This is a genomic window from Pseudomonas sp. B21-054 (assembly GCF_026016345.1).
Taxonomy (GTDB): domain Bacteria; phylum Pseudomonadota; class Gammaproteobacteria; order Pseudomonadales; family Pseudomonadaceae; genus Aquipseudomonas.
Genome location: NZ_CP087204.1, coordinates 5887456 through 5943982, shown reverse-complemented (window position 1 = coordinate 5943982; position 56527 = coordinate 5887456). Strand labels below are relative to the sequence as shown.

The window sequence follows — 56527 nt, the reverse complement described above, 5'->3', positions numbered from 1 at the left end:
GCAGTTGCCGGGCCACCGAAATTGCCGTGGTGATCCTCGAACAGGGCCGGATCGTCGACCGCTACCAGAGCCTGATGAATGCCGGGGTGCGCGTGCCCGCGTTCATCGAGCAACTGACCGGCATCAGCAACGCCATGCTGCGCAGCGCGCCGTCGGCGGAAAAGGTGATGAACGAGGTCAACGAGTTTGTCGGCATCACGCCGCTGCTGGCCCATAACGCTGCGTTCGACCAGAAGTTCTGGGATTTTGAACTGGGGCGAATCAAACGCACCCGCTTGCAGAACTTTGCCTGTTCACTGTTGCTGGCCCGACGCTTGATGCCGGCGGCGCCGAACCACAAGCTCGGCACGCTCAACGCGTTCGCCGGCTTGCCCCACACCGGCCAGGCTCACCGGGCCATGGCCGACGCCGAAATGGCCGCCAACCTCACCGCGCACCTGGCCTCGGAACTGCGGCAAAAGCATGGGTTGCGGGAGTTGTCCCATGATTTGCTGTGCAGCCTGCAGAAAGTGCCTGCGGCGAAGATCAATGAGCATCTCAAGCGGCATCGCGGCTTTTAAGTACACCATCGGGCAACTGTGGGAGCGAGCTTGCTCGCGATAGCGTCGGAACAGTCAGCCTCTCTGTGACTGACACTCCGCCATCGCGAGCAAGCTCGCTCCCACAGGTTGGTGAGTGTTTGATCCTTATCTCCCATTGCCTTCCAACTGCCCCAACGGCACGCGCTTTTCAATGGCGCTGGACAGCACGATCGAGGTCTTGCTGAAGCCGAACTTGGCGATGCGGTTGATCAGCTCTTCCAGTTCCGGCATCGAGCCAACCGCCGCCTGCATGATTACGCAGGGATCACCGGTCACTCGATGGCACTCGGTCAGCTGTGGAATCTTGCACAGTTCGTCGTAGATCTTTTGGTTACCGTGTTGGTTCATCCGCAGCTCGATCACGCACTGCACCGGCAGGCCGATTTTCGCCATGTCGACTTTCGCCTGATAGCCGGTAATCACGCCGCTGGCCTCCAGCTTGCTGACCCGCTCGGCCACGGCCGGGGCTGACAGGTTCACTTTACGGGCCAGTTCGGCGTAGGACGCACGACCGTTTTCCAGCAGGGCGGCGAGCAGCATGCGGTCGTATTTATCCATGGATTGGCTTCCAAGTGACGTGACTTTCGAAAGCGCGGTTTATAGCGCCAATCTCCATGTTTTGAAAAGTGTATGGGTGGGATAAACAGGTTTTGTAACTTATTTTCCGTCTGTCGCCTTTTTAGAATAGCGTCTCTCATTGTCCTGACTTCGAGTTGACCATGCCGGGCACACGCCGTTTTCCTCTGCCATTGATCGCTGCCTTTTTTGCCTTGTACGTCATCTGGGGTTCGACCTACCTGGTGATTCGCATTGGCGTGGAGCATTGGCCGCCGCTGTTGCTGGCCGGGATTCGTTTTGTGATGGCCGGGTCGCTGATGTACGGCTTCCTGCGCTGGCGCGGGGCGCCGGCGCCGACCTGGGCGCAATGGAAGGCCGGGGCCATCATCGGCGTGCTGTTGCTCAGCTTCGGCAACGGCGCGGTCAGTGTCGCCGAGCACACTGGCGTGGCCTCCGGGGTGGCGGCGTTGGCCGTGGCGACGGTGCCTTTGTTTACCCTGCTGTGCGGATATTTCTGGGGCGCGCGTAATACCCGTCTGGAATGGGCGGGGATTGTGCTGGGGTTGATCGGCATCGCCATGCTCAACCTGGGCTCCAACCTGCAATCGAGCCCGCTGGGGGCGACCTTGCTGGTGTTCGCGGCGGCGTCCTGGGCCTTTGGTTCGGTGCTGAGCAAGCACCTGCCGTTGCCGGCGGGGGCGATGGCCAGTGCCGTGGAAATGCTGGTGGGCGGCGTGGTGCTGTTGATCGGCAGTGTGGCCAGTGGCGAACACCTGGTTGCCATGCCGCCGCTCGAAGGCTGGCTTGCCTTGGCCTACCTGACTTTTTTTGGTTCGATCATCGCCTTCAACGCCTACATGTACCTGCTCAAGCACGTGCGTCCGGCGGCGGCCACCAGTTATGCCTACGTCAACCCGGCGGTGGCGGTGTTGCTGGGGATCGTGTTTGCCAATGAAACCATTGGCATCGAGGAGGCCTTGGCGATGCTGGTGATCATCAGTGCGGTGGTGCTGATCGGCTTGCCCCAGTGGCGCAAACCCAAGCCTGCGCCGGCCATCTCCTGATTTAGGGTAAACTGCCGCGCATTGCACACCTTGCGCTGATTTTTCCTACGGTATTTCCATGACTTTCGCCACCCTTGGCCTGATCGAACCCTTGCTGCGCGCCCTCGAGTCGCTCGGTTACCAGACCCCGACCCCGGTGCAGGCCCAAGCCATACCGGCGGTGTTGGCCGGTCGCGACCTGATGGCGGCGGCCCAGACCGGTACCGGCAAAACCGCCGGTTTCGCCGTGCCGCTGTTGCAGTTGTTGACCACCGAAGGGCCGAAGGTCACTGCCAACTCGGTGCGGGCGCTGATTCTGGTGCCGACCCGTGAGCTGGCCGAGCAGGTTCATGAAAGCGTGCGTCAGTACGCGCAAAACCTGCCGTTGAGCACTTATGCGGTGTACGGCGGCGTCAGCATCAACCCGCAGATGATGAAGCTGCGCAAAGGCGTCGATCTGTTGGTCGCCACACCCGGGCGCTTGCTCGATCTGTTCCGGCAGAACGCGCTGAAGTTCAACCAGTTGCAAACCCTGGTGCTGGACGAAGCCGACCGGATGCTCGACCTGGGCTTCTCCGAAGAGCTGGCGAACATCTACAAGGCCTTGCCGAAAAAGCGCCAGACCTTGCTGTTCTCGGCAACGTTCTCCGACGCTATCCGCCTGCTGGCCGGGCAGATGCTCAACGATCCGCTGAGCATCGAAGTGAGCCCGCGCAACGTGGCCGCCAACACCGTCAAGCAGTGGGTGGTGACGGTGGACAAGAAGCGTAAGCCGGAATTGTTCGTGCACCTGATGCGCAAGCACAAGTGGAAGCAGGTGCTGGTGTTCGCCAAGACCCGCAACGGCGTCGATGCGCTGGTGGAAAAACTCCAGGGCCTGGGCATCAACGCCGACGGCATCCACGGTGACAAACCCCAGGCCACCCGGCAGCGGGCGCTGGACCGTTTCAAGGCCAGCGAAGTGCAGATTCTGGTGGCCACCGACGTCGCCGCCCGCGGGCTGGATATCGAAGATTTGCCATTGGTGGTGAATTTCGACCTGCCAATCGTCGCCGAGGACTACATCCACCGCATCGGCCGTACCGGCCGGGCGGGCGCTACAGGGCAGGCGATTTCCCTGGTCTGCGCCGATGAAGTGAATTTGCTGTCAGCCATCGAGACGCTGACCCGTCAGACGTTGCCTCGCCAGATGGAACAAGACTTCGAGCCTGAGCACCGCGTGCCGGACACCGATGCCAGCGGCCAGGTCATCAAGAAGCCGAAAAAGCCGAAGAAACCGAAAACCTCGGGCGGTGGCGGCAAGCGCAACCTGGGCAAGTGGGTGGACAGCGGCGACGCGGCGCCGGTGGAGCCTTCGGTCAAGCCTGTGCGAAAAGTGCCGGTGTTCAATACCGGGCCGCGTAAGCGCAAGCCTTGATGACCTGCTGGGTCTGATAAATCGCTATCGCGAGCAAGCTCGCTCCCACAGTTGACCGGGTTCTGTCAGAAGGATTGCGATTAATGTGGGAGCGAGCTTGCTCGCGATAGGCGCGCCTCGGTCTTCAACCCTTGCGCTGTAGCCATTCCAGCATTCCCAACCCCGCTGCCCGGCCGCTGGCAAAACAGGCCGTCAGCAGGTAGCCGCCGGTCGGCGCTTCCCAGTCGAGCATTTCCCCGGCGCAGAACACGCCGGGTATCTGCTTGAGCATCAGGCGTTCGTCCAGGGCTTCGAATGTCACGCCACCGGCACTGCTGATGGCTTCATCCAGCGGACGGGGCTTCACCAGGGGCAATGGCAGGGCCTTGATTGCCTGGGCCAGGCGTGCCGGGTCAGCAAAGCCATCGGCCGGCGTGAGTTCGCGCAACAGCGCGGCCTTGACCCCGTCGATCCCTAGCTGGCTGTGCAAGTGCTTGGCCATCGAGCGTGAACCGCGAGGCTTGCTCAGGGCTTGCTGGATTTTATCCACAGGCCGGCCCGGCAGCAGGTCCAGATGAATGGTCGCGCTGCCATGTCGGTTGATCGCTTCGCGAATCGGTGCCGACAGGGCATAGATCAGGCTGCCTTCGATGCCGGTGGCGGTGATCACGCATTCGCCGAGGCGCGGGACATCGTCGTTCAAACCGATGGCGATGTTTTTCAGCGGGGTGCCGGCGAATTTGCTGACCATCAAGTCGCTCCAGGCCCGCACTTCGAATCCGCAATTGCTCGGCTGCAAGGGCGCAAGGGCGACACCGCGCTGTTCCAGCGGCAACATCCAGGCGCCATCGGAGCCCAGCCGTGACCAGCTGCCGCCGCCCAACGCCAGCAGCGTCGCGTCGGGTCGCAGGGTTTTCTCCCCATCCGGCGCCGCGATCCTCAGGCTGCCGTCGGGATTCCAGCCAAGCCAGCGATGGCGGGTGTGAATCGTCACGCCCGCATCGCGCAGGCGTTTGAGCCAGGCGCGCAGCAGCGGGGCGGCTTTCATGTCGGTAGGAAACACCCGTCCGGAGCTGCCGACAAAAGTGTCGATGCCCAGCCCGTGGATCCATGTGCATAACTCATCGGCCCCGAAGGCTCGCAGCAGCGGAGCGAGGTTCGGCGCGCGTTCGGCGTAGCGGGACAGGAAGGCCGGGTAAGCTTCCGAGTGGGTGATGTTCATGCCACCGACACCGGCCAGCAGAAACTTCCTGCCTACAGATGGCATGCCGTCGTACAGGTCGACCTGGATCCCGGCCTGGCTCAACACCTCGGCCGCCATCAGGCCGGCGGGGCCGCCGCCGATGATGGCGATGTTTGGTGTGTAGGATTGGGTGGCTTGGGTCATGGCAATTGGTGAGGCTGGGGAATAAGCCGCGCATTCTATCAGCACAGACCCCTGTGGGAGCGGGCTTGCTCGCGAAGGCGGTGTGACAGTCGGATATCCATGTAGCTGATACACCGCTTTCGCGAGCAAGCCCGCTCCCACACTTGTATGCGGTGTTCTTTAGAGTTGTGATCAAAAAATAGCCAAGCATTCGCACGCTATAAGCGACATAGCCTGTAGGCCATTTCACTCAGGTTATCCACAGGCCGCTCCACAGGCATTGTGGGTAACGCGCCCAGCTTTCAATGACAACCTGATGACGCCCAGACCTTTTGTGCGCTGTGGTGCAGGATCCCGTGACGGCGGGCCAGGGTCTGGCGGTCCTTGCTGTAGCCGCCGCCGATCACGCCGACCACCGGGATGTCGCGCCCCAGGCAATGGCGCATGACGCTTTCGTCCCGGGCGGCAAGGCCTTCATCGGTCAGCTTCAGATAACCGAGGGCGTCGTCCTTGTGCACATCGACACCCGCGTCGTACAGCACCAGGTCGGGCTGGTAGAGCGGCAGCAGATAGTTGAGCGCGTCGTCCACCACCTGCAGATAAGCGCCATCCTCCATGCCCATCGGCAGGGGAATGTCCCAGTCGCTTTGGGCCTTGCGTGCCGGAAAATTCTTTTCGCAGTGCAAGGAAACTGTCACGGCGTCCGGAGTGTCATGGAGTATTCGGGCGGTGCCGTCGCCCTGGTGCACATCGCAGTCGAAAATAAGCACCCGCGAGACTCGGCCGCTGGCCAGGAAATACCGGCTGATTACCGCCAGGTCATTGAAAATGCAAAACCCGGCCGGGTGGTCGTAATGGGCGTGATGGGTGCCGCCGGCCAAATGACAGGCCAGTCCGTGTTCGAGGGCCTGTTCGGCCGCCAGTAGCGAGCCGCCCACGGCGCGTACCGTTCGGCGGGCCAGGGCTTCGCTCCAGGGTAGGCCGAGTCGCCGTTGGTCTTCACGGGACAACTCGCCGCCCATGTAGCGTTCGATATAAGCGCGGTCGTGGGCCAGGGCGAGGATATCCGGGGGACACAGCGATGGGCGCAGCAGGTCGTCGTCGCGGGTCAGGCCACTGTCCACCAGGTGATCGCGCAACAGGCGAAACTTGTCCATGGGGAAGCGATGGTCCGGCGGGAATTCGGGGCTGTAGTCTTCGTGATAGATCAGCGGCAGCGGCATGGTGTTTTCAGCGGTGATTGAGTGACGGATCCTACCAGCGATGTAGACTCAGGGGCATGGAAGAGGAATGAAAATGGAGCCGATACTGGAACTGGAAAGCGCACGGCTGCTGTTGCGGCAGTGGCGCGATGATGACTTGCCGGAATTTGCCGCCATGTGCGCAGATCCGCAGGTGATGCGTTATTTCCCGGCGCGCTTGAGCCGTCTGGAAAGCGCCGCCTTGATCGGCCGCGTGCGTGGGCATTTCGCCGAGCATGGTTTTGGCTTGTGGGCCTTGGAACGCAAGGACACCGGGGCCTTTATTGGCTTTACCGGGCTGGGCGTGGTCGGGTTCGATGCGCCTTTCACGCCGGCCATCGAGATCGGCTGGCGCCTGGCCCGGGAGCACTGGGGGCTGGGGTATGCCAGCGAAGCGGCGTGGACTGCCCTGCGTTGTGCTTTCGACCAATTGTTGCTGGACGAAGTAGTGGCGTTCACCGCCGTCGATAACCTGCCGTCGCAAAAAGTCATGCAAGCCATCGGCATGCAGCATGACCCGGCTGATGACTTCGAACACCCAACACTCGCAGTCGATCACCCATTGCGTCACCATGTGCTCTATCGCATCAATCGTGAGCAGTGGCTACAGACCCTGCACGGTTAGCCGACACGGACGTTTACAATGCCCGCGACAATGGCCCGGGCCAACAATCGATCCACCACCGCAGCTCAGGCTGCGTGGTGTTGCGCTGTGTGAGGAAAGTCTGAATGAGCCACGTGTTGGAAGATCTGGTCGACCTGCTGACCCTGGAACCGATCGAAGAGAACCTGTTTCGCGGTCGCAGCCAGGACCTGGGGTTCCGCCAGTTGTTCGGCGGCCAGGTGTTGGGCCAGTCACTGTCGGCGGCCAGCCAGACCGTGGAAGAGGCGCGCCATGTGCATTCGATGCACGGTTATTTCCTGCGTCCGGGTGATGCGGCGTTGCCGGTGGTCTACCAGGTGGACCGGGTGCGTGACGGGGGCAGTTTCAGCACCCGCCGGGTGACGGCGATCCAGAAGGGCAACCCGATTTTCACCTGCAGTGCGTCGTTCCAGTACGACGAACAGGGCTTTGAGCACCAGAGCACCATGCCGCAAGTCGTCGGCCCGGAAAACCTGCCGTCCGAGCTGGAACTGACCCAGCAGCGGGCGCACCTGCTACCCGAGCACATGCGGGAAAAACTGCTGTGCCCCAAGCCGATCGAGGTGCGCCCGGTCACCGAAAAAGACCCTTACAACCCGCAACCGGCCGACCCGGTGAAATACGTGTGGTTCCGTGCCGATGGTGCCCTGGCGGACTCGCCGGCCTTGCACAAGTATCTGCTGGCCTACGCGTCGGACTTCGGCCTGTTGACCACCTCGATGTTGCCCCACGGCAAATCGGTGTGGCAGAAAGACATGCAGGTCGCCAGCCTCGATCACGCCTTGTGGTTCCATGCCGACCTGCGCGCCGATGACTGGTTGCTCTACGCCATGGACAGCCCGTGGGCCGGCAATTCCCGTGGCTTCTCCCGTGGCAGCGTGTTCAACCGCGCCGGGCAACTGGTGGCCTCGGTTACCCAGGAAGGACTCATCCGCCACCGCAAGGACTGGGCATGAGCCTGTCCGAAGTACGGCACTGGGTATTCGACATGGATGGCACGCTGACCATCGCCGTGCATGATTTCGCGGCGATCCGCGTGGCCCTGGCGATTCCGGCCGAAGACGACATCCTCACCCACCTGGCGGGGTTGCCGGCTGATGAGGCCGCCGCCAAACATGCCTGGCTGCTGGAGCACGAGCGGGACCTGGCGCTGGGTTCCCAGCCCGCGCCTGGCGCGGTCGAGTTGGTGCGAGAGCTGGCCGGGCGCGGCTATCGCCTGGGGATCCTGACCCGCAACGCCCGCGAACTGGCCCACGTGACCCTGGAGGCCATAGGCCTGGCGGACTGTTTTGCCGTGGAGGATGTACTGGGCCGTGACGAAGCACCGCCCAAGCCGCATCCCGGTGGTCTGTTGAAGCTGGCCGAGGCGTGGAACGTGGCGCCTGAGACGATGGTGATGGTGGGGGACTACCGCTTCGACCTGGACTGTGGCCGGGCGGCGGGGGCGCGGACGGTGTTGGTGAACTTGCCGGATAACCCGTGGCCGGAGCTGACGGATTGGCATGCGCGCGATTGTGTCGAGTTGCGGCGGATGCTTTTGGCTTGAGATGGATAGCGGCTGGCGGGCCGCTATCGCGAGCGAGCTCGCTCCCACAGTGGATTTGTGCTGAACACAGATTTTGTAGCCGATAGAACCCCCTGTGGGAGCGAGCTTGCTCGCGATGAGGCCCGTCCAGTCGACACAAAACTTACTGCCTAAACAACACCTTCAGCCCCTCAGGCGAAGTCAGCATTTTATCGCCGTTATGCCCAACCCCCGGCACCTCGATCAGCCGCTGGTTCAACCCCACGGGATGACGCCGCGTCAGGTAGTCGAAAAAAAAATGCCCGCGCAGTAACCGATACGCCCCCTGGGTCTGTGCTTCGCAACCTTTGTCCAGCGCCGGATGCTCCGGGTCGATGTCCTGTTGCCCCAGTAGATAGACGATGTCGCGCTGGACGTAGTTTGCTTCCAGCTGAGCGGGCGTTTGCCCGGCGGCATAGGCGGGGAGGTTCTGCAGGCCGTACTTCCACTGATCGAAGCCGGGGCAACCGGCAGGGTCGAAGGCCATGGGCCGCTGGGCATCGAAATAGGCATAGGACGACGGGTTGGCGATGACAAACCGCGGGCTGATCCGGTATTGGCCGTGGGCGAGCAGGGCGTAGCGCTGCACCACTTGGCCACCGCCGGAATGACCCGCGATGACGATCTCCTTCACTTCGGGGAACTGCTGTTGGTCACTGACTCGCGCAACGATGTCGTCGAGTACCTGGAAGGAGCTGACCGGATTCGGCCCTGTGGATAAACCACCGGCCATCCAGTCGTTACCGTGCCAGCGCAGAAGGTCGTTGGGCAATTGATGCCGGGCCACGTCCAGTTCGTTGAGAAATTGCGGGGCGATGATCAGGGTCGTGGCCAATTGACCCGCCTGCTCGGCGGCTTTTTCGGCGCTGTGCAGGTAGGTGTCGGCATTGCGCAGCCGACCATGGAGGATGATCAGTACGCGCTGGATGGACGCAGGGGGCGGGCTGACCTCGACAGCCATGGCGCCGCCCTTGAACTGCAGTCGCCCCTGTGCAACCACCTTCACGCCGTGTTCGTCTGCCTGGGCAAGGGCGCAGCACAGCAGCAGCCCAATCAACGCTCCCCACTTCATCTACAGGGATTTCGCCGCGAAGGTGTCGCATTGGCTGACCTGGCCTTGGGCGAAGCCGGTCTTGAACCAACGCACCCGTTGCGCCGAGGTGCCGTGGGTAAAGGAGTCCGGCACCACACGCCCTTGGCCTTGTTGCTGCAAGCGGTCGTCACCGATGGCATTGGCGGCGTTCAAGGCTTCCTCGATGTCCCCCGGCTCCAGCCAGTTCAGGCGTTTCTGCGCGTGGTTGGCCCAGACCCCGGCCAGGCAATCGGCCTGTAATTCCTGGCGGACCAGCAAGCCACCGTCACCTTCCATCTGCCGGCCTTGCTGGCGAGCCTCCTGGATTTTCGCCGACACACCCAGCAGGGTCTGCACATGGTGCCCGACTTCATGGGCGATGACGTAGGCCTGGGCGAAGTCTCCGGCGGCCGAGAAGCGCTGGGACATTTCCTTGAAGAAGCTCATGTCCAGGTAGACCTGGCGGTCCGCCGGGCAATAGAACGGGCCGGTTGCCGAGGAGGCCAGGCCGCAGGCCGAGTTGACTCGACCGCTGAACAACACCAGTTTGGGTTGCTGGTACTGGCGACCGGCCTGCTGGAAAACCTGGCCCCAGGTGTCTTCGGTATCGCCGAGGATCGAGCGCACGAACTCGGCCTGTTCATCGTTGGCCGGTGGCGCCTGGCGGGTTTGTGAAGTGGCAGGCGCGGACGGGTCCATCTGCCCGGCCAGTTGCCCGAGGATCTGCATCGGATCCTGGCCAGTGATCCAGCCAATGCCGACGATCAGGACGATGGCCGTCAGGCTCAAGCCCTTGCCGCCGCCGAAGCGCATCCCACCGCCGCCCCCACCGTCACCGCGGGCGTCTACCACGTTGTCACTGCGGCGACCTTTTTTCCATAACATGTGGGAAGTCCTCTGGATGACCTGCTAAAAATGACTGCTGTGGCGGTGAGTCTAGCTTTTAGGCGCCCAAGGTGCGCGCCGCGCTTGAGCTGTCAGGCAACGGACACGGGGTTTGGTTCAGCGCAGAGCCAACCCTGCCTGGCTGCGCAATTTTCATTACACTTCGGATTCAGAACTTATCGCTATGCTCGCTGGCCCAACAACTGCAAGGTGCGTCACGGCCCCTACATCAAGCAACGCAGGTTTTCCTCATGACCGTCAGCACACCGCTCTCAGGCGTCAATCAGGCTTTCAAGGGCATCGTGCTTATTCTGGTCGCAACGTTCCTGTTCTCCAGTCATGACGCGTTGTCCAAATATCTGTCGGGTTTTTATCCGATCATCATGGTGGTCTGGGCACGCTACGTGGTGCACACCTTGTTGATGGCGGGTATCTTCCTGCCGCGTTCGGGGCTGCGGGTCCTGCGTACCAAGCGCCCGTTGTGGCAGTTGGCCCGGGCGTTGTGCCTGCTGGGCACCAGTCTGTTTTTCACCACCGCGTTGATGTTCATTCCATTGGCGGAGGCGACGGCGGTCAACTTCCTCGCGCCCGTGCTGGTGACCGCGTTGTCGGTGCCGTTGCTGGGCGAACACGTGACGCGCGGTCAATGGATCGCGGTGATCTTCGGTTTTATCGGGGTGTTGATCATCGTCCATCCCGGTGGCGATCTGTTCACTCCGGCGGTGTTGCTGCCATTCTGTTCGGCGCTGTTTTTCTGCTTCTACCAACTGCTCACCCGCAAGCTCAGCGAGATCGACAGCCCGACCACCAGCAATTTCTTCGCCGGCCTGTGCAACACCTTGGTGATGAGCGCCCTGGTGCCGTTCTTCTGGCAAGTGCCGAGCCTGGTGCACGGGGTGATGATGCTGGCGCTGGGCGCCTGTGGGATGACGGCGCACCTGATGCTGACCCAGGCCTTCCGCTTTGCCGCCCCGGCGCTGCTCGCGCCGTTCGGGTACTGCCAGATCGTGTTTGCCGGGCTGCTGGGCTGGTTGTTTTTCAGCCATACGCCGACGCTGACCACCGTGGTGGGCATCGCCCTGATCTGCTTGAGTGGGTTGGCGGCGGCGTGGCAACAGCGGCGCAAGTAACCGGATCTGTTTGGACCGGGAATGATCGCTGTGTGGCGAGGGGATTTATCCCCGCTGGGCTGCGCAGCAGCCCCAAAACCATAAGAATGCGGTGAGCCAGATACACCGCACTCTCGATTCTCAGGGCTGCTGCGCAGCCCAACGGGGATAAATCCCCTCGCCACAAGTTGGGTTCCTGCCTCAATGACTAATCAGTTTTCCAGGGTCGGCACCTTGCGCGGTGCCATGAAGTACAGCCAGGTCAGGGCAATGAAGTATATCGCCGGAATCAGGGTGAACAGCACGGTGTAGTTGTTGTTGGTGATCGTGAGGATGTGGCCCACCAACTGGGTCATGAACATCCCGCCGATGGCCGCGCACATGCCGCCGAAACCGAACACCGTGCTCATCATGTGTTTAGGCGTGTAGTCCATCACCAGGCTCCAGATGTTGGCGGTCCAGGCCTGGTGCGCGCCGATGGCCAGGGAAATGGCGAACACCGCCATCCACAGGTTGCTTGCGCCGGCGGCCATGATCACGCCGATGATGCAGCAGGCGAACAGTAGCATGGACACCAGTCGCGCCTTGATCGGATTGAGGCCGCGGCCAATCAGGAACGAAGACAGGATCCCGCCGCCCACGCTGCCGAAGTCGGCGGTGAGGTAGATGATGATCAGCGGGATACCCATCTGGGTCACGTTGATGCCCAGGTTGTATTGCTGGTTCAGGAATGGCGGCAACCAATAGAGATAGAACCAGAACACCGGTGCGGTGATCGAGTAGGCCAGGGCGAATGCCCAGGTGCCGCGCATGCGCAGGATGCGTGAGAAGGGTACGCGGATCTGATCGGGTTCGTCCTGGGCTTGGATGTAATCCAGTTCCGACTGTTTGACGCTGGGATGGTCTTCCGGGTTGAAGTACTTCAGGCCCCAGAACAGCAGCCAGATCCCGCCGAGGGCGGCCATGCACAGGAATGCCGCCTGCCAGCCCCACACGTGCAGGATCAACGGCAAGAGCATCGGGGTGAACATCGCGCCGACGTTGGTCCCGGCGTTGAAAATGCCCGTGGCCACGGCCCGTTCGCCCGCCGGGAACCACAGCCGCGTGGTCTTCACGCAGGCCGGGTAGTTGGCGGCTTCGGTCAGGCCGAGGATGAAGCGGCAGACCATGAACCCCAGCGCCGACGTGGCCAGGCCATGGGCACCGGTCGCCAAGCTCCAGAGCAGCACGGCACAGAAGAACACGCGCTTGACGCCGACCCGGTCGATCAGCCGGCCTTGCAGCACAAAACCGATGGCATAGCCAACCTGGAACCAGAAGTTGATGTTGGCGTAATCCATCGCCGTCCAGCTCATTTCCTTGGCCAGGATCGGCTGCATCACGCCGAGGGCGGCGCGGTCGATGTAGTTCAGGGTGGTGGCGAAAAACACCAGGGCGAGCATGCCCCAACGGGTCTTGCCCACGGCCATGGCGCCGCGGATCTTGTCGCCGATGCCGCCGGACGCGGCACCCGCCGCTGGGGCCATGGGGGAACTTTGGGAAGGAATCATAGCGTGTACCCGTTTTTGAAATTCTTATGGTTGGTCTGGGTCTTTCCATTGATTCCGGCGGCTGGGGCCGGCGTCAATGTGGGAGCGATGGTGCGCAGTGAGCAAAAAATCGTCAATTCAGCATTTGGCATTTTGTTCGATAATCGCCCAAAAAACTAACCAGGTGGTACATATTAAATTGCTCAAAGAAACCGGCAGCTCAATAATCGGCTCACTCTTTCAAAAGCGGCGCACCTTTTGTAGCCGATGCCTGTCCCGGGAGCCGACGTCATGCAGCGTTCCATTGCCACCGTTTCCTTGAGCGGTACCCTGCCGGAAAAACTCGAGGCCATTGCCGCCGCCGGTTTCGATGGGGTGGAGATCTTTGAGAACGACCTTCTCTATTACGATGGCAGCCCCCGGGAAATCAGGCAGATGTGCGCCGACCTGGGCATTGCCATCACGTTGTTCCAGCCGTTTCGTGACTTCGAAGGTTGCCGCCGTGATCGCCTGGCGCGCAATCTGGAGCGGGCCGAGCGCAAGTTCGACCTGATGCAGGAGTTGGGCACTGACCTGGTGCTGGTGTGCAGCAACGCCTCGGCCGACAGCGTCGGCGACGAACAGATCCTGATCGATGACCTGCGCCTGCTGGCCGAACGGGCCGGGGCGCGCGGCTTGCGCATCGGCTACGAGGCGTTGGCCTGGGGCCGGCACGTGAATACTTATCAACAGGTCTGGAACATCGTGCGCCAGGCCGATCACCCAAGCCTCGGGGTATTGCTCGACAGCTTCCACACCTTGTCCCTCAAGGGCGATCCGAGTGCGATTGCCGCGATCCCGGGCGACAAGATTTTTTTCGTGCAAATGGCTGACGCGCCGATCCTGGCGATGGACGTCCTGGAATGGAGCCGGCATTTCCGTTGCTTCCCGGGGCAGGGCGAATTCGACTTGCCGGGTTTTTTGGCGCCGATCATCAAGAGCGGCTACAACGGGCCGCTGTCGCTGGAAATCTTCAACGACGGCTTTCGCGCCGCGCCACCACGGGCCAATGCCGCCGACGGCCTGCGCTCGCTGCTGTACTTGGAGGAGAAGACCCGCCAGCGTCTGGCCGAAGAAGCCACGCCCGTCGGCAATGCCGATATCCTCTTCGCCACGCCACCGGCCAGTGAATACAACGGCATCGAATTCCTCGAGTTCGCCGTGGACGATAACCTCGGCGCCAAGCTGTCCCATTGGCTGGAACGGCTGGGATTCGTCAAGGCCGGCCAGCATCGCTCCAAGAACGTGAGCCTGCTCCGTCAGGGCGATATCAACCTGGTCCTCAACTGCGAACCGTATTCCTTTGCCCACAGCTTTTTCGAAGCCCATGGGCCGTCGTTGTGCGCCACCGCGGTGCGGGTCAAAGACAGCGCCAGCGCCCTGGAGCGGGCCGTGGCCTACAAGGGCCAGCCCTATCGCGGCCTGGTGGGGCCCAATGAGTTGGAGCTGGCGGCGGTGCGCGCCCCCGATGGCAGCCTGATCTACCTGGTGGACCAGGAGGCCGACGTCTATGGCACCGATTTCAACTTGCAACCGGGTGCTGTCATCGGCGCCGGGCTCAAGCGCATCGACCATATGGCGATGGCGCTGCCAGCCGACAGCCTCGACAGTTGGGTGCTGTTCTACAAGAGCCTGCTGGATTTCGAAGCCGACGACGAAGTGGTGTTGCCCGACCCCTATGGCCTGGTCAAAAGCCGGGCCCTGCGCAGCCGCTGCAGTTCGATCCGGCTGCCGCTGAACATTTCCGAGAACCGCAACACCGCGATCTCACATGCATTGTCGAGTTATCGCGGTTCAGGGGTGCATCACATCGCTTTCGATTGCGATGACATCTTCGCCCAGGTCAGCCATGCCAAAGAGGCGGGTGTGCCGTTGCTGGACATTCCGCTCAACTATTACGATGACTTGGCGGCGCGGTTCGATTTCGATGACGAGTTTCTCAGCGAGCTGGCGTATTTCAACGTGTTGTACGACCGTGATGCCCAGGGCGGCGAGTTGTTTCACGTCTACACCGAGCCCTTCGAGGGGCGGTTTTTCTTTGAGATCATTCAGCGCAAGAACGGTTACGCCGGTTACGGCGCGGCCAATGTCGCGGTGCGGCTGGCGGCGATGGCCAAGTCCCGCAGCGGTGGCTTGCGCCACGCCAAGTTGTAGGGAAATCGTAAACGCCGCGGTCAAGGGCAACGCCGTGGCTTCCTTCACTGCACGGTGCGGCCCATAATCGCCCACCTGTGCAGTGATGGCCGTGAGCCCCGCAATGACTATGAATCCAGAGCTTTCCGCAGCCCTCGACGAACCTGTCGCCGCGCCGCGCAAGAGTCGCAAGAACAACCCGGAGAAAACCCGGGAGAACATTCTTCAGGAAGCCATCGTCGAGTTCGTCCAACAGGGCCTGTCCGGCGCCCGGGTCGACGCCATCGCCGAGCGCATCCACACCTCCAAGCGCATGATTTATTACTACTTCGGCAGCAAGGAGCAGTTGTACGTCGAGGTGCTGGAGAAACTCTACGGTGATATCCGTAATACCGAGAGCCGCCTGCACCTGGCGGAGCTGGCCCCGGTCGATGCGATCCGGCGCCTGGTGGAGTTCACCTTCGACCACCACGACCGCAATGTGGATTTCGTGCGCATCGTCTGCATCGAGAACATCCACAACGCCGAGTACGTGAAACAGTCCGGCGCGATCAAGGCGATGACCAACACCATCCTCGATTCCCTGGGCGTGATCCTGCGTCGAGGCGCCGAAGAGGGTGTGTTCCGCGCCGGCCTCGAACCGCTGGATGTACATCTGCTGATCAATTCGTTCTGTTTTTACCGGGTGTCCAACCGCAACACGTTCGGTGAGATCTTTCAGATCGATTTGTCGGACGAAGCGATCAAGCAGCGGCATCGGGAGATGGTCTGTGAGTCAGTGCTGCGCTACCTGCAGCCCTGACACCGAACCGAATGTGGGAGCGAGCTTGTGTGGGAGCGAGCTTGCTCGCGATAGCGGTCGATCAGCCAACACCGATTGCGACTGACACACCGTCATCGCGAGCAAGCTCGCTCCCACAAGTAATTCCTACAAGGGATTTATCGCCAGGTCTTAGTGATTCATGCTCTGGAAATGCTCCAGCATCCGCTGCGCATCCGGCGCCACGCCACTGAACAGTTCGAACGCCTTCACCGCCTGGAACACCGCCATGTTGCCGCCATCCAGCGTGCGGCAGCCAAGGGCGCGGGCGTTGCGCAGCAGTTCGGTTTCCAAGGGGAAGTAGACGATTTCCGCGACCCACAATTGGCCATGCAACAGCTCGACCGGCACCGGCATACCTGGCAGTTTCGCCATGCCCATGGGCGTGGTGTTCACCAGGCCGTCCGCCTCGGCCATGGCGGCGGGCAGGTCATGCCCGGCTCGGGCGCGACCCGCGCCGAAGTGTTGGTTCAGGTTGTTGGCCAAGGCCTCGGCACGGCTGACCTCGACGTCAAAAATACCCAGCGTCTGTACGCCTTCTGCCAATAGGGCATGGGCAACCGCCGCGCCGGCGCCACCGGCGCCCATCTGCACCACGCGTCGGCGCGCAACATCACCCAGGCCACGGCGAAAACCTTCGGCGAATCCCAGGCAGTCGGTGTTGTGGCCGATGCGTTTGCCCTCCTTGAGCACCACGGTATTCACCGCGCCGATGCCCCGGGCCTCGGGCGACAGCTCATCGAGCAGCGGGATGATCGCCTGCTTGCAGGGGAAGGTGATGTTCAGGCCGGTGAAACTCATGCGTTCGGCGGCTTTCAGCAAATCGGGCAGGGCGCCGCTGTCGAGTTTCAGCGCATCGAGATCGATCAGCCGATAAAGGTAGCGCATGCCTTGGGCATCGCCTTCACGCTCATGCAGCGCCGGCGTGCGCGACGCCTGGATGCCCGCGCCGATCAGGCCGGCCAGCACAGTGATGTTCGGCATGCTCATCAACCCTTCAACCGCTGACTGAAATGTTCCAGGGCCAGGCGATAGCCATGGCTGCCAAACCCACACATCACGCCAATGGCGACGGAGGAAACGAAGGAGTGGTGGCGGAACGTTTCCCGGGCGTGGACGTTGGACAGGTGAACTTCGATCACCGGGACTTCGCTGGCTACCAGGGCATCGCGGATCGCCACCGAGGTGTGGGTCCAGGCCGCCGGGTTGATGACAATACCGGCACATCGGCCTCGGGCGCCATGTACCCAGTCCAGCAATTCGCCTTCCTGGTTGGTCTGGCGAAACTCCACCGCCAGGCCGAATTCCTCAGCGGCGCGACCGCACAGTGTGGAGATGTCAGCCAGGGTTTCGTGGCCATAGGTCGCCGGCTCGCGGGTGCCGAGCAGGTTCAGGTTCGGGCCGTTGAGCACAAGAACGATTGGAGGCATCGCAATTTCTCCACATTTTTATTGTTGGTGTCGGCCAGGTTTCGGCCGGTGGAGATAAATTGTACTAGATGGTTAATTTGGTCAAATAAAGCCGACGCCATTGGCCATTAAGTGTTCGATGATCGAACATGGCCGTTGCAATTGTGGCGAGGGGATTTGATCGTTCCCTACGCTCCGCGTGGGAATGCATCCTGTGACGCTCTGCGTCACCCTCCAGAAGCGGAACGCGGAGCGTCCCTGGCGACGCTCCCACGCGGGAGCGTGGGAGCGATCAACAGGATAATCCTTCAACTCAAAGGAAGGGCTTACCGCCGAGTCAACAACACCCCGGATTCCATATGATGGGTCCAGGGAAATTGATCGAACAACGCGCAGCGCGTAATGCGGTGGGTGTCGTGCAGTTGCGCGATGTTGGCGGCGAGGGTTTCGGGGTTGCAGGAGATGTACAGGATGTTGTCGAAGCGCCGAGTCAGCTCGCAGGTGTCCGGGTCCATGCCGGCGCGGGGCGGGTCGACGAAGACGCTGCCGAATTCGTAGCTTTTCAGATCGATGCCATGCAGGCGGCGGAACGGGCGGACTTCGTTCAGGGCTTCGGTCAGTTCTTCGGCCGACAGGCGCACCAGCGTCACGTTATCCACCGCGTTTTCGCTAAGGTTGCTCAGCGCCGCGTTTACCGAGGTCTTGCTGATTTCGGTGGCCAGCACTTTGCGCACGCGGGTGGCCAGGGGCAGGGTGAAGTTGCCGTTGCCGCAGTACAACTCCAGCAGATCGTCGCTGCGCTCGCCCAAGGCTTCAAAGGCCCAGTTGAGCATCTTCTGGTTCACCGTGCCGTTGGGCTGGGTGAAGGCGCCTTCGGGCTGGCGGTAGCTGAAGGTGCGGCCGCCGACGTCGAGTTTCTCCACCACGTAGTCATGGCCGATCACTTCCCGCTTGCCCTTGGAGCGGCCAATGATGCTGACGCCGAGGTCGGTTGCCAGTTTCGAGGCCGCAGCGTGCCAGTGCTCATCCAGCGGACGGTGATAACACAGGGTGATCATTGCATCGCCGGCCAGGGTGGTCAGGAACTCCACCTGGAACAGCTTGTGGCTCAGGGGCGCGCTGGCTTGCCAGGCGGCCTTGAGTTGCGGCATCAACTGGTTGATGCGCAGGCTGGCGATGGGAAATTCCTCGATGAGGATCGGCGTGCGCTTGTCGTCCTGGGAGAACATCGCGTAATGCCGCTCGCCGGCCTCGCGCCACAGGCGGAATTCGGCCCGCAGGCGAAAGTGCTCCAGCGGTGAGTCGAACACCGCAGGTTCGGGTGCATCGAACGGGGCCAGCAGGTCACGCAAGCGGGTGACCTTGTCCTGGAGCTGCACGGCGTAGGCTTGAGAATCAAAAGTCATGCGTTGAACCAACCCAACTTGATCACGAACAGAATCGACAGGATGACGAGCGCCGGGTTCAGCTCACGGCCACGGCCAGACACCAGTTTGATGGCGGTCCAGGCAATGAAACCGAAGGCGATGCCGTTGGCGATGGAATAAGTGAACGGCATCGCCAGGGCGGTGACTACCACCGGGGCGGCGACGGTGATGTCGTCCCAGTCGATTTCCGCCAGGCCCGAGGTCATCAGCACGGCGACGAACAGCAAGGCCGGCGCAGTGGCGAAAGGCGGGACGCTGGCAGCCAGTGGGGAGAAGAACAGCGCCAGCAGGAACAGGATCGCCACGACGATGGCGGTCAGGCCGGTGCGCCCGCCGGCGCTGACGCCCGCTGCCGATTCGATGTAGCTGGTGGTGGTGGAGGTGCCCAGCAGCGAACCGGCCATGGCGGCGGTACTGTCGGCGATCAGCGCACGGCCCATCTTCGGCATGTGGCCGTCCTTGCCCATCAGCCCGGCGCGCTTGGCGACGCCGATCAACGTGCCGGAGTTGTCGAACAGGTCGACGAACAGGAAGGCGAAGATCACGCTCACCAGGCCGATGTCCAGGGCGCCCTTGATGTCCAGTTGCAGGAAGGTCGGGGCCAGGGAAGGTGGCATGGACATCACGCCGCCGAAGGGCGTGAAGCCCATCAGGATCGAAACAAGGGTGACCGCCAGAATGCCGATCAGCACCGCCCCGCGCACTTTCAGCGCTTCGAGGGCGACGATCAGGATGAAACCGAGGGTCGCGAGGATCGGCGCCGGTTGCTTCAAGTCGCCGAGACCGACCATGGTCGCAGGGTTCTTCACCACGATGCCGGCGTTACTGAGGGCGATCAGCGCCAGGAACAGGCCGATACCGGCGGCGATGGCCGAACGCAGGGGCAGCGGGATGCTGTTGATGATCCACTCGCGGATGCGAAAGATCGAGAGCAGGAAGAACAGCACGGCGGAAATGAACACCGCGCCCAGCGCCACTTGCCAGGTGTGGCCCATGTGCAGGACCACGGTATAGGTGAAAAAGGCGTTCAGGCCCATGCCTGGCGCGAGGGCGATCGGGTAGTTGGCGATCAGGCCCATGACCGTGGAGCCGATGGCTGCCGCCAGGCAGGTGGCGACAAACACCGCGCCCTTGTCCATGCCGGTTTCGCCGAGGATGCTCGGGTTGACGAACAGGATATAGGCCATGGCCAGGAACGTCGTGACGCCCGCCAGGATCTCGGTCCGCACGTTGGTGTTGTGTGCCTTGAGTTGAAACAGCCTTTCCAGCATGTCTGCTCCCCGTGGCGCGCCCGGCGCCGTGAATGTATCGACCTCAACAGCAAAGCACAGGTCGCCAGCGGCGCCCGGGAATTTTCTGTGGGTCGGAAAAAGCCGCGCATCATACCAGCAGCGTGGCGCTCTGGCTGCGATCGTCGTCGATGTTTTGCCAACGCGCCAAGTGGGCCATACTGCGCGCGGTTCCGGGAGGTCTTTATGTATCGCATGAATAAAAAACTGCTGGCGGCAGCAGGCTGCGCACTGGGCTTGTGGTTGCCCGGGCAGGCCGTCAATGCCGCGTCGGCGCCGCCTTTGAGTGAGGTCAAGGTGCTCAAGGTCGAATCGCCGGCCTGTGGCTTCGAGGATATCGCGCCAGGGCAGGAACAGACCCGTTGCGATCACAGCGGGCCGAATATCAAGGTCTACGTGCTGGAGGTTGGCTACGGTCGTCAGCCCAATGTCACGCTGGACGGTTTCGAGGTCGATGGCACCCGCTCGCCGGTATGTGCGTACAGCAATGGCAATCTCAACGATTGTTCGGCCAAGACCAAAATCGTCGGCTATTTGTACATCTTCGATCTGAAGGGCAAGCAGGAAGGGACCTTCAACTTCAGCAACATTTCGATCAATGCACCGGGCAATCGGATGTCGGCGCAGCTGTACATTAAATGACCTGTCGGCATGACAAGCTGAACGCAGCCCGGCAAACCTGACTAGGCTTCAGGAACCACCCCATCGGAGAGCGCGCCCATGATGCCTGGAACCAAGCTGCCTCGAGCCCTGATTACGGTCGCCGAAGGTGTCGATGACCTGCAGACAGTCACCCTGATCGACGTGCTGCGTCGAGCGCAGATCGAAGTGGTGGTGGCAAGCATCGAAGGGCGGCGGATGCTCACCTGTGCCCGCGGCACGCGCCTGACTGCCGACGGCATGTTGGTGGACATGCTGGTGCAGGATTTCGACCTGATCGTTCTGCCCGGCGGCATCATCGGTGCCCAACACCTGGCAAACCATCAGCCGCTGCAACAACTGATCAAGGACCAGGCCGCCACTGGACGTTTCTTCGCCGCCATTGCCGAAGCCCCGGCCCTGGCGCTACAGGCGTTTGGCGTACTGCGCCAGCGCCGCATGACCTGCTTGCCCGCAGTGAGCCAGCAGTTGTCCGGTTGCAGCTTCGTCGATCAGCCGGTGGTGGTGGACGGCAACTGCATCACCGCCCAAGGCTCGGCCGCTGCCCTGGCGTTCGCCTTGACGCTGGTGGAGCAACTCTGTGGCAAGGGCGTGAGGAACGTGGTGGCGGCGGAGTTGCTGGCCTGACGGATATCAAGCGTGCAATGGAAAGGGTTTGATCAAGGGCTGTTCGCGCTGCTCGGCTTGCCACAAATCATAGTCCGTCTGGACGCCTAGCCAGACCCTCGCCTTGCCGATCCCGGCGCGCTCCAGGCGTACGGCCAGATCAGGGCTGACAGGCGCATGGCCATGCAATACCCGAGAGAGGTGAGGCCGTGCGAAACCCAAGTGCCGCGCCAGTTCGGTGACGGTGATGCCCAGTTCGGGCAATACATCCATCAGCAGCGTTTGGCCAGGGTGTGGCGGATTGTGCATGGGCATGTTCCAGCCTCCTGTCAGTGGTAGTCCAGATAATCGACCAGTTCGATGTCGGACCCGATGAAGCGAAAAATGATTCGCCAGTTTCCCGAAACGCTCAACGACCAGTATTGGACCCGTTCACCCCTGAGCGGATGCAGTCGCCAGCCGGGGATATCCAAGTCGTTTGGGAACTGTGCCCTGTCCATGAATGGGAGCATGCGGGCCAGGCGTTTCTCATGGTCAGCCCGGATGCCACGGGTCGAACCCGTTTCATAAAAGATCCTGAGGCCTTTGTGCTGGAAGGATTTAATCATGGAAACGAGTGTAAGGCGATACATTACACTCGATGCGGTATTTATATACCGCACATGCCCGGCGAATCTGTGCATCCAGCGGTTTACAAGGCTTTTCCAGTGCGTTGAAATTGCCTTGAACGCTCACCCCCACCCTGAAGTCGTACCCCTTATGACGGCGGTTTTCCAAAACGCCGCGAGTACGACCAACCGTGAGGTGTTCCATGAGCGCGACCCTGTCCGAAGCGACGCAGGCGTCCTTCGTCCGTCATCCGATCCGTCTGACACTCAATGGCCAAGTGCGTGAACTGCAGGTGTTGCCCTGGACCACGTTGCTGGACCTGCTGCGCGAGCAACTGGACCTGGTGGGCAGCAAGAAAGGCTGCGACCACGGCCAATGCGGCGCCTGCACGGTGTTGCGCGACGGCAAGCGGATCAACGCCTGTCTGACGTTGGCCGTCATGTGCGATGGCGCCGAGCTGACCACCGTTGAAGGCTTGGCCAGCGACGACCAGTTGCATCCCATGCAGCAGGCTTTCATCAAGCACGACGCGTTCCAGTGCGGTTATTGCACGCCAGGGCAGATCTGCTCGGCGGTGGGCTTGGCCAACGAGGGCCGGGCGCAGACCCGTGGGCAGATCAGCGAGTTGATGAGCGGCAACCTGTGCCGCTGCGGCGCCTACACCAACATTCGCGATGCCATCGAAGAAGCTCTGCCACTTTGCCAGCAGGGAGGTGATCAATGAATCCCTTCCACTACAGCAAGCCCGACACCGTGCAGGCCGCCATCGATTTGTCGAGTCCGGTTTCGCGCTTCATTGCCGGCGGCACCAACCTGCTGGACTTGATGAAAGAAAACCTCACTCGCCCCGAGCACCTGATCGACATCACCGGGCTGCCCCTGGCAGACCTCAGTGAAACCCCATCCGGCGGGGTGATGATCGGTGCCTTGGTGAGCAATGCCGACCTGGCCTGGCATCCTTGGATCGAGCGGCGCTATCCGTTGTTGTCCCAGGCGATCCTGGCCGGCGCTTCGCCGCAACTGCGCAACATGGCCAGCACTGGCGGCAATCTGCTGCAACGCACCCGCTGCTATTACTTCTACGATGCCAACGTACCGTGCAACAAGCGTCGGCCGGGCAGCGGTTGCCCGGCCCGGGACGGCTTGAACCGGATCCATGCGATTTTCGGCGCCAGTGATCAATGTGTCGCCACCCATCCCTCCGACATGTGCGTGGCCCTGGCCGCCCTGGAAGCGGTGGTCCATGTCCTGGGCCGGGGTGGGGCACGGACCATCGAGTTCGCCGACTTTCATCGCCTGCCCGGCGATGCCCCGGAGCGGGATAACCAACTGGCCGACGATGAGCTGGTCACTGCCATTGAGCTACCGGCCCCGGGATTCGCCGAGCACAGCCATTACTTGAAGATTCGCGACCGCGCCTCCTACGCCTTTGCGCTGGTGTCGGTGGCGGCGGCGCTGGAGCTGGACGGGCCGGTGATCCGCCAGGCGCGCCTGGCCCTCGGTGGCGTGGCGCACAAGCCTTGGCGCGACCGGGCCGTGGAGAGCTGGCTGAACGGGAAGACCGTCAGCCGCGAAACCTTCACCGCTGCGGCCGATGCGCTGCTGCAAAACGCCGAGCCGCTGGAACACAACGGCTTCAAGGTCAGACTGGCGCGTCGAGCGATTGTCCGCGCCTTGAGCGACGCCGCGTTGGGTGTCGCACCGCAGGGAGGGCAAGCCTGATGAACGCTTCGAGCCAATCCATAGGGCAGTCACTCGATCGGGTCGATGGCCTGCTCAAGGTGACGGGCCAGGCCCGTTATGCCGGCGAATACCCCGAGGACGGCTTGCTGCACGGCAGCGTCGTCTCCAGCAAGATCGCCCGTGGCCGGGTGCTGCGCATCGATGCTTCGCGGGCCCTGGCGCTGCCTGGCGTGGTGGCGGTGATCGATCATGCCAACCGGCCCCGGATCGCCAGCTACGATGAGCCGTACCAGGACGCCGACGCCGCCGATGGTTCGCCGTTCCGGCCGCTGTACAACGACCAGATCCTCTACAGCGGCCAGCCCCTGGCCCTGGTGGTGGCGGAAAACCTCGAACTGGCCCGCTATGCCGGTTCGCTCATTGAAATCGATTATGAAGCCCAGGACCATCAGACCGATCTGGCAATCCTGCAAAACGAAGCCCATCCCGCACCGGCCGAACTGCCCAAGCCCCGTGGGAATTTTCAGGGCGAGTACGCCAGCGCGGCGCTCAGTGTGGATGTGTCCTACAGCACGCCGATCGAGCATCACAACCCGATGGAGCCGCACGCCTCCACGGTGCTGTTTCAACCCGACGGCAGCCTGCACATCCACGACAAGACCCAAGGCACGCAAAACTGCCAGGCCTATGTGCAAAAAGTCTTCGGGCTGGAGATGGAGCAGGTACGCGTGTTTGCCGCGTTTGTCGGCGGCGCCTTCGGCTCCGGGTTGCGGCCCCAGTATCAGCTGCCCTTGGCGGTGATGGCGGCACTGGCCCTCAAGCGTTCGGTGCGGGTCAGCCTGACGCGCCAGCAGATGTTTACCTTCGGCTATCGCCCGCGCACCCTCCAGCGCGTGCAACTGGGGGCGGCGGCCAACGGGCGGCTGCTGGCCGTCGCTCACACTGCCGTCGGCCAGACCTCGCGCTTCGAAGATTTCACCGAGCACGTGGTGGAGTGGAGCGGCATGCTCTATCACTGCGACAACGTGACATTGACCTACAAGCTGGTGCCGCTGGACGTCTACACGCCGCTGGACATGCGCGCGCCCGGCGCCGCCCTCGGGTTGATCGGCCTGGAATGCGCCATGGATGAGCTGGCCTGTGCCCTGGCGATCGATCCGGTCCAACTGCGGTTGATCAACTACGCCGAACGCAACGAGAACGAAGGCAAGCCGTATTCCAGCAAGGAGTTGCGTGAATGTTATGCCCAGGGGGCTCAACGTTTCGGCTGGGACAAACGCAACCCGGAGCCACGCAGCATGCGTGAAGGCCGGCAATTGGTGGGTTGGGGCATGGCCGGTGGTGTGTGGGAAGCCATGCAACAAAAGGCCAGCGCCAAAGCCTCGTTGGACACGGACGGCAAGCTGACTGTCAGCAGCGCCACCACTGACATCGGCACCGGCACTTATACGGTCATGACCCAGATCGCGGCTGAGACCTGCGGGGTGTCCCTTGAGAACGTCACCTTCGTACTCGGCGACTCGTCACTGCCTACCGCGCCGCTGCAGGGCGGTTCGTTCACCGTCTCGTCCGTAGGCACCGCCGTGCAGCAGGCCTGTGAAGCGCTGAAGGAAAAACTGCTGGCCGTGGCCCGGCAGGTTTGCCCGGCCTTCAGTGGCGCGACCCTTGAACAAGTGGTGTTCATGGATGGTCAGCTGCGGTTGGGCGAGGCGAGCGTTGCCTTGGCCGAGTTGGCGCAAAAAAGCGGCGAGACGCCGTTGCAGGCCCAGGTCACCGCCGAACCGGACGCAAAACGCCAGGCCTACGCCACCGCTACCCATTCGGCGGTGTTCGTCGAAGTGTGGGTGGATGAAGACCTGGGTACGGTGAAGGTCAATCGCGTGGTCAGCGCCATTGCCGCTGGACGGGTGATCAACCCGAAAACCGCCCGCAGCCAGATCCTGGGGGGCGTGGTCTGGGGCGTTGGCATGGCCCTGCATGAAGAAACCTTGACCGACCATGCGCTGGGTCGCCACATGAACCACAGCCTGGCTGAGTACCACGTGCCGGTGAATGCCGACATCGGCGACATTGACGTGGTTTTCGTCGAGGAGCACGACGAGATCGTCAACGCCCTTGGGTCCAAGGGCGTGGGTGAGATCGGTATCGTCGGCGTGGCGGCGGCGGTGGCCAATGCGATTTACCATGCCACCGGCAAACGGGTGCGGGACTTCCCCATCACCCTCGATAAGTTGCTCTAGGCTTTCGCTTCTTCCGCCGGCTCGTGCATCCGGTCGCGGTTGGCCAGGGTCGGGAACAGTTTGATCCAGGCCCCGGTCACCAGCAGCGTGCCGACGCCGCCCATGACTACCGCCGGCACGGTGCCGAACCAGTGGGCGGTGAGGCCGGACTCGAACTCGCCCAACTGGTTCGAAGCGCCGATGAACAATCCGTTCACCGCGCTGACCCGGCCGCGCATTTCATCCGGCGTTTCCAACTGCACGAAGGAGGCGCGGATGACCATGCTGATCATGTCCGCCGCCCCCAGCACCACCAGCACCGCGAGGGAGAACCAGAACGACGTGGAGAGACCGAAGGCAATGGTGGCGACGCCGAACACCCCCACGGCGGTGAACATTACCCGACCCACCTTGCGCTCCACGGCAAACCGCGCCAGCCACAGCGACATCAGCAAGGCCCCGACCGCCGGTGCCGAGCGCAACAGACCCAGGCCCCAGGGGCCGGTAAGCAAAATATCTTTGGCGAACACCGGCAGCAACGCCGTCGCGCCACCCAGCAGCACGGCGAACAGGTCCAGGGAGATTGCCCCGAGAATGTCCGGGCGGCTGCGAATGAAGCGAATCCCGGCCAGCAATGAGTCCAGTGTCGCCTTGCCTTTGTTCAGCGGTGTCTGCCGGGCCGGCAGGTTGAGCATCAGGCAACAGGCGATGAGGTAGAGCAGCACCGTCGGTCCATAGACCCAGACGCTGCCGAAGGCGTAGAGCAAGCCGCCGAGTGCCGGAGCGACGATGGTGGCCGATTGCTGGGCCGATTGCGCGGCGGCCACGGCCCGGGGAAACAGGCCCGCCGGCACGATGCTCGGCAGCAGCGCCTGGGTGGTGGGCATTTCGAAGGAGCGGGCGGCGCCCAGCAGGAAGGCGAGGATGAAGATCATTTCCCGCGTGACATTGTCGGTGGCGCTGCCGATCGCCAGCGCCAGGGCAATCATCGCCTGTAATGATTGGCAGATGGCCGCGACCTTGCGCCGGTCATAGCGGTCGGCCACGTGCCCGGTATGGAGCATGAACAGTACGCGCGGGGCGAATTCCACCAACCCGACAAGACCCAGGTCCAACACATTGCCGGTCAGTTGATAGAGGTTCCAGCCGATGGCCACGGTGAGCATCTGGAAGCCGCTGGCGGTGAATATCCGGGCCAGCCAGAAGGCAATGAAGGGACGATGGTGGCGGAGCAGCAGCGGCGCTTGGCTGGGCATCTAGGACGGGTCCGGTGAGGAAGGCCAGGCGATTATCGCCGAGCTGTAACTGGAAATTACGTCTGCCGGAAAAAATAGTTAGCCAAACATCGATTCGGAGCAATGCGCGATTCCTGTGGCGAGGGGATTTATCCCCGCTGGGCTGCGAAGCGGCCCCACCCATTTCAGCCAAATCAAATTGGCGAGTGCTACGCACTCGAACGGGGATAAATCCCCTCGCCACAAAAGACTTCCACCGGCCACCGGCGGCAGCTCCTGCATCCCGCACTGAGACAACCTGTCACGCGACAAAAGACCACGCCGTTCATCGGCAATAATGCGACTACTCTTTGAACATTGCTTGATCCAGATCAACACCTACCGGGGAGTTGGACTGGGGGCCATCCGGCCAGAGTCCTGCGTTGTGACGGTTTTAAAAAAAGAACGATTTGAAAAGCATCGCACTCCATATCCCTGGAGGCTGTGATGCAGGCCCCGCCCGCAGCCGGTTTTACCTGACAGAGGAAGACTTATGTTCGGTTTGGAGGCGCTCGATCTCGCCCGAATCCAGTTTGCATTCACGATCTCGTTCCACATCCTGTTCCCGGCCATCACCATTGGCCTGGCGAGTTACCTGGCGGTGCTCGAGGGGTTGTGGCTCAAGACCCGCGATGACACCTACCGCGACCTGTACCACTTCTGGTCAAAGATCTTTGCCGTCAACTTCGGCATGGGCGTGGTGTCCGGGTTGGTCATGGCCTATCAGTTCGGCACCAACTGGAGCCGCTTCTCGGACTTCGCCGGTGCGGTGACCGGGCCGCTGCTGACCTATGAAGTGCTCACGGCCTTCTTCCTCGAGGCGGGTTTCCTGGGCGTGATGCTGTTTGGCTGGAATCGCGTTGGCCGTGGCCTGCACTTCTTTTCCACGGTGATGGTGGCGATCGGTACGCTGATCTCGACCTTCTGGATCCTGTCTTCCAACAGTTGGATGCAGACCCCGCAAGGCTACGAAATCATTGATGGCCGGGTGATTCCAGTGGACTGGCTGGCGGTGGTGTTCAACCCCTCGTTCCCTTATCGCCTGCTGCACATGTCCACGGCGGCCTTTGTCGCCACGGCCTTCTTCGTCGGTTCGTCGGCGGCCTGGCATTTGCTGCGCGGTCGCGATACGCCGGCCATCCGCCGCATGCTGTCGATGGCGATGTGGATGGCGTTGCTGGTGGCGCCGATACAGGCCGTCATCGGCGATTTCCACGGGCTCAACACCCTCAAGCATCAGCCGGCGAAGATCGCGGCCATCGAAGGTCACTGGGAGAACGTCGGCAATGAGCCAACCCCGCTGATTCTGTTCGGCTGGCCAGACATGAAGGAGGAACGGACCAAGTTCGCGGTAGAGATTCCCTATCTGGGCAGCCTGATCCTGACCCACTCGCTGACCGACCAGGTGCCGGCCCTCAAGGAGTTCCCACCTGAGGATCGACCCAATTCAACCATCGTGTTCTGGTCGTTCCGGGTCATGGTCGGCCTGGGGCTGCTGATGATTTTCACCGGCTTGTGCAGCCTGCTGTTGCGGCGCAAGGATCGGATCTACCAATCCCGACCGTTCCTGCACATGGTGCTGTGGATGGGACCGTCCGGCCTGATCGCGATCCTGGCGGGCTGGTTCACCACGGAAATCGGTCGCCAGCCTTGGGTGGTCTACGGCTTGATGCGCACGGCCGATGCTTCGTCCGGCCACAGTTTTGCGCAGATGAGTATCACCCTGGTGCTGTTCGTGGTGGTGTATTTCGCGCTGTTCGGGGCTGGCTTGAGCTACATGATGCGCCTGGTGCGCAAGGGGCCGGAGGCCCACGAAGCCGAACCGAGCGATGGAGGCCCAGGCCAGAAACGTACGCCGGCCCGACCATTGTCGGCCGCCGATGACGGCGAAGACGTGGACACAACCGACCGCTCAAACAAGGGGAATTGAGTCATGGGTATTGATCTTCCGCTGATCTGGGCCGTGGTCATCATCTTCGGCATCATGATGTACGTGATCATGGACGGCTTCGACCTGGGAATCGGCATCCTCTTCCCCTTCGTCAAGGGCGAGCGGGACCGCGACGTGATGATGAACACCGTGGCGCCGGTCTGGGACGGTAACGAAACCTGGCTGGTGCTGGGCGGGGCGGGTCTGTTCGGGGCGTTTCCGCTGGCTTATTCGGTGGTGCTGTCGGCCCTGTACCTGCCGTTGATCCTGATGCTCATCGGCCTGATTTTCCGGGGCGTGGCCTTCGAATTCCGCTTCAAGGCCAAGGCGCAGAAGCGGCACCTGTGGGACAAGGCCTTCATCGGCGGCTCGCTGACGGCCACCTTCTTCCAAGGTGTAGCGCTAGGCGCATTTATCGACGGCTTCCCCGTGATCAATCGCCAGTTCGCCGGGGGCTCCCTGGACTGGTTCACGCCGTTCACGGTGTTCTGTGGCCTGGCGTTGATCGCGGCCTATGCCTTGCTCGGCTGCACCTGGCTGATCATGAAGACCGAAGGCAAGTTGCAGGAACAGATGCATGACCTGGCCAGGCCGCTGGCGTTCGTGGTCCTGGCGGTGATCGGGATCGTCAGTATCTGGACACCGCTGGCCCACGCCGATATCGCGGCCCGTTGGTTCACCCTGCCGAACCTGTTCTGGTTCCTGCCGGTGCCGATCCTGGTGCTGGTGACCATGTATGGGCTGTTCCGCGCGGTCGCTCGCAACGCCAATTACACGCCATTCATCCTGACCCTGGTGCTGATCTTCCTCGGCTACAGCGGCCTGGGTATCAGCCTGTGGCCGAACATCGTGCCGCCGTCCATCTCGATCTGGGACGCCTCGTCACCGCCCCAGAGCCAGGGCTTCATGTTGGTGGGGACGCTGTTCATCATTCCGTTGATCCTGGTGTACACCTTCTGGAGCTACTACGTATTCCGCGGCAAGGTGACCCACGACGACGGTTACCATTGATCGACCTGCGAGGTGTTGAGCATGGCCAGACCTGATTTGAAAGACATCGAAGCCGCCGAAAGGAAGCCGCTCTGGCAGCGGCTCGGCTGGCTGGCGGTGATCTGGACCGGCAGTGTGCTGGCGCTGTTTATCGTCGCCAGCCTGATGCGGATGTTCATGAACGCCGCGGGCCTGACCACCCACTGATTTCCCATCCCGTAGCCTTGTGGCACGGTTTCCACCCTCCTGACGGAGGGTTTTTTTTGGCTGTGGATAAATTATTTGCGCGCTTTGAGGATGACGAATTTCGGCGTGGCGGCCACTTGCTCGACGCCTCGGAACAGCCGCGCCAGTTTGCTGTGGTAACCCAAGTGCCGGTTGCCGACGATGTACAGGGCGCCGCCGACCACCAACGCTTCGCGCGCTTGTTGAAACATCCGCCAAGCCAGGAAATCACCCACCACTTGCTGTTGGTGGAAGGGCGGGTTGCACAGCACCACGTCCAGGGACTGCGCCTGCTGTGCGGCCAAGCCGTCATCGGCCCGTATCGTCACCTCGCGTTCGCCCAGGGCGGCGCGCCAGTTTTCGGTTGCCGATTGCACCGCCATGTAGGATTCGTCCACCAGGGTGTAACGGGCCTCGGGATTTTGCAGGGCGCTGGCGATGGCCAGTACGCCGTTGCCACATCCCAAGTCTGCGACCTGGGCGGTGCCCAGGTTTTTCGGCAGATGCGGCAGGAAGGCGCGGGTGCCGATGTCGAGGCCCTCGCGGCAGAACACATTGGCGTGGTTGAGCAGTTCGATCTTCGGCTCGTCCAGCCGGTAACGGCTGGGGTAGGGCGATACGGCCGGTGCCTGGGCGGCAGGCGTGGCGATCAACAGGCGCGCTTTTTTCACCGCCAGGGAGGCCTGTACCGGGCCGATGTAACGCTCCAGCAAGTCGCCTGCGGCCCGGGGCAGATGCTTGACCATTGCAGCGGCAATCACCTGGGCACCGGGGGCCAGTTGGCTTTGCAGGCGAATCAGTTGTTCTTCCAACAGGGCCAGGGTTTTCGGCACTTTGATCAGCACGCGGTCGAAGGGGCCGGTCAAGGGCTCGCTGGCCGGCAAGGTCGGCACCGCGTCAAAGGCCTGGCCATTGCGCACCAGGTTTTTCTCCAGCGCTTGCAGGGCCAGGAATGAGTCGCCGCTGCTGATCACCTCGACTTTGCCGGCCAGGCTCGCCGCCAGGGCGCCGAAGCCGTCATTGAGCACCAGCACCCGGGTATCCGCGGCCGGTTGTTGTTCGGCCAGATGCGCGAGCAGGTATTCATCGGCCGCATCGAAGGCTTGCAGCGGCTCGTTCTGCTGTTCGGGTTGGCGGATCAGGTCGAGTTGGGCGAAGGGACTGTGGAGCAAGGGCATGGCTGGGACTCTGGAAATCAACGAATGTCCCGCTGCCCCGGGGCAGGTGTCTCAGCGGGACCGCCTGAATGAACTGCGTCGCGTGCAAGAAGCGGCATCATTCAAGTGGAGCCGTAAATGGTACGTTTTTTCGTGGCACATTACTCGCGGGTTTTTCAGCTTGGCAATGCCGCTCCGTCGTTCAGATCACATGGATTTGGGCCGCTTTGGCCACCGCTGAAATTTTATTGCTGACATTGAGTTTGCGCATGCAACTGCATACATGGAAATTCACGGTCCGTTCGGAAAGACAAAGAATCCTGCCTACTTCCGACGCTGTCTTGCCTTCGGCAGACCATCTCAACACTTCGATCTCTCTCGGCGACAAGTGACATTTTTGCCTGACTGCGACACTGTCAGATAATTTTTTGCTGGCGAGTGTATGCAGCCTTTGGCTGGCGAAGATGGCATAGCCGAGGTTGCCATAATGTTCCTCGATGTCGATGGGGCAATGAGTCCGGGCGAGGCTGAACAGACTGCAATGTGCTCCCTGTTCATCATGAACGGCCTGGGTCCAGCCGTATTTGAGTCCCTGTCGATTAAGTTCCCGCCATAACTTGGGGGCTTGGGCAAACACATGTTCACTCCACAAAATGGGTAGTGGCGATTGGTTGCAATGTGCTACTACTGGGTCGTTCGAAGCATAACCGTTTTGTTCATAAAACCTGTCCCATCCATAAGGGTAGTTATTGAGGTTCACCTTGCTGGTGTGCTTATCAGGGCTTCCGAGGTAGGCCGCAAATGCGCAATATTCAAATCCTTGATTGTTAAAGAAATTCAGGACCAGACGATAAGCCGTCTGCAGGTCTTTTTCACAGGATAGTTTTCTCAGCTGCAAGTCCTTCCACTTGTCCATCGCCTTCTCCTGGTTGATTCGTCCCTGTGGATCCAATCCATCATGCGAAACTTTAGTGTAGGACTTTTCCTAATATGCAGTGAGTTTTTTTAGTTGGATTGCAAATGTGTTTAGGAAGATAAATATTGTAATTATTTTTACAATCCCATCAACTTGTACAAGTTTGGTAGAGGATCTGTGTAGATAAATAAGGGCTGCAATTAAATGGCCATTACTCGGCATCAGTGGTGGTGGTGCTCACTTTGCGGGACACTGTGAGCCTTGTCCCATTGGAGTGACTCATGACCGACAGCGCAGAAAAGTTCACCCGTCAAACCCTGCTCGATGTTCAGCCATTGACGTCTCATTTGTTTACTTTGCGTACGACCCGGGATCGCGGTTTTCGCTTCCGGGCGGGTCAGTTCGCCCGACTGGGCGTGACCAAGGCGGACGGGAGCACTGTCTGGCGCGCGTACTCCATGGTGTCTTCACCCTTTGATGAATTCCTCGAGTTCTTTTCCATCGTGGTCCCGGATGGCGAATTCACCAGCGAGCTGAGCCGCCTGAAGCCAGGTAACGAACTGCTGGTGGAACGCCAGGCCTTTGGTTACCTGACGCTGGATCGTTTCGTCGATGGGCGGGATCTATGGTTGTTGTCCACCGGGACGGGCGTTGCACCGTTTCTTTCGATTCTCCAGGACTTTGAAGTCTGGGAAAAATTTGAACGCATCATCCTGGTGTATAGCGTGCGCGAGGCGCGGGAGCTGGCGTATCAGGACCTGATCAAAGAGCTGACCCAGCGCGACTACCTGGCCGAGTACGCCCATAAGTTTCGTTTCATTGCGACCGTCACGCGTGAGCAGCATCCTGGGGCGCTCACTGGGCGGATTACCACGTTGCTCGAAAACGGCGAGCTGGAGCGGGCGGCCGAGGTAGGGCTGACACCGGAGCATTCACGAGTGATGCTCTGCGGCAACCCGCAAATGATCGATGACACGCGCAAGTTGCTCAAGGCCAAGGGCTTGCAGCTGAGCCTTACTCGTCGGCCAGGCCAGGTGGCGGTGGAGAACTACTGGTAGGAAAATGGCGTCCCGGGGGACGCCACTTTGAATGAAGGGTCAGGGGCGTTCGTTCTGGGCCTTGAGCAGGTCGCGAATTTCGGTCAACAACAGTTCTTCCTTGGTTGGAACCGGAGGCGCGCTTGGGGCTACGGCTTCTTCACGCTTGAGGCGGTTGATGGCCTTGACGCCCATGAAAATGGCGAACGCCACGATAATGAAATCTATGGTGCTCTGGATGAATTTCCCGTAGGCCAGTACCACGGCAGGCGCATCACCTTGGGCGGCCTTGAGGGTAATGGCCAGGTCACTGAAGTCCACCCCACCGATCAGCAGGCCTATGGGTGGCATGACCACGTCGCCCACGAATGACGAAACGATTTTGCCGAACGCGGCACCGATGATGATCCCGACGGCCATGTCGACGACATTGCCTTTGACCGCGAAGGCCTTGAACTCGCTTAGCACGCCCATGAGTTATTCCTTGTGACAGATAAAGGGTAGTGGCAGTGTAAATCAGCCCAACGCGTCTCGCTCGAAACGCCTGCTTACAAAGCTTCAGTTATCGACCCAGCCCTGGGTGAAAAGTTTACAAAGTGCCATCAATCGCGCGTGATACGCGGTTTCCGATCGATCCCCCACAACGTTTTTTCTATCGCAGCGGTACGGCATTTCTATTTAGGTTTTCCTTTTTCGGGCACTAGCCTCTGGATGGCGCACATGGATGCGCTCTATAACATCAGAGGAACATGCCTATGAACACTTCCCTTGGTTGTGGGACTTTTCCCCACCGCCGCGCGCTTTTCGTGTTGACCGCCAGCCTGCTGTCCTTGTCCGTCAACGCGGCCACCCTGACCCGTGACAACGGTGCAGCCGTCGGCGACAACCAGAATTCGCAAACGGCCGGCCCCAACGGCCCGACCCTGTTGCAAGACGTACAGTTGATCCAGAAGCTGCAGCGCTTCGACCGCGAACGCATCCCCGAGCGGGTGGTGCATGCCCGTGGTACCGGCGCCCATGGTACCTTCACGGTGTCCGATGACTTGAGCGACTTGACCAAGGCCAAGGTCTTCGCCGCAGGCCAGGTCACGCCGGTGTTCGTGCGCTTTTCTGCTGTGGTGCACGGCAATCATTCCCCGGAAACCCTGCGCGATCCCCGTGGCTTTGCCACAAAGTTCTACACGGCCGACGGTAACTGGGACCTGGTGGGCAACAACTTCCCGACCTTCTTCATCCGCGATGCCATCAAGTTTCCCGACATGGTCCATGCGTTCAAACCCGACCCACGGACTAATCTGGACGATGACTCGCGTCGTTTCGATTTCTTCTCCCATGTTCCAGAATCTACTCGCACGCTGACCGAGTTGTATTCCAACTCCGGCACGCCGGCCAGTTATCGTGAAATGGACGGTAACGGTGTGCACGCCTACAAGTTGGTTAACGTCAAGGGTGAAGTTCACTATGTGAAGTTTCATTGGAAAAGTTTGCAGGGTCTGAAAAATCTCGATCCGAAAGAAGTGGCGAAAGTTCAGGGGCAAGATTACAGCCATATGACCAATGATTTGGTCAGTCATATTAATAAAGGCGACTTCCCGAAGTGGGACTTGTATGTTCAGGTGCTGAACCCCCAGGACTTGTCCAAGTTTGACTTCGATCCACTGGACGCGACCAAGATCTGGCCGGGTGTGCCTGAGCGTAAAGTCGGACAAATGGTCTTGAACCGCAATCCGGCGAATGTCTTCCAGGAAACCGAACAGGTGGCGATGGCGCCGGCCAATCTGGTGCCGGGAATCGAACCTTCCGAGGACCGTCTGTTGCAGGGGCGGGTGTTCTCCTACGCCGATACGCAAATGTACCGGATAGGCGCCAACGCCCTGCAGTTGCCGATCAACGCCCCCAAGGTGGCGGTGAACAACGGTAACCAGGACGGTGCGATGAACCTGGGGAGCACCAGCACCGGTGTTAATTATGAGCCGAGCCGCCTGACGCCGCGCGAGGAACAGCCATCGGCGCGCTACAGCCGGGCCGCGTTGAGCGGCAGCACCCAGCAGGCGAAGATCCAACGCGAGCAAAACTTCAAGCAGGCCGGTGATCTGTACCGCTCGTTCAACCAGAAGGAGCGCAGTGACCTGATCGAAAGTTTCGGCGGGTCGTTGGCGACCACCGATGACGAGAGCAAGCACATCATCCTGTCGTTCCTCTACAAGGCTGATCCTGAATACGGCACTGGCGTGGCCCGTGTCGCCAAAGGGGATCTGGCCCGGGTCAAGGCGCTGGCGGAAAAACTGAGCGACTGATTCATCCGCAAAACCTGTGGGAGCGCGTCCTGCTCCCACAGTCATATGCCAAAGGAGACGTCATGATGCGTCAGCTACTGTTATCGATGCTCGCAGCCTGCTCATTGAGCGTGTGGGCCGATCAGCCCGTGCCTACCGACCCGGTGGCTGTACAAGAACAGCTGCAGAATTATTACTTTGATGCCGCCCGTCGGGGCGATGTGCCGATGCTCGAGACCTTTATCGAGGCCGGTTACGCACTCAACACCCAGGATGAGAAGGGCTACACCGCCCTGATCCTCGCGGCTTATCACGGCCATGGCCCGGCGGTGGAGCGGCTGCTGGCCGCCGGCGCCGATGCCTGCGCCCAGGACAAACGCGGCAACACGGCGCTGATGGGCGCCATTTTCAAGGGCGAAGTGCAGATTGCGCATCGCTTGCTGTCCACCGATTGCAGCCCGGACCAGCGCAACGGGGCCGGGCAGACCGCCGCGATGTACGCCGGGCTGTTCAAGCGTGCCGAATTGCTCGATGCCTTGAAGGCCAAGGGGGCGGATCTGCAGGCCCAGGACCCATTGGGTAACACCGCAATGGATCTGGCCAAGGGTGAAATCAGAATGCCGGCCCCGCGCTAGTGGTTGCCTGGGCTATCATCGCGGTTTTTATCCGGGAGTTCAGATGGCCAAGGCAAAGCGCATGTACGGCTGCACCGAGTGCGGTTCGACCTTTCCCAAATGGGCCGGCCAGTGCAGCGAGTGCGGAGCCTGGAACACCCTGACCGAAACCATGGTGGAAAGCGGCGGCGCGGCAGCGCCCACCGGCCGCACCGGTTGGGCCGGACAGCAGGCGCAGATCAAGACCCTGGCCGAAGTCAGCGTTGAGGAAATCCCACGTTTTTCCACCGCTTCCGGTGAACTCGACCGCGTGCTGGGCGGCGGCCTGGTAGACGGTTCGGTGGTGCTGATCGGCGGGGACCCGGGTATCGGCAAATCCACCATCCTCCTGCAAACCTTGTGCAACCTCGCCACCCGCATGCCGGCGCTGTACGTCACCGGGGAGGAGTCCCAACAGCAAGTCGCCATGCGCGCCCGGCGCCTGGGGCTGCCCCAGGACCAACTGCGGGTCATGACCGAGACCTGCATTGAAACCATCATCGCCACGGCTCGCCTGGAAAAGCCCAAGGTGATGGTGATCGATTCGATCCAGACCATTTTCACCGAACAACTGCAATCGGCCCCGGGCGGCGTCTCCCAGGTGCGCGAAAGCGCGGCCTTGCTGGTGCGTTACGCCAAGCAGAGCGGCACCGCGATTTTCCTGGTGGGCCACGTCACCAAGGAAGGTGCGTTGGCGGGGCCGCGCGTGCTGGAGCACATGGTCGACACTGTGTTGTATTTCGAAGGCGAGTCGGATGGGCGCCTGCGTTTATTGCGGGCCGTGAAGAACCGCTTTGGCGCCGTCAACGAACTGGGTGTGTTCGGCATGACCGACAAAGGCCTGAAAGAAGTCTCCAACCCTTCGGCGATCTTCCTGACGCGTGCCCAGGAAGAAGTGCCGGGCAGCGTGGTCATGGCGACCTGGGAAGGCACCCGGCCAATGTTGGTGGAAGTGCAAGCACTGGTGGATGACAGTCACCTGGCGAACCCGCGGCGGGTCACCTTGGGCCTGGATCAGAATCGGCTGGCCATGCTGTTGGCGGTCCTGCATCGACATGGTGGGATTCCGACTCACGACCAGGACGTTTTTCTCAACGTGGTCGGTGGGGTCAAGGTGCTGGAAACCGCCTCCGACCTGGCGCTGATGGCGGCGGTCATGTCCAGCCTGCGCAATCGACCGCTGCCCCATGATCTGCTCGTATTCGGCGAAGTAGGGCTGTCGGGGGAAGTCCGGCCGGTGCCCAGTGGCCAGGAGCGGCTCAAGGAAGCGGCCAAGCATGGCTTCAAGCGCGCCATCGTGCCCAAGGGCAATGCACCGAAGGAAGCGCCGCCGGGGTTGCAGATCATTGCGGTGACACGCCTGGAGCAGGCGTTGGATGCGTTGTTCGAATGAGCCACGGTCCTGTGGCGAGGGGATTTATCCCCGTTGGGCTGCGAAGCAGCCCTAAAACCTAACAACTCGGTGTTTCAGGTCGATTGGCGTCGCTTATTTGGGGGCTGCTTCGCAGCCCAGCGGGGATAAATCCCCTCGCCACAAGGGATCGGTGTTGATTCAAATCTGGATCAACGCCGCCAACTCCCGCTCCAGCTCACCATTATCGGGCAGGTTCAGCTCCACCAGGCGGCGCAGATGGGCGATGGAGTCCAGGTCGATATGTTTGCAGACAAAGCCCAGGTGGCCGTGGTCGTCGTGGGCCAACAGAACCTCCATCCGCACTTCCACCTCATTGCTCAGGTGAATGTCGGCTACGAAGGTCTCTTCGGGATTGCCAAGCCAGGGCTCGGGTTTTTCGATCAGCAGGCCCTTGAGGGACAGGTCCAGCAGTTTCACCGGCCAGGTGAATGGGCCCTGGGTCAGCTCGGTCTTGGCATGGAACTCTATTCGTACGAAGCGGCGGCGTTCGCTCATTACGCTTTCCCTCTGAAGATGTAATGACTATAGACCCTACTGGCCGGTCATCGTCACCGTTCGGCCGGTGACAGACGAATGTCAGGTATGGCCTTTACCCGGGTTAGCGCTAAACTCTGATGGCACTCTTTCTTGTCCACCCTGGCTGGAATATAAAAATGAAAAACAATAATAGCCTGCTGCGCCATTTACCCTGGCTACTGCTGGCCGTTGTAGGGGCATGCGCTCTGGGCGTCGTGGCGTTGCGTCGAGGCGAGGCGATCAACGCCCTCTGGATCGTCGTCGCCGCCGTGGCCATCTACCTGGTCGCCTACCGCTACTACAGCCTCTTCATCGCCAACAACGTGATGCAACTCGATGCGCGCCGGGCCACCCCCGCTGTGCTCAACAACGACGGCCTGGACTATGTCCCGACCAACAAACACATCCTTTTCGGCCACCACTTCGCGGCCATTGCCGGCGCGGGGCCGCTGGTCGGGCCGGTATTGGCGGCGCAGATGGGCTACCTGCCCGGCACGCTCTGGCTGATCGCCGGCGTGGTGCTGGCCGGTGCGGTGCAGGACTTCATGATCCTGTTCCTGTCCACCCGCCGTAACGGTCGTTCCCTGGGCGACATGGTCCGCGAAGAAATGGGCCGCATCCCCGGCACCATCGCGCTGTTCGGCTGCTTCCTGATCATGATCATCATCCTCGCGGTACTGGCGCTGATCGTGGTCAAGGCCCTGGCCGAGAGCCCGTGGGGGATCTTCACGGTGATGGCGACCATCCCGATCGCGATGTTCATGGGCATCTACATGCGCTACATCCGCCCGGGCCGCATCGGTGAAATCTCGCTCATCGGCGTGCTGTTGCTGCTGGGCTCGATCTGGCTGGGCGGGCAGATCGCCGCCGACCCGGTCTGGGCCAAGGCCTTCTCCTTCACCGGGATCCAGATCACCTGGATGCTGATCGGCTACGGTTTCGTCGCGGCGGTGCTGCCGGTGTGGCTGATCCTGGCCCCGCGGGACTACCTGTCGACGTTCCTCAAGATCGGCACCATCGTCGCCCTGGCCATCGGCATCCTGGTCACCATGCCCGAGCTGAAAATGCCGGCGCTGACCCAGTTCACCGACGGCACCGGCCCGGTGTGGAAGGGCGGGCTGTTCCCGTTCCTGTTCATCACCATCGCCTGTGGCGCGGTCTCGGGCTTCCATGCGCTGATCTCCTCGGGCACCACGCCCAAGCTGCTGGATAACGAAGTCAACGCCCGCTACATCGGTTACGGCGGCATGCTGATGGAGTCGTTCGTGGCGATCATGGCCATGGTGGCCGCTTCGGTGATCGAGCCAGGCGTGTACTTCGCCATGAACAGCCCGGCGGCCATCGTCGGCGGTGACGTGGTGGCCGTGGCGCAAACCGTCAGCAGCTGGGGCTTTGCAATCACCCCCGAGGCGCTGCAAGCGGTGGCCAAGGACATCGGCGAAACCACCGTCCTGGCCCGTGCCGGCGGTGCGCCGACCCTGGCGGTCGGTATCGCGCAGATCCTGCATTCGGTGCTGCCGGGTGAAAACACCATGGCGTTCTGGTACCACTTCGCGATCCTGTTCGAAGCGCTGTTCATCCTCACGGCGGTGGACGCCGGCACCCGTGCCGGGCGGTTCATGCTGCAGGACTTGCTGGGCTCGTTCGTGCCGGCGCTCAAGCGCACCGAATCCTGGACCGCCAACCTGATCGCCACCGCCGGTTGCGTGGCGCTGTGGGGCTACCTGCTGTACCAGGGCGTGATCGATCCGCTGGGCGGCATCAACACCTTGTGGCCGCTGTTCGGCATCTCCAACCAGATGCTGGCCGGTATCGCCCTGATGCTCGCCACCGTGGTGCTGATCAAGATGAAGCGCCAGCGCTACGTCTGGGTGACCATGCTGCCGGCGGTCTGGCTGTTGATCTGCACCACCACGGCGGGCCTGATCAAGCTGTTCGACGCCAACCCGGCGATCGGCTTCCTGGCCCTGGCGCGCAAATACAACGATGCCCTGGCGGCCGGCCAGGTCCTGGCCCCGGCCAAGAGCATCGAGCAGATGCAGCACGTGGTGTTCAACGCCTACACCAACGCCACGCTGACGGTGTTGTTCCTGTTCGTGGTATTCAGCATCCTGTTCTACGCACTCAAGGTCGGCATCGCCGCCTGGGGCACCCAGGAACGCACGGACAAGGAAGCGCCATTCCAGGCCGTGCCGGACGCTTGATAGAGGATTGCAACGATGTTCAATGACTTGAGTCGCCTCGGTAAATACCTCGGTCAGGCCGCGCGCCTGATGGTCGGCATGCCCGACTACGACAACTACGTCGAGCACATGCAAACCAAGCACCCGGACAAACCGATGATGGACTACGAGGCGTTCTTCCGCGAACGCCAGGAGGCCCGTTACGGTGGCAAGGGTGGGCCCAAGTGTTGTTGAAGCACCGCTTGGGTTGAAGTACCCCCTGTGGGAGCGGGCTTGCTCGCGAAGGCGGAGTGTCAGTTAATGATGATGTTGACTGACCCACCGCCATCGCGAGCAAGCTCGCTCCCACAGTTGTTTTTGGGGGGGCAACATCTGCGTGCTACCACAGATCCACTTGTGGGAGCGAGCTTGCTCGCGATGGCGTCGGGTCAGTAGCATCGATCTCAACTGACCCACCGCCTTCGCGAGCAGGCTCGCTCCCACAGAACCGTTTTCCTTTCAGGCATCAAGGAGATTCAGTTTGTCCTCTCCCATCCCGGTCACCATCCTCAGCGGCTTTCTCGGCGCAGGCAAGACCACGCTGTTGCGCCATCTGCTCAAGGCCGAGCACGGCCTGAAAATCGCCGTGATCGAGAACGAATTCAGTGATGCCGGTATCGACACCCAGTTGCTGGGCAACGAGCCGGTGCAAGTCATGACCCTGGCTAATGGCTGCGTGTGCTGCACCATCCACACCGACCTGACCAAAGCCCTGTACCTGCTGCTTGAACGGCTGGACAGCGGCGAGATCGCCTTCGACCGCCTGGTGATCGAGTGCACCGGCCTGGCCGACCCGGCCCCGGTGGCGCAGACGTTCTTCATCGACGAGGACCTGCGCGAGCGCTACATCCTCGACGGGATCCTGACCCTGGTGGACGCGGCTCACGCCGACATCCACCTGACCCAGGCCATCGCCCAGGCCCAGGTCGGGTTTGCCGACCGCCTGCTCCTGAGCAAGACCGACCTGGTGGACGCCGCCCAGGTCCAGGCCCTGGGCGAGCGCCTGACGCGCATAAACCGGCGGGCACCGATCAGGGTGGTTGAACACGGCCAGATCGACCTGGCCGAGTTGCTCGACATTCGCGGCTTCAATCTCAATGCGGACCTGGGCGCAGGGTTCAGCCTGCGGCCGGTGGGCAAGGCAACCCCGGGCGATCGCATCAGCAGCCTGGTGCTGCGCACCGACAAGGCCCTGGATATCGACAAGCTCAGCGAGTTCATGAACCAGTTGCTGGAAGAGCACGGCAAGCAATTGCTGCGCTACAAAGGCGTGCTGAACATCGCCGGCGAACCCCGCCGGCTGGTGTTCCAAGGCGTACTCAAGCTGTACGGTTTCGATTGGGACACTGAATGGGCGCCCGGCGAAGCCCGGGAAAGCGTGATCGTGTTCATCGCCGACGAACTGCCCGAAGAAAAGATCCGCGCTGGCTTCGAAGCCGCGCTACTTTGACGATCCCGCGCCTGCGACCCGCAGCAGTTTTTGCTCCAGATGGTCCAGGTGCTCGTCCATCAACCGCACCGCTTCATTGACGTTGCGGCCTTCCACCGCGTCGACGATCGCCAGGTGTTCCTGCCAGGCGCAATGCCTGCGGGACTTGACCTCGTGGCGTGCCAGGGCCAACGACGTCAAGGGCACCAGGTTGCTGAGGAATTGCATCAACGGCGCGTTGCCGGCCATGGCGGCCAGGTGCAGGTGAAACTCACCGGACAGGCGTATCGCCGGGCCACGCTCGCCACGGTCCAGGCACTGACGCTCGTGCTCCACCAGATCACGCAGGCGCTGCAAGTCCTTGGGTTGCGGCGCCTTGCAGGCCAGGCGCACCAGGGTCTGCTCGGCCAGGCGGCGAGCATGGAGGATCTGCCGCGTCTGCTCCAGATCCGGCGCGGCGACTTGTGGCCGGTGGTTGGGCCGCAATATCACCACTTGCTGATGGGACAGGCGCGCCAGCACGCGGCGAATGATGCTGCGGCTGACACCGAACACATCCCCCAGGCCTTCCTCGGTGAAGCGGCTGGCCGGGGCAATGCGTTGTTCGAGGATGGCGTCGAATATCCGCGGGTAGATATCGTCCACCGACGGTTTGCCGATCCGGCCGGGCAGGGGCAGGGTGGCGAGTACATTGCGGTTGTGTCGATGGGAAACGAGAGTGTTCATGGCGGTCTCCGCAGGCCCAGGCCCAGGCTCAAGTGCCGAGGTTGTCGTCCGGAATATTCAATTCGATGCCCATGCGCTGGCCTTCCCTGAGAATGTGCCGACGCATTTCGGCGCTGGCCTGGGCGCTGTTCTTGCCACGAATGGCACGGACCACGGCTTCGTTCTCTTCCAGGCGTTCGGCCAGATGCTCGGGCGAGTTGCGCAACACATCGGCGCTTTGCTTGAGGGCGTTGCTGGTCTGCTGGACCACGTTCTGGAAGATCGGGTTGGACGTCAGGGCAAACAGTTCTTCATGGAAAGCGATGTAGGCGTTGGCGCAGGCGTCGCTGTCGTTGGCTTCCAGGGCTTCGCGCATGTCCATGAGGGTCAGGCGCAACTGGCCGACATCTTTGCTGCTGATGGACTGGGCCACCAGGCCGACGATGAAGGGTTCCAGTGTGTAGCGCAGTTGCAGCAGGTCTTCCAGGCTCGCGCCGGCCATGGCACTGCCTTCGCTGACGGCATCGCCGGGATTGGCCTCCAGCACCACGACGCCTTTGCCGGGCATCGAGCGCACCAGGCCCAAGGTCTCCAGGACAATCACCGCTTCACGCAGGCTTGGCCGGCTGATGCCCAGTTGCTCGGCCAACTCGCGCTGGCCGGGCAGCATGTCGCCCGAGCGCCACTGGCCCCGGGCGAGGGCGGCGCGGAGTTTCTCCACCACGGAATTGACGACGGTCGATGAACTGATCACATGTGACTCCTTGGAAATCAATCAGGCGATGCCGGCTCTCGGGCCGGCATCGCCGTCTTTCAGAATTGCTGGTGATGGGCACTGCCCACCGGTTTTCTGGGTTGAAAGGTATAGCCTTGTTGGCCGGACAGCACCTTGCGCGCCCGGGGAACGTCGATGTCTTTCTCCCAGCGGGCAATCGCCACGGTCGCCACACAGTTGCCGATCAGGTTGGTCAGGGCCCGGCCAATGCCCATGAACCAGTCCACGGCCAACACCAGGACCAGGCCGACCACCGGGATCGCCGGGATCGCGGTCAGCGTCGCCGCCAGGATCACCAGCGCCGAGCCGGGAATTCCGTGGGCGCCCTTGGACGTGATCAGGGATACCAGCAGGATGGTCAACAGATCGCTCAGGGCCAAGGGCGTACCGGTGGCGTTGGCAATAAAGACAATCGCCAGGGTCAGGTAGATGGAAAACCCGTCCAGGTTGAATGAGTAACCGGTTGGAATCACCAGGCCCACGGTGGAGCTGCCGATCCCCAGGTGTTCGAGCTTGCGCATGATCTGGGGCAGTACGGCATCGGACGACGCGGTGCCGAGTACGATCAGCAGCTCTTCGCGCAGGTACTTGAGAAACGGCAGCATCGGCAGGCCCGACGCACGCATCACCAGACCAAGGATCAGCGTGACGAAGGCGATGCAGGTCAGGTAGAACAGGCCGACGAGGCTGCCCAGGTGCTGCAGCGAGTCCAGGCCATATTTGCTGGTGGTGAAGGCAATGGCCCCGAACACACCGATAGGGGCCAGACGCACGATCATGCCCATGATGCGGAAAATCACATGGCTGAGTTCGTTGATCAGCCGCGAGATGCCGGAAGCCGCGTCGCCCACCAGGTTCAGCGCGCTGCCGAACAGCACTGAAAACAGCAGGACTTGCAGAATGTTGTTTTCAGCGAAGGCACCGATCACCGAGGTTGGGATCAGGTTCATCAGGAACTGGGTGGTAGTGACCATGTGCTGGCCGCGTTGGGCGATATCGTTCACGTCCGCGCTGGAGAGCTGCTCCAGATGGATGTTCGCGCCGCTGCCAATGCCTGTGCTGAAAGCGAGGACCAGGCCGATGACCAGGGCGATGGTGGTGAGGACTTCGAAGTAGATGACCGACTTGAGGCCGATGCGCCCGACTTTCTTGAGATCACCAGCGCCGGAGATGCCGCTGACCACCACGCAGAAAACGATCAGGCCAATGAGCATCTTGATCAGCTTGATGAAGCCGTCGCCGAGGGGTTTGAGCTGTGCGGAGTATTCGGGAAGGGTAAGCCCGCAGACGATGCCGAGCACCAGTCCGAGGACAACTTGTAGGAAGATCGACCGCGAGCACCATTTGAGCATGGGAGGGATTCCTGGTTCGGTGTCCTTGTTCGCCAGGGAGGCTGGCGTCGGGACTTCATTATTGTGGTCTTACCGGTTTGTCCAGTGCAGGCGCAGTCTAGGCGCTGTTTTCGCGGGTATGCAAGCCCGATAGGGATGATTTGGCTTTACCGGTCTTACCAGTTGCAGTGAAAGCCCTGATCTTGAGCCTTTTCTCGGCCGGAAAAAATATCGCCAGATGCCTAAGTGGCTCAGTTAAGGAGAGAACCCAGGACTGTGGCGAGGGAGCAAGGATCCTCGCCACAGGGGGATAGATGGGGTGGCCCTGCCTTGCATTGCAATGTTTTACGGGTATTTATCTCAGAGGATGCTCAGAATGAACGTCGCTTTTGACTGTTCTTTCGTCTCGGCAAGATAGAGATAAGGCGAGCCCCGTAATCTTAATCCCCCCACATGTTTTCTATTGGCTGTCATGAGCGAAATACGGCTGTGACCGGGCTTGATGGTTTTCGGCGTGAGGACATTCTGTTGAAAGTCGATAAGGGTAAAAAGTGTCGGCGTTTTAGTATTGGGATCCTGTGCGCCAAGTACTTCAAGCCAACTTTTACTAAGCAGTTTGTTGTAGTGCTCGCCGGCGTTTTTTATGGTCAGCAGATAGCCCCCCGCCGTATGCCGGAAATGCAGCCGCAAGGGTTCGCCGCGCGTCCTCGGATCTTCAGCGCGCATGCCAAGCAGGTGTGAGTGGTCTTGAGTCTGGGGTTTGCCGGTATAAAATCCACCGCTGAAAGAACTGACGGTCGCCATCGCGGGTTTGCCATGCAGCCTTTCCAGTAGGTTGACGTGAGCGCTAAACATATCAAGTGTTGCATGAAAGGAATGTTCACTGTCCATGTGAATATTGACTCCTGTAAGGGTTGATTAAGTTTGGGGTGGGGCGAGTTGGATCTTATTGAGTTATTAGTCGCTTGTGGGATTGCCTGTATTGCAGGACGTTAAATGCTGGCTGGCGTTAGTTGTCTGGTCATATGTTATGCATGCCAATAAAAAAGGCCCGCATCTTTCGATGCGGGCCTTCTTGGCTACGTGTTGGCGAGCTGATTAAGCGCCGTATACCGGCAGCTTCTTGCAGATAGCCTTGACCTTCTCACGCACGGCGTCGATCACCGCTTCGTTGTTCAGGTCTGCCAGGATGTCGCAGATCCAGCCGGCCAGTTCCTTGCACTCGGCTTCCTTGAACCCGCGGGTGGTCACGGCCGGGGTGCCGAAGCGCAGGCCGGAGGTGACGAACGGGGAGCGAGGATCGTTTGGCACCGAGTTCTTGTTCACGGTGATGAACGCCTTGCCCAGCGCCGCGTCAGCGTCTTTGCCGGAGATGTCCTGCTTGATCAGCGAGAGCAGGAACAGGTGGTTTTCAGTACCGCCGGACACCACATCGAAGCCGCGCTCGATGAACACGCCGGCCATGGCCTTGGCGTTTTTCACCACTTGTTGCTGGTAAGCCTTGAACTCAGGCTGCAGCGCTTCCTTGAAGCAGATCGCCTTGGCAGCGATCACGTGTTCCAGTGGGCCGCCCTGGGCGCCGGGGAATACGGCGGAGTTCAGCTTCTTCTCGATGTCGGCGTTGGCGCGCGCCAGGATCAGCCCGCCACGTGGACCGCGCAGGGTCTTGTGGGTCGTGGTGGTGACCACGTCGGCGAACGGCACCGGGTTCGGGTAGACGCCAGCGGCGACCAGGCCCGCCACGTGAGCCATGTCCACGAACAGGTAGGCACCGACTTTGTCGGCGATTGCGCGGAAGCGCGGGAAGTCGAGGATCTGCGAGTAGGCGGAGAAACCGGCCACGATCATTTTCGGCTTGTGCTCGAGGGCCAGGCGCTCGACTTCGTCGTAGTCGATCAGGCCGTTGCCGTCGATGCCGTACTGGATGGCGTTGTACAGCTTGCCGGAGGAGGAAACGCTGGCGCCGTGGGTCAGGTGACCGCCGTGGGCCAGGCTCATGCCCAGGATGGTGTCACCGGCCGACAGCAGCGCCAGGTACACGGCAGCGTTGGCCTGGGAACCGGCGTGGGGCTGGACGTTGGCGTAATCGGCGCCGAACAGTTGCTTGGCGCGGTCGATGGCCAGTTGCTCGACCACGTCGACGTACTCGCAACCACCGTAGTAGCGCTTGCCCGGGTAACCTTCGGCGTACTTGTTGGTCAGTACCGAGCCTTGAGCTTCCATCACCGCGGGGCTGGTGTAGTTTTCCGAAGCGATCAGCTCAATGTGCTCTTCCTGGCGCTGAGCTTCTTGCTCCATGGCGGCAAAGAGATCGGCGTCGTACTTGGCAATAGTCAAATCACGGCTGAACATGGCGGTCCTCAAGGATCGGGGGCAGAAAAGGGAGGCATTCTAACCCAACCGGTTTTGGAAGGCATATGAAAGGACGTCATGTCGCGGACGAATGGGTTTCAAGCAGAATTCAGCGGTGCCTTGGCGGGCCCCATCGCGAGCAAGCTCGCTCCCACAGGGTTATGGGGACACAGGTCCAAATGTGGGAGCGAGCTTGCTCGCGATGGGCCACAGCAGGCACCGAAGAACCTCAGTCGAGCATGAACAACGCATCATTACTGAACTGCGCTTCGAACCGATTGGCCGGCATCGGCCGGCCGAACAGGTAGCCCTGGACTTCGTCGCAGCCATGCTCGCGCAGGAAGTCCAGCTGCTCGTGGGTCTCGACGCCTTCGGCGATCACCGCCAGATTGAGGCTGTGGGCCATGGCGATGATCGCCCGGGCGATCTGGGCATCCTGTTCGCCTGACGGCAGGCCATCGACAAAGGTACGGTCGATCTTCAGCACGTCGATGGGGAACTGCTTGAGGTAGTTGAGCGACGAATAGCCGGTGCCGAAGTCATCCACCGCGATGCTCAGGCCCAGGTTTTTCAGGCCGTCCAGGATCTGCATCGCTTCGCTGACTTCACGCATCAGGATACTTTCGGTCAGTTCCAGCTCCAGACAGGCCGGCGGCAGGCCAGTGCTGCGCAGGATATTGGCGATTCGCGTGCCGAGTTGGCCGTCGGAGAACTGTCGGGCCGAAATGTTGACCGAGACCTTCGGCACCCGGACCTTGGCCTGGTGCCAGGTCCTGAGTTGCCGGCAGGCCTCGGTGATGACCCAATCGCCGACGTCCACCACCAGCCCGAGTTCCTCGAGCACCGGGATGAAATCCCCTGGTGGCACCAGCCCACGGCGCGGATGACGCCAGCGCAGCAGGGCCTCGGCGCCGGTCAAACGTTTGCCATCGCCGCTGAACTGCGGCTGGTAGTACAGCACGAACTCGTTCTGTTCCAGGGCATGGCGCAGGTCGCTTTCCAGTTCCAGCCGCTCCAGGGCGCTGGCGTTCATGTCGGCTTGATAGAACTGGAAGTTGTTCTTGCCGCGCTCCTTGGCGTGATACATGGCCGTGTCAGCGTTTTTCATCAGTTGGCTCAGCTCATTGCCGTCCTGCGGGCTCAGGGCGATACCGATACTGGCGGTGACGAAGAACTCCCGGCCTTCGAGCACGAATGGCCGGACCAGGCTGGCGAGGATTTGCTCGGCCACGGTAATCGCCCGGTTCAGCGCCATTTCCCGGCTGGCCCGTGGTTGCAGCAGCAGGGTGAACTCGTCGCCGCCCATGCGCGCCACGGTGTCGTCGTCGGCCACGCAGCCGAGCAGGCGCGTGGCCATTTCCTTGAGCATCCGGTCGCCGGCGGCGTGGCCCAGGGAGTCGTTGATCGGCTTGAAACGGTCCAGGTCGAGGAACATCAGCACCACCCAGGTCTTCTGCCTTTCGGCCGATTGCAAGGCCGTGTGCAGGCGATCCTGGAACAGCGTGCGGTTGGGCAGGTGGGTCAGGGCGTCGTAGTAGGCCAGGCGATGGATACGCTGCTCGCTGGCCTTGCGTTCGCTGATGTCGCTGAAGAAGCACACGTAGCTGGCCAGATCGCCTTCATCGTCCAGTACCGCCGTGATGCCGACCCAGGCCGGGTAGTGTTCGCCATTGCGGCGCTTGAGCCAGACCTCGCCCTCCCAGGTGCTGTGCTGTTGCAACTGCTTGAGCACGTAGCGCAAGTGCGCTTCCTGCTGCTCGTCCACGGTCAGCATGTTGGGCAATTGGTCCAGCACTTGCGACACGGCATAACCACTGACGCGGCTGAAGGCTTCGTTGGCCTGGACGATATAGCCAGCCGGGTCGGTGATCAGGATCGCCGAGGTCGAATGCTCGAACACCGTGGCGGCCATGCGCAGGTCTTTTTCGGCGCGCCGCTGCTGGCTGATGTCGCGGCCGACGCCGAGCACGCCTTCGAATCCACCGTTGTCATCCCACACCAGCACCAGCCGCAACTCGATGGGGATCTTGCGCCCGTCGGCGCGCAGGCAGTCGAACAGGAACAACTGGGTTTGTAGCTGGTTGCGCAATTCGGCCAGTTGCTCGGGATTGTCGAGGGCTTTGCTGACGCGGTCCATCAAGGTGTAGATGCCGGTCAATTGTTGCGGGTTGGCAATGATCGATTGCCAGCCGTTTTGGAAGATCCAATCGGCGTTGTAGCCCAGCACCGCTTGCACCGACGGGCTGACATAGTTGAGCGAAAGCTTGTTGTCGGTGGAGAAAATCACGTCGCTGATGCTTTCGGCGAGCATTCGGTAGCGTTGCTCGCTGTCGCGCAGCGATTCGCTGGCCTCGATCTGCTCGGTGACGTCCTTGGCCACGCCGATGATCCGTGTCACCTGGTTGTGCCGGTCCCGGGCCAGTGCCTGTTCGCGAATGTCGAAACACCGCCATTTGCCGTTGCGATGGCGAAAGCGCAGCTGACATTGCAGCAGTTGCGTATACCCGCCGCGCCGTTGTTCCTGGCGCAGGTTGTGGTAGTGCTCGGCATCTTCGCTGTGCAGCAGGATTTCCCAGAAGTACTCGCCCATCTGGTGCAGTTCGGTACGGTCGTACCCCAGGGTCTGGCCCAGGTGGTGGTTGCTGAAGATCATCCGCTGGCTGATGACGTCCTGCACGTAGAGATGATCCGGCACGGTACGCACCACGTCGGACCAGAAACCTTCCCGTTCAAGCAGCGAGAGCTCGATCAGCTTGCGGCTGGTGATGTCGCTGATGCTCAGGATGACGGCGTTATAGTCTTGCTGCTTTTCCGGCAGGCGCAGTACCAGCCACAGGTGTTGATCGCGGCCGTGGGCATCCTGGAGCTTGATTTCCAGTTCCAGCTGTTTGTGCGGGTCGAGCAGCGCTTCGAGCAGTTTCGAGCCAATGGGGTTGTTGTCCTGCGGCCCTTTGCCGACCAACAATTGCCAGGCCTCTTCGCAGGAATCGACGTTGAGCAGCTTCAGCGCCATCTGGTTGACTTCGGTGACCTGCACTTCCTGGCGCAACTGCTCGAACTGGTGCGGACGTTCCACCCAGGCTCGCAATTGATCGCCGTTGTGCAGGCCGGCCCTGTCAAAAAAAGCCTTGAGCCCAGACAGGTCCAGCACGCACAGGGCCACGCCGGTGCCTTCGAAAATATCCTGGTAGCGACGACGACCTTCGTGCAACTGGCGCTGGCGTCGGCGCGTATTCAATAACGCGAGCACCGGCAGCATCGAAAACGCCAGGCCCAGCAGGCACTTGCCGATGAAGGCCGGTAGCAGTTGCTCGATCACCTGGCGCTGGTCGAACAGCCCGCGCAGTTGCCAGTCGCTGCTGCTCAGGGGCACGGTCAGCACGGTGTTGCTCAGGTCATCTGGCGATAGGCGGGCAGGGCGGCCCGAGGTCAGGCCTTCGTCGCGACTGATGATCTGCTGGTCAAGACGGTTCTCCACCAGCCACAACGGGCGCAAGCCCGCATCGGCCTGTTTGGTCAGGGTCGAGAAAAAGCTTGGCGTCAGGCGCAGGGCCCAGTAACCGCGGGTGCTGCCAGTGGCCTGGTGCAACAGCAGATGCACCACGGAGCCGTCTTGGGCATTGCTGAAATAGTGCGCCTGGGCACGACTGCGGCGCACCAGTTCACCCAGGTAGTCGGCGTCCTGGCTGTCGGTTGCGCTGTCACTGAGCACTTTGCCGGACGGGCTCAGCAATACCAGGCTGCGCAGCTCGGGCAACGATTGCTGGAGTTTGCGCAATAGGGCCTGCTGTTCGTCGGCCGTTTGCGGTTGTTCGACGATCGGTAACAAATTGAGGGCGATTTGCGCGTTCAGGGCCATGTTCAGGCTGACTTGCGCGGCCAGGTCGGCGGTGTATTCGATGGTGTATTGGCGCTGTTGCTGCTGGGTTTCGCGCAGCTGGTCGAGCAACTGCCAGAAGAGCAAGCCGAGCAGCACCAGCACCAGCATGGCCAGCGCGCTCTTCAATGTCCCGCGCAGGGGAGCGTTGGGCACAGCAGTCGGTGCTCGTGGGGACAGGGTCGGCGTGACTTTGGACAAGCTGGAATCCTGCAGTTTGCTGGACTGGCGCGACGTGCACTATAAGCCGGACGCCCGAAGGGCGGCTAGCATGCCTTGACTTGTGGCAAAGTGCCAGCCCTTGGTGGCTGGACCTTGACCGACGGTTGAGGTAGCTTTGCCGGTCAAACAAGAGCGCTCCGGCTCCAGATCCCCAGGCTTTACTGCCCGCTGGCATTGATGACCATCAAGTGCCGGCGCCGCGCATGGCCTGGCTCGTTCTTTTCACCTGTCACTGACGCTAGGTTCACCATGGCTCAATACGTCTTCACCATGCATCGGCTGAGCAAAGTTGTGCCGCCGAAGCGGGAAATCCTGAAAAACATTTCACTCTCGTTCTTCCCCGGCGCCAAGATCGGCGTGCTGGGCCTCAACGGCTCGGGTAAATCCACGCTGCTGAAAATCATGGCCGGCGTCGATAACGAATTCGACGGCGAAGCCCGTCCGATGCCGGACCTGAACATCGGCTACCTGCCTCAAGAGCCTCAGCTGGACCCGACCAAGACCGTCCGCGAGGTGGTCGAGGAAGCGGTCAGCGTGATCAAGGACGCCCAGGCGCGCCTGGACGAGGTCTACGCCGCCTACGCCGAGCCGGATGCCGATTTCGACAAGCTGGCCGCCGAACAGGCCAAGCTTGAAGCGATCCTGCAGGCCAGTGATGGCCATAACCTGGACCGCCAGTTGGAAGTCGCCGCCGATGCGTTGCGCCTGCCCGCCTGGGACGCGAAGGTCGAACACCTCTCCGGTGGTGAAAAGCGCCGCGTGGCCCTGTGTCGGCTGCTGCTGTCGGCCCCGGACATGTTGCTGCTCGACGAACCGACCAACCACTTGGACGCCGATTCCGTCGCCTGGCTCGAACACTTCCTGCACGATTTCCCGGGCACCGTGGTTGCGATCACGCACGACCGTTACTTCCTCGACAACGTCGCCGGCTGGATCCTCGAACTGGACCGTGGCGCGGGCATTCCGTACGAGGGCAACTATTCGGGCTGGCTGGAAGCCAAGTCCGATCGTCTGGCCCAGGAGTCCAAGCAGCAGTCGGCCCACGAAAAAGCCATGAAGGAAGAACTGGAGTGGGTGCGCAAAGGCGCCAAGGCCCGCCAGTCCAAATCCAAGGCACGCCTGCAGCGCTTCGAGGAAATGCAATCCCAGGAATTCCAGAAGCGCAGCGAAACCAACGAGATCTACATCCCGGCCGGTCCGCGCCTGGGTGACAAGGTCATCGAGTTCAAGAACGTCACCAAGGGCTATGGCGACCGCGTGTTGATCGACAACCTGTCGTTCTCCATGCCCAAAGGCGCCATCGTCGGTGTGATCGGCGGTAACGGTGCGGGTAAATCCACCCTGTTCCGCATGCTGATGGGCAAGGAAACCCCGGATTCGGGCACTATCGAAATCGGTGAAACCGTGCAACTGGCCTGCGTCGACCAGAGCCGCGAAGACCTGGACGGTAGCAAGACCGTGTTCCAGCAGATCTCCGACGGTTCCGACCAGATCCGCATCGGCAACTATGAAATCCCGTCGCGCACTTACGTCGGCCGTTTCAACTTCAAGGGCGGCGACCAGCAGAAATTCGTCAAGGACCTGTCCGGTGGTGAGCGTGGGCGCTTGCACCTGGCGTTGACCTTGAAGGAGGGCGGCAACGTCCTGCTGCTCGACGAACCGTCCAACGACCTCGACGTCGAAACCCTGCGTTCCCTGGAAGAGGCCTTGCTGGACTTCCCGGGCGCCGCCATTGTGATCTCCCACGATCGGTGGTTCCTCGACCGTGTGGCGACGCACATCCTGGCGTACGAAGACGATTCGCAAGCGGTGTTCTTCGAAGGCAACTACACCGAGTACGAAGCCGATCGCAAGAAGCGCCTCGGCGAAGCGGCTGCCCAGCCGCACCGCGTACGGCACAAGAAACTGGCTTGAGTCGGTTGGTTGCATGAAAAAACGGAGCCTTCGGGCTCCGTTTTTCATGGGGGCAATTCAGTGTGGGAACGGGCTTGCCCGCGAAGGCGTTGGGTCAGCTTGCAATGATGTTGGATGTGCCGGCCTCTTCGCGAGCAAGCTCGCTTGTATGGTAGGACTTGAAGGGAGGAGGAGGGACAAGGCTCGATTCTGACTGTTAGCCGCAGTACAGACCGTGGGAGATTTCACCCCTCCTCCTTTCACCCAAGCGCCAATAAAGAATGCATCTGGCCTAGACCGACGATAGGAACAAGCCTGCGCCTCTGGGTGAACCCTTCAAGTGTTCAAACCTTAGCCCGGAGGATTTTCAATGGCAATGCCGGTTTCTGTCGCAAAGCCGATCGTGGGTGTTGATGTCGCCAAAGATGAGTTGGTGATTTATCACGCAGAAACAGATCGACTGGAAGCGATCCCCAACACCAAGGCAGCGATCAAGAAGTGGCTCAAGGAGTTGTCCGCGCCAGTGGATGTCGCCATCGAAGCCACCAATATCTATCATCAGGAATTCGCCGACCTGGCTTATGCGCAAGGCTGTGTGATCTACATGATCGGCGGCTACGAGCTCAGCCATTACCGCAAAGGTGTGAAAGTTCGCGCTAAAACCGATGCGCTGGATGCTCGGTTGTTGGCTCGCTACTTGAACAACGAAGGCCACCAGTTGCACCCGTGGACCCCGCCATCGCCCTTGTATTGCCGGCTTATAAGCCTCTTCCGACGTCGGGCAGCCTTGGTCCAGGCGCGTGTCAGCCTCAAGCAAAGTTGGTCCAACGAACCGTTGCTCAAAAGGGCCTTTGAGAACCAGATAAAGGCCATGCAACGACTGGAGATCTTGCTCGAGAAAACAATCCAGACGCAGTTGGAAGCCGCTGGCTTGGGCGCTCAGCTCAAGCGTTGCATGAAAGTCGAAGGCATTGGCCTGTTGAACGGTGCCCGTTTGCTCACGTCGTTTCAGCGTGGGGATTTCAGAAATGCCGATGCCTTCATCGCTTTTCTGGGCCTAGACCTGCGTATATCGGACTCAGGGAAAAAGAAGGGACGCCGCTGCCTGTCTAAGCGAGGTGACCCAGAGGCCCGTCGATTGATGCACAACGCCGCGATGTCGGCGAGGCGCACAGCGGCATGGAAGGGTTTTTATGAGGCACTAAGGGCCCGGGGACTCACAACCGAAGCATTAGTGGCACTGGCCCGCAAGCTTGCCCGAGTGGTATTCGCCCTGCTGAAGAATCAGAGCGAATACTTACCGAAAGGCATTTAGGGGGTAGCCCTGCACCATAGAATCTCCCACAGGGGGATTGGCTGGCTGGAAATCGCGGACTCGCTCAGTCCGTTAATCAAGCGTTATCGCCATGACTTCAATGGCGAGATTCCCCATCGGTCGCGCCCAGATCACCTCATCCCCAACCTTCGCCCCCAGTAAGGCCCGCCCCAGCGGCGAGCCCCAGTTGATCAGTCCACTGGCCGCGTCGGCCTGGTCTTCACCCACCAATTGCACTCGCTGCTCGTGATCGTGCTCATCGACAAAGGTCACCCAATGCCCGATCCGCACCTGATCCGCTGACGTCGGCGCAACGACCTGCGCGCTTTGCAAACGCTGGTTGAAATAGCGCAGGTCCCGTTCGATGTCGGCGATGCGCTGCTTGTCTGCCTGATCCTTCCTGGCCGCCTGTTGGCTGTGCAACGCCTGCAACTCGGCGACCCGGGCCTGCAATTGGGCGAGCCCGGTGGGTGTGACGTAATTGGGCTGCGCACTGACCTGGCGTTCGACCGGCTGATCGGCCTGGGCAGCGGCGTTGTCTTCGTTGACGAAAGCGCGGCTCATGGTGTTCTCCTTTATTGGAGCTTGGGCCATGGTTGCAGGCTTTTGGTTTCGACGAATGTCTGTACGCGACTCACGGCGAGCGATAAGCCCGGCCGGCGTCCCGATCCTTTTCTTGTTGCCAGGCACGTTCGTGGTCATCCCAATGACGATCGCGGTAGGCATTACGCTCCTCGCTTTCGCGCATCGCCTGGCACTGCCGGAAGCCATCGCTCCAGCCTTCTGCGTAGCGTGCATCCTTGAGATAACGCGGCACGTCTTTCCTGAATTGGCCGGTAATCACCCCCGCCGCTTGCCGACCGCTGCTGCAACCGTCGTCGTAGCCGTCGGCGAACGCCGGTGGATAACCGCGGGCGATCAGGTCTTCATGAGTGGTTTCACAGCCACCGAGCAACATCAACACACCCAGTACCACTGCCACGCGCCTCATTTTGCCTTCCTGCCGCATCCACTTATACGAGAAGTCTAGAAGCGGATTCGTCAGGCCGATGTGAAAGCCCCGTGATTAATCCGTTTGTCTCTGTGCGCGTGCAGAGCGGTCTCGGTCAATAGTGATACCACTTCACCTCGAGCATCACCTCGTTCTCCGGCGAAGCCAGGTGGCTGAATTCTCGCTGGGCACTCAAGCGCAGGCCGAGGTTGCGGGACAATTCCCATTGTTGATTCAGGCTCAGGCTGCGGCGCACCTCGCCGTTGACGAAGTAATCGCCCTTGGCTTCCAGGCTCAGGTTGCCCAGCGGGTTCTTCCACAGCACGCCGCTGTTGAAACCGGCGGCCGGGGCGATGAACTGGGCGAAGTCGTTGTTGTGCTCGACCCGCACCGTGCCCAGGGCAAAGCCCAGCACATCTTCGCCCAGCGCCCAGGTACCACCGGCGCCGCCGTTGACGTGGCTGACCAAGGTTTCATCATCGTGTTTGCCCGGCACCCGCTCCAGGCCACCGGTGACCTGCCAGGACAGCGGTTGCAGCAGCTCGTTGCGTGGGGTCAGGGAGCGAATGGTCGCCAGGTCCAATTGCTGCAGCTGCCAGTCATTGCCTTCGTACTGGCGCAGCTTCAGTTGCAGGATCTCGATCTGCGCGCCCAGGGGGAAGCTCTCGGCGTTGTCGTTGAGGTCGTGGTAGGCCATGCGCAAGCCATACTCGCCAAACGCCCGGTCGCCCCGGGTGCCGAGGCCAGCCTGCCAGGTGCGCGACTCATGGCCATCCTCGGGCAGGCCCGGTTGCGGGATGTCGAGTTCCGGCGCGGGATTCTGGTTGATCGCTCGCAACAATTCAAAGCTGCGCTGGGCACGCTGCGGATCGCGTTCCTGGCCGTTGGCCCGATAGCGTTCCAGGCGATAAGCCGCATCGATGATCAGCGCCTGGCGCGCCCGTGGCAGCGCCTTGAAGTCGGGGGCCTGGAGTTGCTGCTGGTCGGCGCTGACCTTCAGCACCCATTGTTGTTCGTCATCGCTGAGCGGTTCCGCCCGACTGAGCAGTTCCCGTTCCCGGGACGGCCGATACTGGATGCTTTCCACCAAGCCGGCTTCTTTCACCGCTTTGACGGTGTCGGTGGGAATCGCCGTCAACGGGAATT

53 protein-coding genes (2 of these 53 running past the window's edge) are annotated in these 56527 nt (G+C 61.3%); 27 read left to right on the top strand and 26 right to left on the bottom strand.

The window, feature by feature from the left end:
* Positions 1-560, top strand: the 3' portion of a protein-coding gene (locus tag LOY70_RS25835; protein ID WP_116833518.1) for a PolC-type DNA polymerase III. 52 nt of this gene lie to the left of the window's left edge; 560 of the gene's 612 nt are visible here — the last part of the coding sequence; the start codon falls outside the window, past its left edge; its stop codon occupies positions 558-560.
* A 126-nt stretch (positions 561-686) separates the two neighbouring features.
* Here LOY70_RS25835 and LOY70_RS25830 read toward each other — a convergent pair whose 3' ends face one another.
* A complete protein-coding gene (locus LOY70_RS25830; protein ID WP_265030682.1) occupies positions 687-1139 on the bottom strand; it encodes an Lrp/AsnC family transcriptional regulator in 453 nt (150 codons plus the stop codon).
* Between the two features lie 161 nt (positions 1140-1300).
* On the opposite strand from LOY70_RS25830, the gene yedA reads away from it, so the two are divergent.
* Together yedA and LOY70_RS25820 are read left to right on the top strand one after the other, a co-directional pair.
* The gene (yedA, locus tag LOY70_RS25825; protein ID WP_265030681.1) at positions 1301-2203 is read left to right on the top strand and encodes a drug/metabolite exporter YedA; all 903 of its coding nucleotides are present in this window, start codon (positions 1301-1303) and stop codon (positions 2201-2203) included.
* Positions 2204-2261: 58 nt separating this feature from the next.
* Positions 2262-3599 carry a DEAD/DEAH box helicase gene (locus tag LOY70_RS25820; protein WP_265030680.1) on the top strand — a complete coding sequence of 446 codons (1338 nt, stop codon included), beginning with the start codon at positions 2262-2264 and terminating at the stop codon, positions 3597-3599.
* A 124-nt stretch (positions 3600-3723) separates the two neighbouring features.
* On the opposite strand, the gene LOY70_RS25815 is transcribed toward LOY70_RS25820, so the two are convergent.
* Both LOY70_RS25815 and LOY70_RS25810 read right to left on the bottom strand, forming a co-directional pair.
* Positions 3724-4965 carry a TIGR03862 family flavoprotein gene (locus LOY70_RS25815; protein ID WP_265030678.1) on the bottom strand — a complete coding sequence of 414 codons (1242 nt, stop codon included), beginning with the start codon at positions 4963-4965 and terminating at the stop codon, positions 3724-3726.
* Positions 4966-5246: 281 nt separating this feature from the next.
* Entirely contained in the window at positions 5247-6167 is a 921-nt protein-coding gene (locus LOY70_RS25810) for a histone deacetylase (protein WP_265030676.1), read from the bottom strand.
* Between the two features lie 73 nt (positions 6168-6240).
* Between LOY70_RS25810 and LOY70_RS25805 the strand changes: the two genes are divergently transcribed.
* The 3 genes from LOY70_RS25805 (at position 6241) to LOY70_RS25795 (ending at position 8374) form a co-directional block, all read left to right on the top strand.
* On the top strand, positions 6241-6810 hold the full coding sequence (locus LOY70_RS25805; protein ID WP_265030675.1) for a GNAT family N-acetyltransferase: 570 nt from the start codon (positions 6241-6243) through the stop codon (positions 6808-6810).
* Between the two features lie 104 nt (positions 6811-6914).
* Positions 6915-7784 carry an acyl-CoA thioesterase II gene (gene tesB, locus LOY70_RS25800; RefSeq protein ID WP_024780306.1) on the top strand — a complete coding sequence of 290 codons (870 nt, stop codon included), beginning with the start codon at positions 6915-6917 and terminating at the stop codon, positions 7782-7784.
* Positions 7781-8374, top strand: a complete 594-nt coding sequence (locus LOY70_RS25795) for an HAD family hydrolase (protein WP_265030672.1) — start codon at positions 7781-7783, stop codon at positions 8372-8374. Before tesB ends, LOY70_RS25795 begins: the two co-directional genes overlap by 4 nt.
* A gap of 142 nt (positions 8375-8516) precedes the next feature.
* Here LOY70_RS25795 and LOY70_RS25790 read toward each other — a convergent pair whose 3' ends face one another.
* A complete protein-coding gene (locus tag LOY70_RS25790; RefSeq protein ID WP_265030670.1) occupies positions 8517-9464 on the bottom strand; it encodes an alpha/beta hydrolase in 948 nt (315 codons plus the stop codon).
* Positions 9465-10349 carry a neutral zinc metallopeptidase gene (locus LOY70_RS25785; protein ID WP_265030668.1) on the bottom strand — a complete coding sequence of 295 codons (885 nt, stop codon included), beginning with the start codon at positions 10347-10349 and terminating at the stop codon, positions 9465-9467.
* 251 nt (positions 10350-10600) lie between these two features.
* Between LOY70_RS25785 and LOY70_RS25780 the strand changes: the two genes are divergently transcribed.
* Positions 10601-11479 carry a DMT family transporter gene (locus LOY70_RS25780; protein ID WP_025215602.1) on the top strand — a complete coding sequence of 293 codons (879 nt, stop codon included), beginning with the start codon at positions 10601-10603 and terminating at the stop codon, positions 11477-11479.
* 191 nt (positions 11480-11670) lie between these two features.
* Here LOY70_RS25780 and LOY70_RS25775 read toward each other — a convergent pair whose 3' ends face one another.
* Complete coding sequence (locus tag LOY70_RS25775; protein WP_265030665.1) at positions 11671-13008, bottom strand: MFS transporter; 1338 nt, start codon at positions 13006-13008, stop codon at positions 11671-11673.
* A 3-nt stretch (positions 13009-13011) separates the two neighbouring features.
* Here LOY70_RS25775 and LOY70_RS25770 point away from each other — a divergent pair, with 3 nt between their 5' ends.
* From LOY70_RS25770 to LOY70_RS25760, 3 genes are all read left to right on the top strand, one after another.
* Positions 13012-13167 carry a hypothetical protein gene (locus tag LOY70_RS25770; protein WP_185067169.1) on the top strand — a complete coding sequence of 52 codons (156 nt, stop codon included), beginning with the start codon at positions 13012-13014 and terminating at the stop codon, positions 13165-13167.
* 111 nt (positions 13168-13278) lie between these two features.
* Positions 13279-15180, top strand: a complete 1902-nt coding sequence (quiC, locus tag LOY70_RS25765; RefSeq protein WP_265030662.1) for a 3-dehydroshikimate dehydratase QuiC — start codon at positions 13279-13281, stop codon at positions 15178-15180.
* A 103-nt stretch (positions 15181-15283) separates the two neighbouring features.
* Positions 15284-15961 carry a TetR/AcrR family transcriptional regulator gene (locus LOY70_RS25760; protein WP_265030660.1) on the top strand — a complete coding sequence of 226 codons (678 nt, stop codon included), beginning with the start codon at positions 15284-15286 and terminating at the stop codon, positions 15959-15961.
* Positions 15962-16111: 150 nt separating this feature from the next.
* On the opposite strand, the gene LOY70_RS25755 is transcribed toward LOY70_RS25760, so the two are convergent.
* The 4 genes from LOY70_RS25755 to LOY70_RS25740 all read right to left on the bottom strand — a co-directional run bounded on the left by LOY70_RS25755 (position 16112) and on the right by LOY70_RS25740 (position 20086).
* Positions 16112-16969 carry a shikimate dehydrogenase gene (locus LOY70_RS25755; protein ID WP_265030659.1) on the bottom strand — a complete coding sequence of 286 codons (858 nt, stop codon included), beginning with the start codon at positions 16967-16969 and terminating at the stop codon, positions 16112-16114.
* Complete coding sequence (gene aroQ / locus LOY70_RS25750; RefSeq protein ID WP_265030657.1) at positions 16969-17409, bottom strand: type II 3-dehydroquinate dehydratase; 441 nt, start codon at positions 17407-17409, stop codon at positions 16969-16971. Before aroQ ends, LOY70_RS25755 begins: the two co-directional genes overlap by 1 nt.
* Positions 17410-17714: 305 nt before the next feature.
* Complete coding sequence (gene trmA / locus LOY70_RS25745; RefSeq protein WP_265030655.1) at positions 17715-18794, bottom strand: tRNA (uridine(54)-C5)-methyltransferase TrmA; 1080 nt, start codon at positions 18792-18794, stop codon at positions 17715-17717.
* On the bottom strand, positions 18791-20086 hold the full coding sequence (locus LOY70_RS25740; RefSeq protein WP_265030653.1) for an NCS2 family permease: 1296 nt from the start codon (positions 20084-20086) through the stop codon (positions 18791-18793). Before LOY70_RS25740 ends, trmA begins: the two co-directional genes overlap by 4 nt.
* A gap of 204 nt (positions 20087-20290) precedes the next feature.
* On the opposite strand from LOY70_RS25740, the gene LOY70_RS25735 reads away from it, so the two are divergent.
* Both LOY70_RS25735 and LOY70_RS25730 read left to right on the top strand, forming a co-directional pair.
* Complete coding sequence (locus tag LOY70_RS25735; protein ID WP_265030651.1) at positions 20291-20746, top strand: YolA family protein; 456 nt, start codon at positions 20291-20293, stop codon at positions 20744-20746.
* A gap of 78 nt (positions 20747-20824) precedes the next feature.
* The gene (locus tag LOY70_RS25730) at positions 20825-21391 is read left to right on the top strand and encodes a DJ-1 family glyoxalase III (RefSeq protein WP_265030650.1); all 567 of its coding nucleotides are present in this window, start codon (positions 20825-20827) and stop codon (positions 21389-21391) included.
* 6 nt (positions 21392-21397) lie between these two features.
* On the opposite strand, the gene LOY70_RS25725 is transcribed toward LOY70_RS25730, so the two are convergent.
* Both LOY70_RS25725 and LOY70_RS25720 read right to left on the bottom strand, forming a co-directional pair.
* A complete protein-coding gene (locus tag LOY70_RS25725) occupies positions 21398-21685 on the bottom strand; it encodes a HigA family addiction module antitoxin (RefSeq protein ID WP_123343886.1) in 288 nt (95 codons plus the stop codon).
* Between the two features lie 14 nt (positions 21686-21699).
* On the bottom strand, positions 21700-21978 hold the full coding sequence (locus tag LOY70_RS25720; RefSeq protein WP_265038197.1) for a type II toxin-antitoxin system RelE/ParE family toxin: 279 nt from the start codon (positions 21976-21978) through the stop codon (positions 21700-21702).
* Between the two features lie 203 nt (positions 21979-22181).
* Here LOY70_RS25720 and LOY70_RS25715 point away from each other — a divergent pair, with 203 nt between their 5' ends.
* Genes LOY70_RS25715 through LOY70_RS25705 form a run of 3 tightly spaced genes read left to right on the top strand, consistent with a single transcriptional unit; the run spans position 22182 to position 25902 of the window.
* Entirely contained in the window at positions 22182-22703 is a 522-nt protein-coding gene (locus tag LOY70_RS25715; RefSeq protein ID WP_025215591.1) for a (2Fe-2S)-binding protein, read from the top strand.
* Positions 22700-23701, top strand: coding sequence for an FAD binding domain-containing protein (locus LOY70_RS25710; RefSeq protein ID WP_123343884.1), 1002 nt, complete (start codon positions 22700-22702; stop codon positions 23699-23701). The genes LOY70_RS25715 and LOY70_RS25710 overlap by 4 nt, the downstream gene beginning before the upstream one ends.
* Positions 23701-25902, top strand: coding sequence for a xanthine dehydrogenase family protein molybdopterin-binding subunit (locus tag LOY70_RS25705; protein ID WP_265030644.1), 2202 nt, complete (start codon positions 23701-23703; stop codon positions 25900-25902). Before LOY70_RS25710 ends, LOY70_RS25705 begins: the two co-directional genes overlap by 1 nt.
* Here LOY70_RS25705 and LOY70_RS25700 read toward each other — a convergent pair.
* The gene (locus tag LOY70_RS25700) at positions 25899-27137 is read right to left on the bottom strand and encodes an MFS transporter (RefSeq protein WP_265030643.1); all 1239 of its coding nucleotides are present in this window, start codon (positions 27135-27137) and stop codon (positions 25899-25901) included. The two genes, LOY70_RS25705 and LOY70_RS25700, sit on opposite strands and share 4 nt — an antisense overlap.
* A 511-nt stretch (positions 27138-27648) precedes the next feature.
* On the opposite strand from LOY70_RS25700, the gene LOY70_RS25695 reads away from it, so the two are divergent.
* From LOY70_RS25695 to LOY70_RS25685, 3 genes are read left to right on the top strand one after another with little or no spacing between them, the layout of a single operon-like run.
* Positions 27649-29085, top strand: coding sequence for a cytochrome ubiquinol oxidase subunit I (locus LOY70_RS25695; protein ID WP_265030641.1), 1437 nt, complete (start codon positions 27649-27651; stop codon positions 29083-29085).
* Positions 29086-29088: 3 nt separating this feature from the next.
* Positions 29089-30096, top strand: a complete 1008-nt coding sequence (cydB, locus tag LOY70_RS25690; protein ID WP_265030640.1) for a cytochrome d ubiquinol oxidase subunit II — start codon at positions 29089-29091, stop codon at positions 30094-30096.
* A gap of 21 nt (positions 30097-30117) precedes the next feature.
* Entirely contained in the window at positions 30118-30282 is a 165-nt protein-coding gene (locus LOY70_RS25685; protein ID WP_072411394.1) for a DUF2474 domain-containing protein, read from the top strand.
* Between the two features lie 71 nt (positions 30283-30353).
* Here the strand turns inward: LOY70_RS25685 and LOY70_RS25680 are convergent, their stop codons facing one another.
* Both LOY70_RS25680 and LOY70_RS25675 read right to left on the bottom strand, forming a co-directional pair.
* Positions 30354-31478 (bottom strand): methyltransferase, encoded by a 1125-nt coding sequence (locus LOY70_RS25680; protein ID WP_265030638.1) that lies wholly within the window; start codon positions 31476-31478, stop codon positions 30354-30356.
* 181 nt (positions 31479-31659) lie between these two features.
* Entirely contained in the window at positions 31660-32373 is a 714-nt protein-coding gene (locus LOY70_RS25675; RefSeq protein ID WP_265030637.1) for an autoinducer binding domain-containing protein, read from the bottom strand.
* A 281-nt stretch (positions 32374-32654) separates the two neighbouring features.
* Between LOY70_RS25675 and LOY70_RS25670 the strand changes: the two genes are divergently transcribed.
* Positions 32655-33431, top strand: a complete 777-nt coding sequence (locus LOY70_RS25670; protein WP_265030635.1) for a ferredoxin--NADP reductase — start codon at positions 32655-32657, stop codon at positions 33429-33431.
* Positions 33432-33470: 39 nt separating this feature from the next.
* On the opposite strand, the gene mscL is transcribed toward LOY70_RS25670, so the two are convergent.
* Positions 33471-33884, bottom strand: coding sequence for a large-conductance mechanosensitive channel protein MscL (mscL, locus tag LOY70_RS25665; RefSeq protein ID WP_072411386.1), 414 nt, complete (start codon positions 33882-33884; stop codon positions 33471-33473).
* Positions 33885-34165: 281 nt separating this feature from the next.
* Here mscL and katB point away from each other — a divergent pair, with 281 nt between their 5' ends.
* The 3 genes from katB (at position 34166) to radA (ending at position 37732) form a co-directional block, all read left to right on the top strand.
* A complete protein-coding gene (gene katB / locus LOY70_RS25660; protein WP_265030631.1) occupies positions 34166-35707 on the top strand; it encodes a catalase KatB in 1542 nt (513 codons plus the stop codon).
* Positions 35708-35772: 65 nt separating this feature from the next.
* On the top strand, positions 35773-36321 hold the full coding sequence (locus LOY70_RS25655) for an ankyrin repeat domain-containing protein (RefSeq protein ID WP_265038195.1): 549 nt from the start codon (positions 35773-35775) through the stop codon (positions 36319-36321).
* Positions 36322-36364: 43 nt separating this feature from the next.
* Positions 36365-37732 (top strand): DNA repair protein RadA, encoded by a 1368-nt coding sequence (gene radA / locus LOY70_RS25650; RefSeq protein WP_025215580.1) that lies wholly within the window; start codon positions 36365-36367, stop codon positions 37730-37732.
* Positions 37733-37891: 159 nt separating this feature from the next.
* Here radA and LOY70_RS25645 read toward each other — a convergent pair whose 3' ends face one another.
* Positions 37892-38248, bottom strand: a complete 357-nt coding sequence (locus LOY70_RS25645) for a PilZ domain-containing protein (RefSeq protein ID WP_265030627.1) — start codon at positions 38246-38248, stop codon at positions 37892-37894.
* A 158-nt stretch (positions 38249-38406) separates the two neighbouring features.
* Between LOY70_RS25645 and LOY70_RS25640 the strand changes: the two genes are divergently transcribed.
* The 3 genes from LOY70_RS25640 to yjiA all read left to right on the top strand — a co-directional run bounded on the left by LOY70_RS25640 (position 38407) and on the right by yjiA (position 41941).
* Positions 38407-40473, top strand: coding sequence for a carbon starvation CstA family protein (locus tag LOY70_RS25640; protein ID WP_265030626.1), 2067 nt, complete (start codon positions 38407-38409; stop codon positions 40471-40473).
* 15 nt (positions 40474-40488) lie between these two features.
* Entirely contained in the window at positions 40489-40686 is a 198-nt protein-coding gene (locus LOY70_RS25635) for a YbdD/YjiX family protein (RefSeq protein ID WP_003182142.1), read from the top strand.
* Between the two features lie 286 nt (positions 40687-40972).
* Positions 40973-41941, top strand: a complete 969-nt coding sequence (yjiA, locus tag LOY70_RS25625; RefSeq protein ID WP_265030621.1) for a GTPase — start codon at positions 40973-40975, stop codon at positions 41939-41941.
* Here the strand turns inward: yjiA and LOY70_RS25620 are convergent.
* The 6 genes from LOY70_RS25620 to LOY70_RS25595 all read right to left on the bottom strand — a co-directional run bounded on the left by LOY70_RS25620 (position 41933) and on the right by LOY70_RS25595 (position 51161).
* A complete protein-coding gene (locus LOY70_RS25620; protein WP_265030619.1) occupies positions 41933-42646 on the bottom strand; it encodes a GntR family transcriptional regulator in 714 nt (237 codons plus the stop codon). The genes yjiA and LOY70_RS25620 overlap by 9 nt on opposite strands.
* A 28-nt stretch (positions 42647-42674) precedes the next feature.
* Positions 42675-43379, bottom strand: coding sequence for a FadR/GntR family transcriptional regulator (locus tag LOY70_RS25615; protein WP_060740540.1), 705 nt, complete (start codon positions 43377-43379; stop codon positions 42675-42677).
* A 59-nt stretch (positions 43380-43438) separates the two neighbouring features.
* Entirely contained in the window at positions 43439-44752 is a 1314-nt protein-coding gene (locus LOY70_RS25610; RefSeq protein ID WP_122564959.1) for a C4-dicarboxylate transporter DctA, read from the bottom strand.
* Between the two features lie 339 nt (positions 44753-45091).
* Complete coding sequence (locus LOY70_RS25605; RefSeq protein ID WP_265030617.1) at positions 45092-45622, bottom strand: hypothetical protein; 531 nt, start codon at positions 45620-45622, stop codon at positions 45092-45094.
* Between the two features lie 207 nt (positions 45623-45829).
* Positions 45830-47083, bottom strand: a complete 1254-nt coding sequence (gene glyA / locus LOY70_RS25600) for a serine hydroxymethyltransferase (RefSeq protein ID WP_265030615.1) — start codon at positions 47081-47083, stop codon at positions 45830-45832.
* A gap of 229 nt (positions 47084-47312) precedes the next feature.
* Positions 47313-51161 carry an EAL domain-containing protein gene (locus LOY70_RS25595; protein WP_413776618.1) on the bottom strand — a complete coding sequence of 1283 codons (3849 nt, stop codon included), beginning with the start codon at positions 51159-51161 and terminating at the stop codon, positions 47313-47315.
* Between the two features lie 270 nt (positions 51162-51431).
* On the opposite strand from LOY70_RS25595, the gene ettA reads away from it, so the two are divergent.
* The gene (gene ettA, locus LOY70_RS25590) at positions 51432-53096 is read left to right on the top strand and encodes an energy-dependent translational throttle protein EttA (RefSeq protein ID WP_265030613.1); all 1665 of its coding nucleotides are present in this window, start codon (positions 51432-51434) and stop codon (positions 53094-53096) included.
* A gap of 349 nt (positions 53097-53445) precedes the next feature.
* Positions 53446-54390, top strand: coding sequence for an IS110 family transposase (locus LOY70_RS25585; protein ID WP_265030611.1), 945 nt, complete (start codon positions 53446-53448; stop codon positions 54388-54390).
* A gap of 72 nt (positions 54391-54462) precedes the next feature.
* Here LOY70_RS25585 and LOY70_RS25580 read toward each other — a convergent pair whose 3' ends face one another.
* The 3 genes from LOY70_RS25580 to LOY70_RS25570 all read right to left on the bottom strand — a co-directional run.
* Positions 54463-54954 (bottom strand): GreA/GreB family elongation factor, encoded by a 492-nt coding sequence (locus LOY70_RS25580; protein WP_265030609.1) that lies wholly within the window; start codon positions 54952-54954, stop codon positions 54463-54465.
* Between the two features lie 70 nt (positions 54955-55024).
* The gene (locus LOY70_RS25575; protein WP_265030608.1) at positions 55025-55381 is read right to left on the bottom strand and encodes a hypothetical protein; all 357 of its coding nucleotides are present in this window, start codon (positions 55379-55381) and stop codon (positions 55025-55027) included.
* 115 nt (positions 55382-55496) lie between these two features.
* Positions 55497-56527 carry the 3' portion of a DUF4105 domain-containing protein gene (locus LOY70_RS25570; protein ID WP_265030607.1) on the bottom strand. 823 nt of this gene lie beyond the right edge of the window, so the window shows 1031 of its 1854 coding nt (coding positions 824-1854); its start codon lies off the right edge, out of view; it ends in the stop codon at positions 55497-55499.

Coding starts and splice junctions, on each gene's coding strand:
- LOY70_RS25830 (WP_265030682.1), bottom strand. CDS start 1,139: ATGGATAAATACGACCGCATGCTGCTCGCCGCCCTGCTGGAAAACGGT.
- yedA (WP_265030681.1), top strand. CDS start 1,301: ATGCCGGGCACACGCCGTTTTCCTCTGCCATTGATCGCTGCCTTTTTT.
- LOY70_RS25820 (WP_265030680.1), top strand. CDS start 2,262: ATGACTTTCGCCACCCTTGGCCTGATCGAACCCTTGCTGCGCGCCCTC.
- LOY70_RS25815 (WP_265030678.1), bottom strand. CDS start 4,965: ATGACCCAAGCCACCCAATCCTACACACCAAACATCGCCATCATCGGC.
- LOY70_RS25810 (WP_265030676.1), bottom strand. CDS start 6,167: ATGCCGCTGCCGCTGATCTATCACGAAGACTACAGCCCCGAATTCCCG.
- LOY70_RS25805 (WP_265030675.1), top strand. CDS start 6,241: ATGGAGCCGATACTGGAACTGGAAAGCGCACGGCTGCTGTTGCGGCAG.
- tesB (WP_024780306.1), top strand. CDS start 6,915: ATGAGCCACGTGTTGGAAGATCTGGTCGACCTGCTGACCCTGGAACCG.
- LOY70_RS25795 (WP_265030672.1), top strand. CDS start 7,781: ATGAGCCTGTCCGAAGTACGGCACTGGGTATTCGACATGGATGGCACG.
- LOY70_RS25790 (WP_265030670.1), bottom strand. CDS start 9,464: ATGAAGTGGGGAGCGTTGATTGGGCTGCTGCTGTGCTGCGCCCTTGCC.
- LOY70_RS25785 (WP_265030668.1), bottom strand. CDS start 10,349: ATGTTATGGAAAAAAGGTCGCCGCAGTGACAACGTGGTAGACGCCCGC.
- LOY70_RS25780 (WP_025215602.1), top strand. CDS start 10,601: ATGACCGTCAGCACACCGCTCTCAGGCGTCAATCAGGCTTTCAAGGGC.
- LOY70_RS25775 (WP_265030665.1), bottom strand. CDS start 13,008: ATGATTCCTTCCCAAAGTTCCCCCATGGCCCCAGCGGCGGGTGCCGCG.
- quiC (WP_265030662.1), top strand. CDS start 13,279: ATGCAGCGTTCCATTGCCACCGTTTCCTTGAGCGGTACCCTGCCGGAA.
- LOY70_RS25760 (WP_265030660.1), top strand. CDS start 15,284: ATGACTATGAATCCAGAGCTTTCCGCAGCCCTCGACGAACCTGTCGCC.
- LOY70_RS25755 (WP_265030659.1), bottom strand. CDS start 16,969: ATGAGCATGCCGAACATCACTGTGCTGGCCGGCCTGATCGGCGCGGGC.
- aroQ (WP_265030657.1), bottom strand. CDS start 17,409: ATGCCTCCAATCGTTCTTGTGCTCAACGGCCCGAACCTGAACCTGCTC.
- trmA (WP_265030655.1), bottom strand. CDS start 18,794: ATGACTTTTGATTCTCAAGCCTACGCCGTGCAGCTCCAGGACAAGGTC.
- LOY70_RS25740 (WP_265030653.1), bottom strand. CDS start 20,086: ATGCTGGAAAGGCTGTTTCAACTCAAGGCACACAACACCAACGTGCGG.
- LOY70_RS25735 (WP_265030651.1), top strand. CDS start 20,291: ATGTATCGCATGAATAAAAAACTGCTGGCGGCAGCAGGCTGCGCACTG.
- LOY70_RS25730 (WP_265030650.1), top strand. CDS start 20,825: ATGATGCCTGGAACCAAGCTGCCTCGAGCCCTGATTACGGTCGCCGAA.
- LOY70_RS25725 (WP_123343886.1), bottom strand. CDS start 21,685: ATGCCCATGCACAATCCGCCACACCCTGGCCAAACGCTGCTGATGGAT.
- LOY70_RS25720 (WP_265038197.1), bottom strand. CDS start 21,978: ATGATTAAATCCTTCCAGCACAAAGGCCTCAGGATCTTTTATGAAACG.
- LOY70_RS25715 (WP_025215591.1), top strand. CDS start 22,182: ATGAGCGCGACCCTGTCCGAAGCGACGCAGGCGTCCTTCGTCCGTCAT.
- LOY70_RS25710 (WP_123343884.1), top strand. CDS start 22,700: ATGAATCCCTTCCACTACAGCAAGCCCGACACCGTGCAGGCCGCCATC.
- LOY70_RS25705 (WP_265030644.1), top strand. CDS start 23,701: ATGAACGCTTCGAGCCAATCCATAGGGCAGTCACTCGATCGGGTCGAT.
- LOY70_RS25700 (WP_265030643.1), bottom strand. CDS start 27,137: ATGCCCAGCCAAGCGCCGCTGCTGCTCCGCCACCATCGTCCCTTCATT.
- LOY70_RS25695 (WP_265030641.1), top strand. CDS start 27,649: ATGTTCGGTTTGGAGGCGCTCGATCTCGCCCGAATCCAGTTTGCATTC.
- cydB (WP_265030640.1), top strand. CDS start 29,089: ATGGGTATTGATCTTCCGCTGATCTGGGCCGTGGTCATCATCTTCGGC.
- LOY70_RS25685 (WP_072411394.1), top strand. CDS start 30,118: ATGGCCAGACCTGATTTGAAAGACATCGAAGCCGCCGAAAGGAAGCCG.
- LOY70_RS25680 (WP_265030638.1), bottom strand. CDS start 31,478: ATGCCCTTGCTCCACAGTCCCTTCGCCCAACTCGACCTGATCCGCCAA.
- LOY70_RS25675 (WP_265030637.1), bottom strand. CDS start 32,373: ATGGACAAGTGGAAGGACTTGCAGCTGAGAAAACTATCCTGTGAAAAA.
- LOY70_RS25670 (WP_265030635.1), top strand. CDS start 32,655: ATGACCGACAGCGCAGAAAAGTTCACCCGTCAAACCCTGCTCGATGTT.
- mscL (WP_072411386.1), bottom strand. CDS start 33,884: ATGGGCGTGCTAAGCGAGTTCAAGGCCTTCGCGGTCAAAGGCAATGTC.
- katB (WP_265030631.1), top strand. CDS start 34,166: ATGAACACTTCCCTTGGTTGTGGGACTTTTCCCCACCGCCGCGCGCTT.
- LOY70_RS25655 (WP_265038195.1), top strand. CDS start 35,773: ATGCGTCAGCTACTGTTATCGATGCTCGCAGCCTGCTCATTGAGCGTG.
- radA (WP_025215580.1), top strand. CDS start 36,365: ATGGCCAAGGCAAAGCGCATGTACGGCTGCACCGAGTGCGGTTCGACC.
- LOY70_RS25645 (WP_265030627.1), bottom strand. CDS start 38,248: ATGAGCGAACGCCGCCGCTTCGTACGAATAGAGTTCCATGCCAAGACC.
- LOY70_RS25640 (WP_265030626.1), top strand. CDS start 38,407: ATGAAAAACAATAATAGCCTGCTGCGCCATTTACCCTGGCTACTGCTG.
- LOY70_RS25635 (WP_003182142.1), top strand. CDS start 40,489: ATGTTCAATGACTTGAGTCGCCTCGGTAAATACCTCGGTCAGGCCGCG.
- LOY70_RS25620 (WP_265030619.1), bottom strand. CDS start 42,646: ATGAACACTCTCGTTTCCCATCGACACAACCGCAATGTACTCGCCACC.
- LOY70_RS25610 (WP_122564959.1), bottom strand. CDS start 44,752: ATGCTCAAATGGTGCTCGCGGTCGATCTTCCTACAAGTTGTCCTCGGA.
- LOY70_RS25605 (WP_265030617.1), bottom strand. CDS start 45,622: ATGGACAGTGAACATTCCTTTCATGCAACACTTGATATGTTTAGCGCT.
- glyA (WP_265030615.1), bottom strand. CDS start 47,083: ATGTTCAGCCGTGATTTGACTATTGCCAAGTACGACGCCGATCTCTTT.
- ettA (WP_265030613.1), top strand. CDS start 51,432: ATGGCTCAATACGTCTTCACCATGCATCGGCTGAGCAAAGTTGTGCCG.
- LOY70_RS25585 (WP_265030611.1), top strand. CDS start 53,446: ATGGCAATGCCGGTTTCTGTCGCAAAGCCGATCGTGGGTGTTGATGTC.
- LOY70_RS25580 (WP_265030609.1), bottom strand. CDS start 54,954: ATGAGCCGCGCTTTCGTCAACGAAGACAACGCCGCTGCCCAGGCCGAT.
- LOY70_RS25575 (WP_265030608.1), bottom strand. CDS start 55,381: ATGAGGCGCGTGGCAGTGGTACTGGGTGTGTTGATGTTGCTCGGTGGC.